The 56,465-nt window shown below is 71.4% G+C and carries 50 protein-coding genes and 3 pseudogenes (1 of these 53 running past the window's edge); 24 read left to right on the forward strand and 29 right to left on the reverse strand.

Annotated elements, in window-relative coordinates:
- The first annotated feature begins 228 nt into the window (after window positions 1-228).
- From ACWFR1_RS22485 to araD, 9 genes are all read left to right on the forward strand, one after another.
- A complete protein-coding gene (locus ACWFR1_RS22485) occupies window positions 229-1,314 on the forward strand; it encodes an aldose epimerase family protein (protein WP_453553822.1) in 1,086 nt (361 codons plus the stop codon).
- A 459-nt stretch (window positions 1,315-1,773) separates the two neighbouring features.
- Window positions 1,774-2,775, forward strand: a complete 1,002-nt coding sequence (locus ACWFR1_RS22490; protein ID WP_453553824.1) for an ABC transporter substrate-binding protein — start codon at window positions 1,774-1,776, stop codon at window positions 2,773-2,775.
- A 71-nt stretch (window positions 2,776-2,846) separates the two neighbouring features.
- Window positions 2,847-4,409, forward strand: coding sequence for a sugar ABC transporter ATP-binding protein (locus ACWFR1_RS22495; RefSeq protein WP_453553826.1), 1,563 nt, complete (start codon window positions 2,847-2,849; stop codon window positions 4,407-4,409).
- A complete protein-coding gene (locus ACWFR1_RS22500; protein ID WP_453553828.1) occupies window positions 4,406-5,521 on the forward strand; it encodes an ABC transporter permease in 1,116 nt (371 codons plus the stop codon). Before ACWFR1_RS22495 ends, ACWFR1_RS22500 begins: the two co-directional genes overlap by 4 nt.
- Complete coding sequence (yjfF, locus tag ACWFR1_RS22505) at window positions 5,518-6,525, forward strand: galactofuranose ABC transporter, permease protein YjfF (RefSeq protein ID WP_453553830.1); 1,008 nt, start codon at window positions 5,518-5,520, stop codon at window positions 6,523-6,525. The genes ACWFR1_RS22500 and yjfF overlap by 4 nt, the downstream gene beginning before the upstream one ends.
- Before the next feature lie 126 nt (window positions 6,526-6,651).
- The gene (locus ACWFR1_RS22510; RefSeq protein ID WP_453553832.1) at window positions 6,652-7,698 is read left to right on the forward strand and encodes a LacI family DNA-binding transcriptional regulator; all 1,047 of its coding nucleotides are present in this window, start codon (window positions 6,652-6,654) and stop codon (window positions 7,696-7,698) included.
- 408 nt (window positions 7,699-8,106) lie between these two features.
- Complete coding sequence (araB, locus tag ACWFR1_RS22515; RefSeq protein WP_453553834.1) at window positions 8,107-9,813, forward strand: ribulokinase; 1,707 nt, start codon at window positions 8,107-8,109, stop codon at window positions 9,811-9,813.
- 55 nt (window positions 9,814-9,868) lie between these two features.
- Window positions 9,869-11,377 (forward strand): L-arabinose isomerase, encoded by a 1,509-nt coding sequence (gene araA, locus ACWFR1_RS22520; RefSeq protein WP_453553836.1) that lies wholly within the window; start codon window positions 9,869-9,871, stop codon window positions 11,375-11,377.
- Between the two features lie 47 nt (window positions 11,378-11,424).
- Complete coding sequence (araD, locus tag ACWFR1_RS22525) at window positions 11,425-12,138, forward strand: L-ribulose-5-phosphate 4-epimerase AraD (protein WP_453553838.1); 714 nt, start codon at window positions 11,425-11,427, stop codon at window positions 12,136-12,138.
- Window positions 12,139-12,175: 37 nt separating this feature from the next.
- Here araD and ACWFR1_RS22530 read toward each other — a convergent pair whose 3' ends face one another.
- From ACWFR1_RS22530 to ACWFR1_RS22550, 5 genes are all read right to left on the reverse strand, one after another.
- Window positions 12,176-13,621, reverse strand: a complete 1,446-nt coding sequence (locus ACWFR1_RS22530) for a GH1 family beta-glucosidase (protein ID WP_453553840.1) — start codon at window positions 13,619-13,621, stop codon at window positions 12,176-12,178.
- 47 nt (window positions 13,622-13,668) lie between these two features.
- Entirely contained in the window at window positions 13,669-14,580 is a 912-nt protein-coding gene (locus tag ACWFR1_RS22535; RefSeq protein WP_453553842.1) for a carbohydrate ABC transporter permease, read from the reverse strand.
- Between the two features lie 13 nt (window positions 14,581-14,593).
- On the reverse strand, window positions 14,594-15,598 hold the full coding sequence (locus ACWFR1_RS22540; RefSeq protein ID WP_453553844.1) for a carbohydrate ABC transporter permease: 1,005 nt from the start codon (window positions 15,596-15,598) through the stop codon (window positions 14,594-14,596).
- Window positions 15,599-15,831: 233 nt separating this feature from the next.
- Window positions 15,832-17,142, reverse strand: a complete 1,311-nt coding sequence (locus ACWFR1_RS22545; protein ID WP_453553846.1) for an ABC transporter substrate-binding protein — start codon at window positions 17,140-17,142, stop codon at window positions 15,832-15,834.
- Window positions 17,143-17,380: 238 nt separating this feature from the next.
- A complete protein-coding gene (locus ACWFR1_RS22550) occupies window positions 17,381-18,394 on the reverse strand; it encodes a LacI family DNA-binding transcriptional regulator (protein WP_453553848.1) in 1,014 nt (337 codons plus the stop codon).
- A gap of 342 nt (window positions 18,395-18,736) precedes the next feature.
- On the opposite strand from ACWFR1_RS22550, the gene ACWFR1_RS22555 reads away from it, so the two are divergent.
- Entirely contained in the window at window positions 18,737-19,702 is a 966-nt protein-coding gene (locus ACWFR1_RS22555) for a glycoside hydrolase family 6 protein (RefSeq protein WP_453553850.1), read from the forward strand.
- 101 nt (window positions 19,703-19,803) lie between these two features.
- Window positions 19,804-21,108, forward strand: a complete 1,305-nt coding sequence (locus ACWFR1_RS22560; RefSeq protein WP_453553852.1) for a glycoside hydrolase family 6 protein — start codon at window positions 19,804-19,806, stop codon at window positions 21,106-21,108.
- 94 nt (window positions 21,109-21,202) lie between these two features.
- Here ACWFR1_RS22560 and yicI read toward each other — a convergent pair whose 3' ends face one another.
- Window positions 21,203-23,485 (reverse strand): alpha-xylosidase, encoded by a 2,283-nt coding sequence (gene yicI, locus ACWFR1_RS22565; protein ID WP_453553854.1) that lies wholly within the window; start codon window positions 23,483-23,485, stop codon window positions 21,203-21,205.
- 261 nt (window positions 23,486-23,746) lie between these two features.
- Here yicI and ACWFR1_RS22570 point away from each other — a divergent pair, with 261 nt between their 5' ends.
- The 3 genes from ACWFR1_RS22570 (at window position 23,747) to ACWFR1_RS22580 (ending at window position 29,117) form a co-directional block, all read left to right on the forward strand.
- Complete coding sequence (locus ACWFR1_RS22570; RefSeq protein ID WP_453553856.1) at window positions 23,747-25,732, forward strand: beta-galactosidase; 1,986 nt, start codon at window positions 23,747-23,749, stop codon at window positions 25,730-25,732.
- Window positions 25,733-25,801: 69 nt separating this feature from the next.
- Window positions 25,802-27,304 carry a glycoside hydrolase family 43 protein gene (locus ACWFR1_RS22575; protein WP_453553858.1) on the forward strand — a complete coding sequence of 501 codons (1,503 nt, stop codon included), beginning with the start codon at window positions 25,802-25,804 and terminating at the stop codon, window positions 27,302-27,304.
- Between the two features lie 52 nt (window positions 27,305-27,356).
- Entirely contained in the window at window positions 27,357-29,117 is a 1,761-nt protein-coding gene (locus ACWFR1_RS22580) for a cellulase family glycosylhydrolase (protein ID WP_453553860.1), read from the forward strand.
- A gap of 111 nt (window positions 29,118-29,228) precedes the next feature.
- On the opposite strand, the gene ACWFR1_RS22585 is transcribed toward ACWFR1_RS22580, so the two are convergent.
- Entirely contained in the window at window positions 29,229-29,813 is a 585-nt protein-coding gene (locus ACWFR1_RS22585) for a helix-turn-helix domain-containing protein (RefSeq protein ID WP_453553862.1), read from the reverse strand.
- Between the two features lie 119 nt (window positions 29,814-29,932).
- Here ACWFR1_RS22585 and ACWFR1_RS22590 point away from each other — a divergent pair, with 119 nt between their 5' ends.
- Window positions 29,933-30,769 (forward strand): EamA family transporter, encoded by an 837-nt coding sequence (locus tag ACWFR1_RS22590; RefSeq protein WP_453553864.1) that lies wholly within the window; start codon window positions 29,933-29,935, stop codon window positions 30,767-30,769.
- Window positions 30,770-30,911: 142 nt separating this feature from the next.
- Window positions 30,912-31,664 (forward strand): B3/B4 domain-containing protein, encoded by a 753-nt coding sequence (locus ACWFR1_RS22595; RefSeq protein WP_453553866.1) that lies wholly within the window; start codon window positions 30,912-30,914, stop codon window positions 31,662-31,664.
- A gap of 113 nt (window positions 31,665-31,777) precedes the next feature.
- Here ACWFR1_RS22595 and ACWFR1_RS22600 read toward each other — a convergent pair.
- Window positions 31,778-32,076: pseudogene (locus ACWFR1_RS22600) on the reverse strand (DUF5709 domain-containing protein); the annotation flags it as partial.
- 81 nt (window positions 32,077-32,157) lie between these two features.
- On the opposite strand from ACWFR1_RS22600, the gene ACWFR1_RS22605 reads away from it, so the two are divergent.
- Window positions 32,158-32,388 (forward strand): DUF6480 family protein, encoded by a 231-nt coding sequence (locus tag ACWFR1_RS22605; protein ID WP_453553940.1) that lies wholly within the window; start codon window positions 32,158-32,160, stop codon window positions 32,386-32,388.
- Between the two features lie 60 nt (window positions 32,389-32,448).
- A complete protein-coding gene (locus ACWFR1_RS22610; RefSeq protein WP_453553868.1) occupies window positions 32,449-33,183 on the forward strand; it encodes a UdgX family uracil-DNA binding protein in 735 nt (244 codons plus the stop codon).
- Window positions 33,184-33,211: 28 nt separating this feature from the next.
- Here the strand turns inward: ACWFR1_RS22610 and ACWFR1_RS22615 are convergent, their stop codons facing one another.
- The 8 genes from ACWFR1_RS22615 to ACWFR1_RS22650 all read right to left on the reverse strand — a co-directional run bounded on the left by ACWFR1_RS22615 (window position 33,212) and on the right by ACWFR1_RS22650 (window position 40,562).
- A complete protein-coding gene (locus tag ACWFR1_RS22615) occupies window positions 33,212-33,904 on the reverse strand; it encodes an HAD family hydrolase (RefSeq protein WP_453553870.1) in 693 nt (230 codons plus the stop codon).
- 197 nt (window positions 33,905-34,101) lie between these two features.
- A complete protein-coding gene (locus ACWFR1_RS22620; RefSeq protein WP_453553942.1) occupies window positions 34,102-34,428 on the reverse strand; it encodes a DUF3040 domain-containing protein in 327 nt (108 codons plus the stop codon).
- Window positions 34,428-34,778 carry a glutamate-cysteine ligase family protein gene (locus ACWFR1_RS22625; protein WP_453553872.1) on the reverse strand — a complete coding sequence of 117 codons (351 nt, stop codon included), beginning with the start codon at window positions 34,776-34,778 and terminating at the stop codon, window positions 34,428-34,430. Before ACWFR1_RS22625 ends, ACWFR1_RS22620 begins: the two co-directional genes overlap by 1 nt.
- Before the next feature lie 113 nt (window positions 34,779-34,891).
- A complete protein-coding gene (locus ACWFR1_RS22630; RefSeq protein ID WP_453553874.1) occupies window positions 34,892-35,488 on the reverse strand; it encodes a DUF1349 domain-containing protein in 597 nt (198 codons plus the stop codon).
- A 163-nt stretch (window positions 35,489-35,651) separates the two neighbouring features.
- Window positions 35,652-37,376, reverse strand: coding sequence for an acyl-CoA dehydrogenase family protein (locus ACWFR1_RS22635; RefSeq protein ID WP_453553876.1), 1,725 nt, complete (start codon window positions 37,374-37,376; stop codon window positions 35,652-35,654).
- A gap of 147 nt (window positions 37,377-37,523) precedes the next feature.
- Window positions 37,524-38,081, reverse strand: coding sequence for a PadR family transcriptional regulator (locus tag ACWFR1_RS22640; RefSeq protein ID WP_453553878.1), 558 nt, complete (start codon window positions 38,079-38,081; stop codon window positions 37,524-37,526).
- Between the two features lie 63 nt (window positions 38,082-38,144).
- Entirely contained in the window at window positions 38,145-39,989 is a 1,845-nt protein-coding gene (locus tag ACWFR1_RS22645; protein WP_453553880.1) for an ABC transporter ATP-binding protein, read from the reverse strand.
- Between the two features lie 144 nt (window positions 39,990-40,133).
- Window positions 40,134-40,562 (reverse strand): Fur family transcriptional regulator, encoded by a 429-nt coding sequence (locus tag ACWFR1_RS22650; RefSeq protein ID WP_453553882.1) that lies wholly within the window; start codon window positions 40,560-40,562, stop codon window positions 40,134-40,136.
- Between the two features lie 351 nt (window positions 40,563-40,913).
- Between ACWFR1_RS22650 and katG the strand changes: the two genes are divergently transcribed.
- Entirely contained in the window at window positions 40,914-43,103 is a 2,190-nt protein-coding gene (gene katG / locus ACWFR1_RS22655) for a catalase/peroxidase HPI (RefSeq protein WP_453553884.1), read from the forward strand.
- Window positions 43,104-43,230: 127 nt separating this feature from the next.
- On the opposite strand, the gene ACWFR1_RS22660 is transcribed toward katG, so the two are convergent.
- Window positions 43,231-43,392, reverse strand: a complete 162-nt coding sequence (locus tag ACWFR1_RS22660; RefSeq protein ID WP_453553944.1) for a hypothetical protein — start codon at window positions 43,390-43,392, stop codon at window positions 43,231-43,233.
- A gap of 117 nt (window positions 43,393-43,509) precedes the next feature.
- Window positions 43,510-43,833 carry a plasmid stabilization protein gene (locus tag ACWFR1_RS22665; RefSeq protein WP_453553886.1) on the reverse strand — a complete coding sequence of 108 codons (324 nt, stop codon included), beginning with the start codon at window positions 43,831-43,833 and terminating at the stop codon, window positions 43,510-43,512.
- 237 nt (window positions 43,834-44,070) lie between these two features.
- Between ACWFR1_RS22665 and ACWFR1_RS22670 the strand changes: the two genes are divergently transcribed.
- Window positions 44,071-44,742 (forward strand): endonuclease, encoded by a 672-nt coding sequence (locus ACWFR1_RS22670; protein WP_453553888.1) that lies wholly within the window; start codon window positions 44,071-44,073, stop codon window positions 44,740-44,742.
- A 36-nt stretch (window positions 44,743-44,778) separates the two neighbouring features.
- Here the strand turns inward: ACWFR1_RS22670 and ACWFR1_RS22675 are convergent, their stop codons facing one another.
- From ACWFR1_RS22675 to ACWFR1_RS22685, 3 genes are all read right to left on the reverse strand, one after another.
- Complete coding sequence (locus ACWFR1_RS22675) at window positions 44,779-45,585, reverse strand: metallophosphoesterase family protein (RefSeq protein ID WP_453553890.1); 807 nt, start codon at window positions 45,583-45,585, stop codon at window positions 44,779-44,781.
- Window positions 45,585-46,367, reverse strand: coding sequence for a DUF6328 family protein (locus ACWFR1_RS22680; RefSeq protein WP_453553892.1), 783 nt, complete (start codon window positions 46,365-46,367; stop codon window positions 45,585-45,587). The genes ACWFR1_RS22675 and ACWFR1_RS22680 overlap by 1 nt, the downstream gene beginning before the upstream one ends.
- Before the next feature lie 71 nt (window positions 46,368-46,438).
- Complete coding sequence (locus ACWFR1_RS22685; protein WP_453553894.1) at window positions 46,439-48,235, reverse strand: thiamine pyrophosphate-requiring protein; 1,797 nt, start codon at window positions 48,233-48,235, stop codon at window positions 46,439-46,441.
- A 274-nt stretch (window positions 48,236-48,509) separates the two neighbouring features.
- On the opposite strand from ACWFR1_RS22685, the gene ACWFR1_RS22690 reads away from it, so the two are divergent.
- Window positions 48,510-49,019, forward strand: coding sequence for a hemerythrin domain-containing protein (locus ACWFR1_RS22690; protein ID WP_453553896.1), 510 nt, complete (start codon window positions 48,510-48,512; stop codon window positions 49,017-49,019).
- 100 nt (window positions 49,020-49,119) lie between these two features.
- A pseudogene (locus tag ACWFR1_RS22695) lies at window positions 49,120-49,330 on the forward strand (nucleotidyltransferase family protein); the annotation flags it as partial.
- A gap of 150 nt (window positions 49,331-49,480) precedes the next feature.
- Here ACWFR1_RS22695 and ACWFR1_RS22700 read toward each other — a convergent pair.
- Together ACWFR1_RS22700 and ACWFR1_RS22705 are read right to left on the reverse strand one after the other, a co-directional pair.
- Complete coding sequence (locus ACWFR1_RS22700; RefSeq protein ID WP_453553898.1) at window positions 49,481-50,023, reverse strand: SRPBCC family protein; 543 nt, start codon at window positions 50,021-50,023, stop codon at window positions 49,481-49,483.
- A gap of 121 nt (window positions 50,024-50,144) precedes the next feature.
- On the reverse strand, window positions 50,145-50,330 hold the full coding sequence (locus ACWFR1_RS22705; RefSeq protein WP_453553900.1) for a hypothetical protein: 186 nt from the start codon (window positions 50,328-50,330) through the stop codon (window positions 50,145-50,147).
- A 175-nt stretch (window positions 50,331-50,505) separates the two neighbouring features.
- On the opposite strand from ACWFR1_RS22705, the gene ACWFR1_RS22710 reads away from it, so the two are divergent.
- Window positions 50,506-51,606, forward strand: coding sequence for a carboxylate-amine ligase (locus tag ACWFR1_RS22710; protein WP_453553902.1), 1,101 nt, complete (start codon window positions 50,506-50,508; stop codon window positions 51,604-51,606).
- A gap of 173 nt (window positions 51,607-51,779) precedes the next feature.
- Here the strand turns inward: ACWFR1_RS22710 and ACWFR1_RS22715 are convergent, their stop codons facing one another.
- The 5 genes and pseudogenes from ACWFR1_RS22715 to ACWFR1_RS22735 all read right to left on the reverse strand — a co-directional run.
- Window positions 51,780-52,229 carry an STAS domain-containing protein gene (locus ACWFR1_RS22715; protein WP_453553904.1) on the reverse strand — a complete coding sequence of 150 codons (450 nt, stop codon included), beginning with the start codon at window positions 52,227-52,229 and terminating at the stop codon, window positions 51,780-51,782.
- 257 nt (window positions 52,230-52,486) lie between these two features.
- Window positions 52,487-52,675, reverse strand: a complete 189-nt coding sequence (locus tag ACWFR1_RS22720; RefSeq protein ID WP_453553906.1) for a CsbD family protein — start codon at window positions 52,673-52,675, stop codon at window positions 52,487-52,489.
- A gap of 45 nt (window positions 52,676-52,720) precedes the next feature.
- Window positions 52,721-53,185 (reverse strand): hypothetical protein, encoded by a 465-nt coding sequence (locus ACWFR1_RS22725; protein WP_453553908.1) that lies wholly within the window; start codon window positions 53,183-53,185, stop codon window positions 52,721-52,723.
- 145 nt (window positions 53,186-53,330) lie between these two features.
- Window positions 53,331-53,738, reverse strand: coding sequence for a DUF5133 domain-containing protein (locus ACWFR1_RS22730; RefSeq protein WP_453553910.1), 408 nt, complete (start codon window positions 53,736-53,738; stop codon window positions 53,331-53,333).
- A gap of 258 nt (window positions 53,739-53,996) precedes the next feature.
- Window positions 53,997-54,497 (reverse strand): annotated as a pseudogene (locus tag ACWFR1_RS22735) (GAF domain-containing protein); the annotation flags it as partial.
- Between the two features lie 542 nt (window positions 54,498-55,039).
- On the opposite strand from ACWFR1_RS22735, the gene ACWFR1_RS22740 reads away from it, so the two are divergent.
- Complete coding sequence (locus ACWFR1_RS22740) at window positions 55,040-55,753, forward strand: hypothetical protein (RefSeq protein WP_453553912.1); 714 nt, start codon at window positions 55,040-55,042, stop codon at window positions 55,751-55,753.
- Window positions 55,754-55,973: 220 nt separating this feature from the next.
- Here the strand turns inward: ACWFR1_RS22740 and ACWFR1_RS22745 are convergent, their stop codons facing one another.
- On the reverse strand, window positions 55,974-56,465 hold the final stretch of the coding sequence (locus ACWFR1_RS22745) for an MFS transporter (protein ID WP_453553914.1). It continues 714 nt past the right edge of the window; 492 of the gene's 1,206 nt are visible here — the last part of the coding sequence; its start codon lies beyond the right edge, outside the window; its stop codon occupies window positions 55,974-55,976.

Consider the following 56,465-nt stretch of genomic DNA (forward strand, 5'->3'; position numbering starts at 1 on the left):
GGCCGCCGCGATCTGGCACAACCACAAGACCCGCCAGCCGGTCACACGATCACTGATCGCCTACGACCACTGATCATTCGGAATGACTCGTCTAGGGGTGTCCTTCTCCGCTCCTAGGGGTGTCCTTCTCCGCCCCTGAGGGGCCGGGAAAGCCCTTCTCCGACCTAGGGACACCGAGAAGGTCCCGTGTGTCGGCATCCCTTCCATCGACGACCTTGGATCACGAAGATGACAGACCAGTACCCTCAGCCCCGCCCACCCGTCTCGGAACCCTTCGGCCGGCTGCCCGACGGCACGAAGGTGCGTCGCTGGTGGCTGGAGAACGGCGGAACGCGCCTGGGAGTCCTCAGCTACGGCGGCATCGTGCAGTCCCTGGAGACACCCGACCGGCAAGGCCGGCGCGCGAACGTGTCGTTGGGCTTCGGAACGCTCGACGCCTATCTCGCCCAGTACTCCTTCCTCGGCGCCCTGGTGGGCCGCTACGGCAACCGGATCGCGCGGGGGCGCTTCGACCTGGACGGGACGCGTCATTTCCTGTCCACCGCCGGAGGCGAGCACACCCTCCACGGTGGCGCGCGGGGGTTCGACCGGCACAACTGGACCGTGCACGGGTTCACCCGCGGCCCTGACGTCGGCCTCGTCCTCACCCATACCAGCCCCGACGGCGACATGGGCTTCCCCGGAACCCTCGGCGTACGGGTCGTGTACACGCTCACCGAGGCGGGCGACTGGCGCATCGACTACCAGGCCGTCACGGACCGGCCCACGGTCGTCAACCTGACCAGCCACGTCTACTGGAACCTCGCCGGCGAGTCCGCCGGATCCATCCACGGCCACGAACTGTCCCTGGCGGGCTCCTGGATGACACCCGTCGACACAGACCTGATTCCGACGGGCCGGCTGGCCCCGGTCGCCGGCACGCCGTTCGACTTCCGGAAGGCCCGGACGATCGGGTCGTACCCGCTGACCGCCGATCCCCAGATCCGGCACGCGGGGGGCTACGACCACAACTGGGTGTTCGACAAGGGGGTCACCGCGACGCCGGAGCCCGTCGCGTCGTTGCGCGACCCCGTCTCGGGCCGCGTCCTGCGCATCGCGACCACGGAACCCGGTATCCAGTTCTACGCCGGCAACTCCCTCAACGGCACCGCCGCGGGAAGCGGCGGCCGCCCTTACCGCCCCGGGGACGGGCTGTGCCTGGAGACACAGCATTTTCCCGATTCCCCCAACCACCCCGAATTCCCCGGTACGGTCCTGCGACCGGGCGAGACCTACCGGTCCTCCACCGTTCACTCCTTCAGCACGGACCGATGACGCCCGCGCCTCCCGCGCCGGGCCGTCCCGCTCGCTCCTCTTCCGGCGAGTGAAGTAGCTGTTAACGCTCACAATCATGGGCTCACGACCGGTCGACCTACGGCCGCACGGGCCCAGGGAGGGCGGGGGAAGTGACCCGCTGCAGGGCGCAGGCACACCGTGTGAGCTCGCCTCATCTCCTGACAACCCTGCGCCCCGACCGCCCTCCCGGCCGATTCGCCGCGCCGCCACCCGCCTCGCCGCCGTCTATCAAGAACAGGTAACGGCCGTACGAGCTCTTGAGTTACGTCTCTGTTAGCGCTCACAATGTGTCTCGCTCGCCCGCACGTCCGCCGTCGGGGCTGACGCTTCGTCCGCCTCGCCTGCCACAACCGCCCCGCGCGCAGCAGCGCCTCCACCGGGCCCCTTCACCTTCTGGACCTCGCCTGGTGTCACGCACGCCTCGAAAGGAAACACGACATGGCCCACAGAGCCCTCCGCGTCATCGCCGCCGCCGTTCTGGCCGGCGGAGTGCTGACCGCCTGCACCACCGAGCCCGTGAACGCCGGCAGCACCGGCGGCGCCGGCAAGGGCTCCTCCGACGGAAAGCTGGTGCTCGGCTTCGCACAGGTGGGAGCCGAGAGCGGCTGGCGTACCGCCAACACCAAGTCCGTCCGCGAGGCGGCCGAGAAGGCCGGTCTCACGCTGAAGTTCTCCGACGCGCAGCAGAAGCAGGAGAACCAGATCAAGGCGATCCGCACCTTCATCCAGCAGAAGGTGGACGTCATCGCCTTCTCGCCCGTGGTGGAGTCCGGCTGGGACACCGTCCTGAAGGAGGCCAAGAGCGCCGGTATCCCGGTGATCCTCACCGACCGCGCGGTCGACTCCGCGGACACCTCCCTCTACCAGACGTTCCTCGGCTCCGACTTCGTCAAGGAGGGTCAGGAGGCCGGCAAGTGGCTCGTCAAGGAGTACGAGGGGACCTCCGAGCCGGTCAACATCGTGGAGCTCCAGGGCACCACCGGGTCCGCGCCCGCCAACGACCGCAAGGCCGGCTTCGCCGAAGTCGTCAAGGGTGACCCCAAGTTCAAGGTCGTCGCCTCCCAGACCGGCGACTTCACCCGCGCCAAGGGCAAGGAGGTCATGCAGGCCTTCCTCAAGTCCCACCAGGACATCGACGTCCTGTACGCGCACAACGACGACATGGCCCTGGGCGCCATCCAGGCCATCGAGGAAGCCGGCAAGAAGCCCGGCGTCGACATCAAGGTGATCTCCGTCGACGGCATCAAGGACGCCTTCGTCGCGATGCAGGAGAAGAAGATCAACGTGGTGGTCGAGTGCAACCCCCTCCTCGGCAACCAGCTCATGGAACTCGTCAAGAAGGTGGCGGCGGGAGAGAGCGTCCCGCGACGGGTCGAGGTCAAGGAGGGCGTCTTCACCCAGGACCAGGCCGCGGCCGCCCTGCCCAGCCGGCAGTACTGACCCTTCCCCGCACGTACCGGACCGGGGGCGGCTCTCGCGCCGCCCCCGACCCCCTCAGGAGAGGAGGGCTGATGGCGGCCCCACCCACCCCCCGCACGCACAGCCACGGCGACCAGCCGGTCCTGGAAGCCCGCGGCATCCGCAAGTCCTTCCCCGGAGTGCTCGCCCTCGACGGGGTGGACCTGCGCCTGTTCCCCGGCGAGGTACACGCGCTGATGGGCGAGAACGGAGCCGGCAAGTCGACGCTCATCAAGGTGCTCACCGGCGTCCACCCGCCCGACGGGGGAACCCTCTCCGTCGACGGCGCCCCCCAGCGGTTCACCGAGCCGCTGGAGGCCCAGCACGCCGGAATCAGCACGGTCTACCAGGAGGTGAACCTCTGCCCCAACCTCTCGGTCGCCGAGAACATCCTCATCGGCCGTGAGCCCCGGCGCCTCGGCCTGGTCCACTGGTCGGCCCTCCACGCACGCGCGGCGCGGCTCATCACCGAACTGGAGCTGGACCTCGACGTCCGCCTCCCGCTGAGCGCGCACTCGCTCGCCGTCCAGCAACTCGTCGCGATCGTCAGGGCCGTGGACGTCCAGGCGAAGGTCCTCATCCTCGACGAACCCACCTCCAGCCTCGACCGGGACGAAGTCGCCCAGCTGTTCGCCCTGGTGCGCCGGCTGCGCGACCGGGGCGCCGCGATCCTCTTCGTCACCCACTTCCTCGACCAGGTCTTCGACCTGTGCGACCGGGTGACCGTCCTGCGCAACGGCCGCCTCGAAGGTGAGTACCGGATCGACGAGCTGACCCCCGTCACCCTGGTGCACCGCATGGTCGGCAGCGAGCTGCGCACCCTCGACGAGCTCGCGGGGACGTCCCACTCGGGCACCGGCACCGCTCCCGGCTCCGAGGACGCCCCCTTCCTGAGCGCCCGCGGGCTGGCTCGTACCGGTTCCATCCAGCCGTACGACCTGGACATCCACCGCGGCGAGGTCATCGGTCTGGCCGGACTCCTCGGCTCCGGACGCACGGAGGCAGCCCGGCTGCTCTTCGGAGCCGACCACGCCGACGAGGGCGAACTCCGGATCGACGGCGAACGCGCCGCACTGCGCTCCCCGCGCGCCGCGATCGCCCGCAAGATCGCCTTCTGCTCGGAGAACCGCAAGGCGGAGGGGCTGATCGGCGAACTCACGGTCCGCGAGAACATCGTGCTGGCCCTCCAAGCCGCGCGCGGCTGGATCAAGCCCCTCTCGCGCGCCCGGCAGGACGAGATCGCCGCCCGCTGGGTCGAGGCACTGGACATCCGCCCGGCCGATCCCGAGGCGCAGGTCCGCAACCTCAGCGGCGGCAACCAGCAGAAGGTGCTGCTCGCCCGGTGGCTGCTCACGGACCCCGAGCTGCTGATCCTGGACGAACCCACCCGGGGCATCGACATCGGTGCCAAGACGGAGATCCAGAAGCTGGTCACCCGCCTGGCCGCGGAAGGCACCGCAGTCCTCTTCATCTCCGCCGAACTCGAGGAAGTGCTCCGGCTGAGCCACCGGGTGGGCGTCCTGCGCGACCACCGGCTCGTCGCCACTCTCCCCAACGACCCGCCCCTGACGCCCGACCGCATCCTGGGTGCCATCGCCACCGGAGCCTCTTCATGACCCCATCTGACGACACGGGCGCCGGGACGCGTCCGGACCCGGCGCCCCGCGCCCGGCGGCTCACCCAGCACCGGTTGTTCTGGCCCGCCGCCGTCCTCGCCGCCCTGCTGCTGGGAAACGTCGCCCTCACCCACGACTTCTTCGCCGTCCGCGTCCAGAACGGGCACCTGTACGGCAGCCTCATCGACATCCTCCAGTTCGGCGCGCCCCTGATCCTGGTGTCGCTCGGCATGACGCTGGTCATCGCCACCCGGGGCATCGACCTCTCGGTCGGCTCGACGGTGGCCATCGCCGGGGCACTCGCCTGCGAGCACATCGCCACCTCGAAGGAGCCCGGAAGCCTGGGCACCGTCATGACGGCGATCGTGACGGCCATCGCCGTCGCCGCCGCGATCGGGCTGGTGAACGGCTTCCTCGTCGCCCGGCTGGGCGTCCAGCCCATCGTCGCCACGCTGGTCCTCATGGTCGCCGGGCGCGGCGTGGCCCAGCTGATCACCGACGGCCAGATCATCAGCGTGTCCAGCAGCGCCTACAAGATGATCGGCGGCGGCTACTGGCTCACGCTCCCCTTCGCCGTCCTGCTGGCCGCGGCCCTCGTCGCCGTCACCTCCCTCGTCACCCGGCGGACCGCGCTCGGCATGCTGATCGAATCGGTGGGCGGCAATCCGGTCGCGAGCCGGCTCGTCGGCATCAGGGCGGGCGGACTGCTGGTCATGGTCTACGTCGTCAGCGCCGTGTGCGCGGCGGTGGCCGGCCTGATGATCAGCTCCAACGTCTCCAGCGCCGACGGCAACAACGCCGGCCTGTGGATCGAGCTGGACGCGATCCTCGCCGTGGTCATCGGCGGCACCGCGCTGACGGGGGGCCGTTTCTCCCTCGGCGGTACGGTGCTGGGCGCACTGATCATCCAGTCCCTCTCGACCACGATCTACACCCTCGGCGTCCCGCCGGAGACCACGCTCGTCTTCAAGGCCCTGGTCGTCATCGTGGTCTGTCTCGTCCAGTCGTCCGCGTTCCGCGCGCGCCTCTCACGCCGTCGTGGACCGGCCGCCCCCGGTGCGGCCCCCGCGGCCGGCGGCGTGGGAGCCCGCAAGCAGGAGGTCCACCCGTGAGCAGCACCCTCGCCTCCCTCAGCAAGCCGCTCCACCGGTTCTCGGCCCGGCACGCCGCGCGCCTGCCGCTGATGGTGACGGCCACGCTGCTGATCGCGATGTTCTCGATCGGCTCCGTCCAGTACGAAGGCTTCTTCTCCGCCCAGGTCCTGCTCAACGTCCTGATCGACAACGGCTTCCTGCTCGTCGTGGCCATCGGCATGACGTTCGTCATCCTCACCGGCGGCATCGATCTGTCCGTCGGTTCCATGGTGGCCCTGTCGACCATGCTGACGGCCTGGCTCGTCGAGCAGAACGGTCTCCCGCTCGCGCTGGCCGTGCCGGTGGTGCTGGCGGTGGGCGCGGGCGGCGGCGCGCTGATGGGCTGGGTGATCCACGCCTTCGAGATCCAGCCCTTCATCGTCACCCTCGCGGGCATGTTCCTCGCGCGGGGTCTCTGCTACATGATCAGCACGGAGTCCGTCTCCGTCACCGACCCGACCACCACACGGATCGCCCAGACACGGGTCCTCCTGCCCGGCGGCCTGTTCGTCTCGCTCGGGGTGGTCGTCGCCCTGGTCGTCCTGGCGCTCGCCTTCGTCGTCCTGCACCACACCCGCTTCGGCCGTACGGTCTACGCTCTGGGCGGCAGCGAATCGTCGGCCCGTCTCATGGGCCTGCCCGTGGGACGGACGAAGGTGGCGGTGTACGCCGTGAGCGGCCTCTGCTCCGCCCTGGGCGGTCTGCTGCTGACCTTCTACATGCTTTCCGGCTACGCCCTGCATGCCGTGGGCATGGAACTCGACGCCATCGCGGCGGCGGTCATCGGAGGGACGCTGCTGACCGGAGGTTCCGGTTTCGTCCTGGGAACCGCCCTCGGCGTGACGGTCCTCGGCCTGATCCAGACGATCATCAGCTTCCAGGGCACGCTCAGCTCGTGGTGGACCCGCATCGTCATCGGCGGCCTGCTGTTCGTCTTCATCCTTCTCCAGCGCCTCTTCGGCGGACGCCGTCCCGCCTTGTAGGCGCCCCGGCGGAGCCGGACACGGATCGGCCGGGATTGTTAGCGCCCACATGTGCGTGACGCACGAGGCGATAGGCTTTTTCCCGCATCGACAACCCACCCGCAAGCAGTCAGAAGGGAAGCGAACGTGGCGCACCCCGCGGAGGACGTCCGCCCGCCGACGATGGCCGACGTCGCACGGGAGGCGGGCGTGTCCCATCAGACCGTGTCCCGGGTGCTGAGCGATCACCCCAATGTGCGGGCGGCCACCCGGGAGCAGGTCACCCTGGCCATCGAGCGACTGGGCTACCGGCGCAACTCCGCCGCGCGTGCGCTGGTGACGCGCCGCACGAGGACGCTGGGCGTCATCGCCGTCAACACCACGCTGTACGGCCCGGCCAGCACCATGACCGGCCTTCAGGAGGCGGCCAGGGACGAGGGCTACCTCGTCTCGACCGTCAATCTGCGCACGGGTGAGGGGCAGGGGCTCAAGGACGCCGTCGATCACCTCGCGTCCTGGGGTGTGGAGGGTGTCGTCGCCATCACCCCCCAGCGTTCGCACGTGCAGGCGCTCGCCGAACTCGACGCGCCCTTCCCCGTGGTGACCGTGGAGGGAGGCCACCAGCTCGACCTGCCGGGGGTCTCCCTCGACCAGGAGCTGGGCGCCCGTATGGTGACGGAGCACCTGCTCGCCGCCGGGCACGGCACCGTCTGGCACGTGGCGGGGCCCGAGGACTGGCTGGAGAGCGAGGCGCGTACCGCGGGATGGCGTGCCGTCCTGGAGGAGAGCGACATCCGGCCCCCGCGTGTACTGGCGGGCGACTGGAGCCCGCTGTCCGGGTACCGGGCGGGACAGGAGCTCGCCGGACTCGCGCTGGCCCGCCGTGGAGCGACACCGGTCACCGCCGTCTTCGTGGCCAACGACCAGATGGCGCTCGGCGTCCTGCGGGCGCTGCGCGAGGCCGGCATCCGTACGCCCGGGCAGGTGGCCGTCGCCGGTTTCGACGACATCCCGGAAGCCGAGTTCTTCCCGCCGCCGCTGACGACGGTCCGCCAGGACTTCACGGCCATCGGGCGCCGGAGCATCGGGCTGCTGCTGGACCATATCGAGGGGCGTACCCGCGAGACCGAGCACCTCTTGGTGGAGCCGCAGCTCATCATGCGCGCGAGCACGCGTCCCGCCGGCGACGCCTGACGCGCCGGACGCCTCCCGCCGCCTCGTCGCGCACGCCGGGCACCTCCCGCCGCCTCGTCGCGCACGCCGGGCACCTCCCGCCGCCTCGTCGCGCACGCCGGACGCCTCTCGCCGCGGCGTCGCGCACGCCGGGTGCCTCGGCGCCGCAGCGTCGCGTACGCCGGGCACACACACCGCACCGCAATCACACCCGCCCGCCCGCCTCACCTTCCGCTCCCTCGCCTCGCGTCGCCTCCGGCAGGCCGCGACCGCTCCACCCCCGCTGTCGATGGGCAGGTGAGCGCTCACGCCCGCACCCCTGTGCCCCTTCCGAATGTTCGACAGAAGCACGCGAGACTCTTGCCGTACCAAATTGTGAGCGCTAACAATTAGCGGGCGCCTCCTGCCCATGACGAGAGAGACCGCATCGTGACCACACACACCCTTCCCGATCCCTCGGACCGCCACGACCCCGAGGCCTGCACCATCGGCATCGATTTCGGCACGCTCTCCGGGCGCGCTGTCGTGGTCCGGGTACGGGACGGCGCCGAGCTCGGTTCGGCGGTCCACGAGTACCGCCATGCCGTCATCGAGGACCGACTCCCGCCGACCGGCACCCCCCTGCGTCCCGACTGGGCCCTGCAACATCCCGAGGACTGGCGCGACGTCCTGCGCACCGCCGTCCCGGCAGCGGTCGCCGACGCCGGAGTCGACCCCGCCCTCGTCGTCGGCATCGCCACCGACTTCACGGCCTGCACCGTCCTGCCGACCACCCCGGACGGCACTCCCCTCGCCCTGACACCCGAGTGGGCCGACCACCCGCACGCCTGGCCCAAACTGTGGAAGCACCACGCGGCCCAGGACCAGGCCGACCGCATCAACGCCCTCGCGCACGCCCGGGGCGAGAAGTGGATCTCACGGTACGGCGGCAAGATCTCCTCCGAGTGGCAGTACGCCAAGGCCCTGCAGGTCCTGGAGGAGGACCCCGCCGTCTACGCCGCCTGCGCCCGCTGGATCGAGGCGGCCGACTGGATCGTCTGGCAGCTGACCGGCAGCGAGTCCCGCAACACCTGCACCGCCGGCTACAAGGGCATCCACCAGGACGGGGCGTACCCCTCGCCCGACTTCCTCGCCCGGCTCCATCCGGACTTCGCCGACTTCCCCGCGACCCGTCTGGAGCACCCGCTGTCACCGCTGGGCTCCCGCGTCGGCTCCCTGAGCGGCCGGGCGGCGCACTGGACCGGCCTGCCCGAAGGCATCGCCGTCGCCGCCGGCAACGTCGACGCCCACGTGGCCGCTCCGGCCGCGGGCGCCGTGGAGAACGGCCGGATGCTCGCCATCATGGGCACCTCCACCTGCCACGTCCTCAACGGCGCCGCCCTCGCCGAGGTGCCCGGCATCTGCGGGGTCGTCGACGGCGGCATCGTCGAGGGCGCCTACGGCTACGAGGCCGGTCAGAGCGCGGTCGGCGACATCTTCGCCTGGTGGCTGCGTCAGGGCGTCCCGGACCACTACCGCGCCGAAGCCGAGGCGGCGGGCGAGGACCTGCACCAGCTCCTCACCCGCAAGGCCGCCGGCCAGCCGGTCGGCGCGCACGGTCTGGTCGCCCTGGACTGGATGAACGGCAACCGTTCCACCCTGGTCGACCACCACCTCTCCGGCGTCGTCGCCGGACTCACCCTCGACACCCGGCCCGAGGACGTCTACCGGGCCCTCCTCGAATCCACCGCCTACGGCACCCGGATGATCGTCGAGGCCTTCGAGGACGGCGGCATCCCCGTCGAGGAGTTCATCGTGACCGGCGGGCTGAGGAAGAACGCCCTGCTCATGCAGATCTACGCCGACGTGCTGCGCCGCCCCGTCTCCCTCGGCACCTCCGAACAGGGACCGGCACTCGGCTCGGCCATCCATGCCGCCGTCGCCGCGGGCGCCCATCCCGACGTCCGCTCCGCCGCCTCCGCGATGGGCAGCGTCCAGCGGCACGCGTACGTACCCGACCCGGCGCGGGCGGACGCCTACGACGCCCTGTTCGCCGAATACCGCGCCCTGCACGACCACTTCGGCACCGGCGTGGACCTCCTCCTGCACCGTCTGCGACGGATGCGCAACACCGCGCGCACCACGACAGCCGACTGACGGACCGCCTCCCGGTCCGCCCCTCCACCCAGCCCCCTCCAGGAGTACACCCGACATGACGCTCGCCCAGCCCGACCGCGAGATCTGGTTCCTCACCGGCAGCCAGTCCCTCTACGGCGACGAGACCCTGGCCCAGGTCGCCGAACAGTCACGCGCGATCTGCGAGACCCTCGCCCACCAGCCCCGGATGACCGTCCGACTCGTGTGGAAGCCCGTGCTCACCGACGCGGCCGCCATCCGTGCGATCTGTCTGGAGGCCAACGCCGACGACCGCTGCGTCGGTCTGATCGCCTGGATGCACACCTTCTCCCCGGCCAAGATGTGGATCGCCGGCCTCGACGCGCTGCGGAAGCCCCTGCTCCATCTCCACACCCAGGCCAACCGTCAACTCCCCTGGGCCACCATCGACATGGACTTCATGAACCTGAACCAGGCCGCCCACGGCGACCGCGAGTTCGGCTTCGTCCAGACCCGCCTCGGTGTCCCCCGCAAGACCGTGGCGGGCCACGTCTCCGCCCCTGACGTCGTCGACCGCATCGCCGGCTGGGCCCGCGCCGCCCTCGGCCGCTCCGAGCTGTCCACCCTGAAGCTCGCCCGTTTCGGCGACAACATGCGCGACGTCGCCGTCACCGAGGGCGACAAGGTGGAGGCACAGCTGCGGTTCGGGGTCTCGGTCAACACCTACGGCGTCAACGACCTCGTCGCCGCGGTCGACGCCGCCGGCCAGGACACCGTCACCGCGCTCGTCAAGGAGTACGAGGACCTCTACGCCCTCGCACCCGAGCTGCGCCCCGGTGGCGAGCGCCACGAGTCCCTGCGCTACGCCGCCCGGATCGAGGCCGGCCTGCGCGCCTTCCTCACCGAAGGCGGTTTCCACGCCTTCACCACCAACTTCGAGGACCTCGGCGGCCTGCGCCAGCTGCCCGGCCTCGCCGTGCAGCGCCTGATGGCGGACGGTTACGGCTTCGGCGGTGAGGGGGACTGGAAGACCGCCGTCCTGCTGCGCACGCTCAAGGCGATGGGGCACGGCCTGCCCGGCGGCACCTCCTTCATGGAGGACTACACCTACGACCTGACGCCCGGTCAGGAGCTGATCCTCGGCGCACATATGCTCGAGGTCTGCCCCTCCCTCACGACGGCGACCCCCACCTGCGAGATCCATCCGCTCGGCATCGGCGGCCGTAAGGACCCGGTCCGCCTCGTCTTCGACGCGGCTCCCGGTCCGGCCGTCGTCGTCGGCATCGCCGACATGGGCGACCGGTTCCGTCTCGTCGCCAACCACATCGACGTCGTCACCCCGCCCGAGCCGCTGCCGAAGCTCCCCGTCGCCCGGGCCGTCTGGCGCCCTCGCCCGGACCTGCGTACCTCCACCGAGGCCTGGCTGACGGCCGGCGCACCGCACCACACCGTCCTGACCACCGCACTCGGCGGCGAGGAGCTCGAAGACCTCGCCGAGATGCTCCGCACAGAGCTCCTGGTCATCGACGAGGACACCACCGTACGGCGCTTCACGCGCGAACTGCGCTGGAACCAGGCCTACCACCGTCTGGCCCAGAGCCTGTGACCGCCCCCGCCCGCACCTCCTCCCTTCCCACCAGGACGGAGCACCCCGTGAGCACCACGGTTTCCCAGGAGCTGCGCCGAGAGGTGCTGGAGGCCAACCTCCGTATCCCCCGCGCCGGCCTCGCCACGCTGACCTGGGGAAACGTGAGCGGGGTGGACAGACAGGCCGGCGTCTTCGTCATCAAGCCGTCGGGAGTGTCCTACGACGCCTTGACCGAGAAGGACCTCGTCGTCGTCTCCCTGGCCGACGGGCGGGTCGTGGAAGGCCAGCTGCGCCCGTCCACCGACACGGAGACGCACCGCAGCCTCTACCTGGCCTTCCCCTCCATCGGAGGCGTGACCCACACCCACTCCACCCACGCCGTCGCCTTCGCCCAGGCCCGTCGCCCCATACCCGTGCTGGGCACGACCCACGCCGACACCTTCAACGGCCCCGTCCCCGTCACCGAAGCCCTCACCCCGGAGCAGTGCGCCACGGACTACGAGTACAACACCGGCCAGGTCATCGTGGACCTGCTGGACCGCGACGACAGCCGGGCCCGTGAGGTCCCCGGCGCCCTGGTCGCCCACCACGGCCCCTTCACCTGGGGCGCCGACGCCACGCGCTCCCTGGAACACGCCGTCATCTGCGAGGCCGTGGCCGAGATGGCCCTGCGCACTCTCGCCCTGGGCGCCGTCGAACCGCCGCAGCACCTGCTGGACCGTCACTTCACGCGCAAGCACGGACCGGACGCCTACTACGGCAACGCCCCGACCGCGTGACCCCACCGCGGCCTCGCGCCGCGGTGGCGCGGGGCGCTCAGAGTCCCGGGACCGAGTTCGCGGCGATGGCCCTGGAGTACCAGCGGGCGCTGGCCTTCGGCGTGCGCAGCTGGGTGGCGTAGTCGACGTGGACGGCGCCGAAGCGCTTCTCGTATCCGTAGGCCCACTCGAAGTTGTCGAGGAGGGACCACAGGAAGTAGCCGCGCACGTCGGCGCCGTCGGCGACCGCCCGGTGAACGGCGGCGAGGTGCTGGTGGAGGTAGTCGATCCGGTCGTGGTCGCTGATCCGGCCGTCGGAGGTGGGGTTGTCGGGGAAGGCGGCGCCGTTCTCGGTGACGGCCAGGGCCAGGCCGGGATGGGCCCGGGCGGTGGCCATGAGGAGGTCGTACAGGCCTGTGGGGTCGATGGCCCAGCCCATGTCGGTGGTGTCGCCGGGCGGGAGGTGGAAGGTGACGTCCTCGGAGCCCGGCCACGGGGAGTGGTCGCTCGCGCCGTGGGCGTGGCCGGCGGCGGCCGCGTGCGGAGTGGGGGCGGAGACGACCGCGGGCGTGTAGTAGTTGATGCCGAGGAGGTCGATCGGGGCGCCGATGGCGGCCTCGTCCCCGGGCTTGACGAGGCTGTTCCAGTCGACGAGGTGACCGGTGTCGGCGAGGAGGTCGGCCGGGTAGCCGCCGGAGAGCATCGGACCGGTGAAGATCCGGTTGCCGACGGCGTCGACGCGTCGGGCCGCGTCGAGGTCGCCGGGGTCCTCGGTGAGCGGACGGACCTGGTGGAGGTTGAGCGAGACCGCGATCTGGGCGTGGGCCGGCAGGGTCGCCCGCAGGGCGGCGACGGCACGGCCGTGGCCGAGGTTCAGGTGGTGGGCGGCGCGCAGGGCGAGGGCGGGATCGGTACGGCCGGGGGCGTGGACGCCGGAGCCGTAGCCGAGGAACGCCGAGCACCAGGGCTCGTTGAGGGTCGTCCACAGCGCGACCCGGTCGCCGAGGGCGTCGGCGGCGAGGGCCGCGTACTCCCCGAAGCGTTCGGCGGTCTCGCGCTCGGTCCAGCCGCCGGTGGCTTCCAGCTCCTGCGGCAGGTCCCAGTGGTACAGGGTGGCGACGGGCTGGACGCCGGCGTCGAGGAGCTCGTCGACGAGGCGGCTGTAGAAGTCGAGGCCGACGGGGTTGACGGGGCCGCGGCCGCCCGGCTGGACGCGGGGCCAGGACAGGGAGAAGCGGTAGGCCTGGAGACCGAGGTGGGACATCAGGGTGACGTCGGTGCGGTAGCGGTGGTAGTGGTCGCAGGCGATGTCCCCGGTGTCGCCGTTGGCTACCTTGCCCGGGGTGTGGGAGAAGGTGTCCCAGATGGAGGGGGTGCGGCCGCCCTCGGCGGCGGCGCCCTCGATCTGGTACGCGGCGGTGGCCGCGCCCCACAGGAAGCCGGTCGGGAAGTGCAGTCGGTCCACAGCGGTGGAGGCGGCGGCGGTGACGGGCGTTGCGGGCATGGCGAAGTACTCCTTCGACGGAGGGTGGTGGACGAGCGGGGAGGTGGTCAGCCCTTGATGGCGCCCTGCGTGATGCCGCCGACGATGTGACGGCCGAAGAGGACGAAGACCAGGAGGAGGGGCAGGGTGCCCATGAGTGCTCCGGCGGTGATGACGGACCAGTCGGTGGACCATCCGGTGCCGAGCCCCGCGAGGGCGACCTGGACGGTGGGATTGGTGGAGCCGTTCATCACGATGATCGGCCACAGGAAGTCGTTCCAGGACTGGACGAAGGTCAGCATGCCGAGGACGGCCATCGCCGGGCGCGCGACGGGGAACACGACGTGCCAGATGACGCGCAGGGAGTTGGCGCCGTCGACCCGGGCGGCTTCCAGGAGTTCGGTGGGCAGGGCCTGGGAGAGGAACTGGCGCATGAAGAAGACGCCGAAGGCGGTGACGAGCACGGGCAGGATCAGCGCCCCGAGGTGGTTGCTCAGCCCCAGGTTCTTCGTGAGGATGAACAGGGGTACGACGCTGAGCTGCGCGGGCACGGCCATGGTGGACAGGACCAGGCCGAGCATGACCTTCATGCCGCGGAAGCGGAGTTTGGCGAAGGCGAAGCCGGCGAGGACGGAGAAGGTGACCGTGCTGACGGTGACGGCCCCGGCGACGAGCGTGGAGTTGAGCAGGGCGACGCCCATGCCACGGCCACCGGCGTTGTGCCACACATAGGTGAGGTTCTTGAACAGGTTGCCGCCGGGCAGCATCGGCGGCGGGCTGGAGACGACCGCGTGGCTGTCGGTGGAGGCCGCGACCAGCGTCCAGTACAGCGGGAACAGCGACGCCAGGGCCGCGAGACCCAGGACGACGTGGGCGAGCCGCCCGGCCCGGTGCTGGCCGCCGGCCGCGCCGGCACGGGCGGACGGTCGCGCCGCCGCCCGGTGCCGGCGGTCGGGGACGGATGTGGTGGTGGTGGTCATGTCGTACTCCACGTCACTGGGAGGCGCGCAGGCGGCGGGTGATCAGCGCGTTGACGAGCCCGATGAGCAGCAGCAGGCCGAACATGGTCCAGGCGACCGCGCTGGCGCGCCCGAGCATGCTGGAGTGGAATCCCTGGTCGTACATGAGGATGCCGAGGGTCTCGTACTGGTGGTCGGTGCCGCCCTGGTGGCCGCTCTGGCCGCCGAACAGGTAGGGCTCGCCGAAGAGCTGGGTGGCGCCGATGGTCGAGACGATCACCGCGAAGAGGATCGTCGGGCGCAGGGCGGGGATCGTCACGTGCAGGAACTGCTTCCAGCGGTTGGCCCCGTCCAGCGCGGCGGCTTCGTACAGTTCGCGCGGCACGGCCTGCATGGCCGCGAGGAAGATCAGGGCGTTGTAGCCGGTCCAGCGCCAGGTGACGATCACGGAGATCGCGAACTGCGAGCTCCACCGGCCCGCCTCCCAGTGCACGGGCCCGGCGCCGAACAGGCCGAGGAGCCAGTTCGCCATGCCGCCCTCGGGGCTGAAGATCAGCGTGAAGACGAGGGTCGCGGCGGCGACGGAGGTGGCGTACGGGGCGAGGAGCGCCGTGCGCAGGAACCCCTGGGCACGGAGCCGGTAGTTGAGGAGATGGGCGAGGCCGAGCGCCATGAGCAGCTGGGGAACGGTGGACAGTACGCCCAGGGTGAAGGTGTTGAGCAGGGCGTTCCAGAAGTAGTGGCTCACCTGACCGGTGAACAGGTCCTCGTAGTTCCGCAGGCCGACCCATTCGGCGCGGTCGACGTTGTAGAGGCTCACCCGGTGGAAGGAGAGCCAGCCGGTGTAGAGGAGCGGGAAGAGGCCGAAGGCGGCGAAGACGAGGAAGAAGGGCGCGACGAGGGCGTACGGCGTGCCTTTGGTGTCCCAGCGGTGCAGGCGGCTGCGCCAGGCGGATCGTCCGGCGGGGCGGGCGGGTGGCGGCGGGGTGTCCCGCCGGTCTGTGGGGCCGTTGCGGCTGGGTGCGGTGGTGGAGGCCACGGGTGGGTTCCTTCGGTGGGTCACGGCCGGTCGCGGCGGTACGTCGGCACAGGGCGTCGGTACGCGGGTACGCCGGTACGCGGGTACACGGGTACACGGGTACGTCGGTAGGCGGGTACACGGGTACGTCGGTACACGAGTACGTCGGTACGTCGGTACGAGGCAGGGCGGCCGGCTCCCCGGTGACCGGCCGCCCCCTCCCCCGCGACGGCGGCCGGGGAGGGGCGGGAGGGCTACTGGATGGTGCTGTCGATCTGGCGGACGGTGGCGTCCCAGGCCTCTTCGGGGGTCTTGCCGTTCTGCTCCATGAGCTGGACGCCGGTGCCGAAGGCCCCGGTCAGGTCGCCTGCCTTCGGGCCGTTCTCGGCGGGGCGGATGGCCTTGGCGGCGGTGGAGAAGATCTGGCCGGTGGCGGCGCCGGGGCCGATGTAGGGGTTCTTGTAGTCGACGACGCCCGGCAGGTCGTAGGCGGCCTGGCTGGCGGGGATGTTGCCGACCTTCTGGAAGACCTTCGCCTGCTGCTCAGGGGCGGTGAGCCAGGCCACGAGCTTCTTGGCCTCGTCGACGTTCTTGCCGGAGGCGGGCACGGCCAGGAACGAACCGCCCCAGTTGCCGGCGGCCGGCGGCTGGGCGATGTTCCACCTGCCCTTGTTGGCGGGGCCGGAGAACTGCTGGATGTTGGACTGCTGCCAGGAGGGGCAGACGGTGGTGGCGAAGGTGGACTTGGAGAAGGCGGTCTGCCAGGGAGTGTCGAACATCTTCAGGCCCTGGCTGGTCCTGCCCTGGACGGCCTTGACGGCCAGGTCCCAGCCGGTCCTCACGCTGGGCGAGTCCTTGTAGGCGAGCTTGCCGTCCTTGTAGTACTGGACGGTGCTGCTGGAGACGACGGCGTTGAACAGTCCGGTGGCACTGTCCATGAAGAAGGTGCCCTTGGGCGCCTCGGCCTGGTACCGCTTGCCCACCTCGACGAACTCCGCCCAGTCACCGGCCCAGAGCTTGCCGACCGACTCGGGGTCGGAGGGCAGGCCCGCGGCCTTGAAGAGGTCCTGGCGGTAGCAGATGGCCATCGGACCGACGTCGGTGCCGAGGCCGATCGTCCGGCCGTCGGCGGTGGTCGCCTGGTCCCACTTCCAGGGCAGGTGGTCCTTCTTGTCGACGCCGGGGGCGTCGGACAGGTCGGCGAAGGCGTCGGCGAGGTCCTCGGAGGTGGCCAGGGCTATGCGGCCGACTTCGAGGGCCTGGACGTCGTCGAGGCCGCCGCCGGACAGCCGGGTCTGCAGGGCGGTCCAGTAGTTGCCCTCGACGGTGGTCGGGTTCTCCTTGATGGTGATCCCGGGGTGTTGCTTCATGTACGCGTCGTACAGCCCGGCCTCCTTGTACCCGAAGGTCCCGAAGGTTCCGACGGTCAGGGTGATCTTCCCGTCGGCGGAGGCGGCGCCGTCCTCGGAGGCCCCGCAGCCGGTGAGGGCGAGCGCGAGGGCGACGGCTGCGGAGGTGACGGCGGCGGAGCGCGTGCGGGCGCGCGACATGGACAGGCGGGACATGGCATCTCCTCGATGCGTCAAAGGGGTTGTGGGGTACGCCGGGCAGAGCCCCGCCTTGTCGGCGGGGGCGCGGGGTGGGCCTTGGGAGGCCGGGGAGAGCGGGCCCTGGGGCGTCCTCCCGGATTGGGAGCGCTCCCAAAAGAGGCTGGCGGAACCCTCCCCTCCTTTTGATGGTCTGTCAAGAGGGAGGCCGGGAGGGAAGGTGGGGAAGTCCGCGGGGTGCCCGCGGACTTCCCCGTCAGGCGCTGGCGCGGGTGACCAGGCGCGTGGGGAGGATCAGCGGCGTGGGGTCCTGTCCGTTGATGAGCGCGACGAGCATGCGCGCCATCTCCTGCCCGAGCGCCTTGATGGGCTGATGGACGGTGGTCAGGGGCGGATCGGCGATCTGGGCCACGGCCAGGTCGTCGAAGCCGACCACGGCGATGTCGCCGGGGACCGGCCGGCCGGCCTCGCGCAGCGTACGCAACGCCCCGGCCCCCATGTTGTCGTTGGCGGCGAACACCCCGTCCAGGTCCGGATGGTTCGCCAGCAACCGGGCCATGGCGACGGCTCCGGTGGACTCGGTGAAGTCCCCGGCCTCCGGCGGACACGGTTCGAGGCCCGCCGCCAGCATGGCGTCCCGGTAGCCGCGGTACCGGGCGCGCCCGACCTCGGTGTCCAGACGCCCGGAGATCGTGACCACCCTGGTCCGGCCGGTCGAGATCAGGTAATCGGTCGCCTGGCGCGCCCCGCCGACGTTGTCGACGTCCACGTACCACCGGGGGTCCAGACCGACCGGGCGTCCGCCGAACACCACGGGCATCTCGGCCTCTTCGGCCAGCCGGGCCAGGGGATCCTCCTCGCGCAGCGCCATCAGCATCACGCCGTCGGCGCCTTTGGCCCGGATCAGCTGCTCCACTCGCCTGCGCCCCCGGTCGGAGGCGGCCAGGCAGAGCATGAGGTGCAGATCGGCGTCCTCCAGCGCGGCCGACGCCCCCACGATCACCTGGGCGAAGAACGGATCCGCGAAGATCGACGGATCCTCTCCCGATATGACCAGGGCGGCCGCCCCGGTCTGACGGGTCGCCAGTGCGCGAGCGGTCGGATTGGGTACGTAGCCGAGCCGGTGGACGGCCTGTTCTACCGCCTCGCGTTTGCCCCTGCTGACGTGCGGGGCGTTGTTGAGCACACGCGAGGCCACCGACCGCGAGACGCCGGCCAGCTCGGCCACCTCGTCGAGCGTCGGCTGCCGGCGTGGCACGCCTTCCGTCATGAACCTGCCCCGTTCTCTTGCCACCGGAAGACTGGGAGCGCTTCCAGTTCCAGGACTGTAAACCCTTCTCGCTGTCGTGTGAAGTGCTGGTTAAACGGCGGCACTTGACAGGACGTTCAGGGCGTCACACGATACCGCCCACACCCCAAGGCCCACGGATCGCACTGTGGTAGCGCTTCCAGTGGGAGCGCTTCCACGGTATCCACGGGCCTCGGGTGTGCAGTAGTCCCCGCCGGTGCGCCGCCGGCACCCGGGACGTCGTACACCGCACTTCCTCAGTGCGCCGCCCGCTCAGGACGAGAGCGTGCGGCGCGTCCGCCGCCAGGAGATCGAGGTACAGCCATGCGCCGCAGATTCCGCGCCCTCGCGGCAGCCTTCCTCGCGCTGCCGTTGTCGCTCGCCGTCGCGCCGTCCGCACACGCGGCCGATCCGACCACCATGAGCAGCGGGTTCTACGTGGACCCGAACTCCACCCCGAAGCAGTGGGCCGCCGCCAACCCCGTTGACGGCCGGGCGCCCGCGATCAACGCGTCCATCGCCAACACCCCGATGGCCCGCTGGTTCGGCTCCTGGAGCGGAACCATCGGCACCGCGACGGGCGCTTACGTGGGGGCGGCGGACCAGGGGGACAAGCTGCCCGTCCTCGTCGCCTACAACATCTACCACCGCGACTACTGCGGCGGGCACTCCGCGGGCGGAGCCGCCTCGCCGTCCGCGTACGCGACCTGGATCGCGCAGTTCGCCGGCGGGATCGCCAACCGTCCGGCCGTCGTCCTCCTCGAACCGGACGCCATCGCGGACTACGGCTGCATGAACCAGACCCAGATCAGAGAACGCGAAGGCATGATCACCGGCGCCGTCGCCGAGTTCAACCGCCAGGCGCCCAACACCTGGGTCTACCTCGACGCCGGCAACCCCGGCTGGGTGAGCGCGGCGACGATGGCCCAGCGCCTCCACGTGGCGGGCCTCCGGCAGGCCCACGGCTTCTCCCTCAACATCTCCAACTACTTCACCACCGCCCAGAACACCGCGTACGGCAACGCCGTCAACGGCGAACTCAGCGCGCGCTACGGCTACACCAAGCCGTTCGTCGTCGACACCAGCCGCAACGGCAACGGCGCCAACGGCGAGTGGTGCAACGCCGCGGGCCGCCGCCTCGGTACCCCCACCCAGCTGGGAGGCGGCGCCGAGATGCTCCTGTGGGTCAAGACCCCGGGCGAGTCCGACGGCGACTGCGGTGTCGGAGCCGGCTCGTCGGCCGGACAGTTCCTCCCCGAGGCCGCCTACAAGATGATCTACGGCTACTGATCCACGGTTACCGACCCCGCACTTCCTGTGGCCCGGCATCAGCCCGCCCCGCGACCGGGCCGCAGGGCCCCCACCCACCCGTCCTTCGACCAGGAGCATTCATGAAGCCACGCAGCCTACGGCGCCGGGTGACCGCCGCCGTCGCGGCGGTCACCGCCTGCGCCGCCCTGACCGCGACACAGGCGCAGGCCGCCACCGCGCCGGCCGTGCCCGCGCAGATCGTGCCCGCGTCCGACACGGTCACCCCGGACACCACGTTCTATGTGGACCCGCACAGCAAGGCCGCCAAGCAGGCGCTCGTCGACCTCCGTGCCGGCGACCTCGCGAACGCCGTGAACATGGCCAAGGTCGCGAGCCATCCACAGGCCGAGTGGTTCACCGAGGGCACACCGGACGAGGTCCGCCTCAAGGTGAACTCGCTCGTCCGCAAGGCCCGGGCGGTCGGCCGGACCCCGCTCCTGGTCGCCTACAACGTGCCCGGCCGGGACTGCACGCAGTACTCCAGCGGCGGAGCCGCCTCCTCCGCCGCCTACCGGCAGTGGATCGACGCCTTCGCCGCCGGGATCGGCGACAGCAAGGCGGTCGTCGTGGTCGAGCCCGACGGCCTGGCCCTCCTTCCCCGGGACTGCGGGCCCGCCGTGGACCCGACCGGCGAGCTCACGGCCGCCCGGATCGCGGACCTCGAGTACGCCGTCAGGACCATCAAGTCCCGGCCTGGCACCGCCGCCTACCTCGACGCCGGCAACGTCCTGTGGCGGGGCGTCGGCGACATGGCGCAGCGACTCCTCGACGCCGGGGTCCGGTACGGCGACGGCTTCGCCCTCAACGTCTCCAACACCCACCCCACCGACCACAACGCCAGGTACGGCACCTGGATAGCCAAGTGCATGTGGTTCGCCACCGAGGGACCCGAGTACGCGCGCGGCCACGCCGACTGGTGCGCCACCCAGTACTACTCGCCCGCCGCGCCCAACGACGGCACCCCCGGCAACGCCGTCGACTCCGCCGACCCCACGACCTGGCGCTGGACCGACGCCTGGTTCGACCAGAACGTCGGCACCCCGCCGGCCGACGCCCTGCACCACTTCGTCATCGACACCAGTCGCAACGGTCTGGGCGCCTGGACCCCGGAGCCCGGCAAGTACAGCGGGGACCCGGAGATCTGGTGCAACGCGCCCGGCCGTGGCCTCGGTGCGCGTCCCACCGCCGACACCGGCGTCCCGCTCGTCGACGCCTTCCTGTGGATCAAGATCCCCGGCGAGTCCGACGGCAGCTGCACCCGCAACACCGGCGGCACGATCGACCCCGAGTACGGCATCGTCGACCCGCCCGCCGGTACGTGGTGGCCCGACCAGGCACACACGCTCGCCCGCAACGCGGCCCCCCGGCTGACGTTCAACCGCTGAGCTCCGGCCTTCCCCCGTCAGCGTCCGTCCGAACTGGGACACCAGCACCCCGACCCCGTTCTTGCGGGCCACGCGCGCCTCGGGTCCGTACGGCTCAGAGCGGGTAGGGGAGGTCCGCCTCCCGGCGGCCGGCGGGGCTGGTGTGCAGGACGCCCTCCGGACCGCCGATCCGCAGCCGCCAGGAGTGCGGGCTGTCCGTGGTGACCCGGAGCCGGTCACCCGTACGGATCAGGTGGAAGCGGGCCGCCCCGCCGGGGCCGTCGGAGCGGGGGATCACGACGGTGCGCTCGGCTCCGTCCGCGAGGGCGTGCACGCGCAGTTCGACGCCGTCCGACCATGCGGAGACGGGACGCTGGTCGTCCGCCCCGAGCGGGATGACCGAGTCGGGCCGGGCGAGCAGCGGGAGCGTGTGGAAGCCGTGCCGCTCGCGCACCCATCGGGGGCCGGTGACCCGGTCGCCGGTCAGGACGTTCGTCCACGTCCCGTCGGGCACGTAGTACTCGACCGTGCCGTCGTCGGTGAAGACGGGGGCGACGAGCAGGTCGTCCCCGAGCATGTACTGCCGGTCGAGGGTGGCGGCGGCCGGGTCGTCGGGGAATTCGAGCACCATGGCCCGCATCACCGGCACGCCGGTGGTGTGCGCCTGCTGGGCGGCGCGCTGGAGGTACGGGGCGAGGCGGTGCTTGAGGAGGGTGAACTCGCGGGTGACGTCGACGGCCTCCTCCCCGTAGTCCCAGGGCACGCGGTACGACTTGCTGCCGTGCAGGCGGCTGTGCGAGGACAGCAGACCGAACTGGACCCAGCGCTTGAAGACGGTCGGCGTCGGGGTGCCCTCGAAACCGCCGATGTCGTGGCTCCAGAAACCGAAGCCCGACAGGCCGAGGGAGAGCCCGCCGCGCAGGGACTCGGCCATGGCGTTGAAGTGGGACTCGCAGTCTCCGCCCCAGTGCACCGGGTACTGCTGGCCGCCCGCGGTGGCGGAGCGGGCGAAGAGCAGCGCCTCGCCCTCGCCGCGCACCTCGCGCAGCAGCTCGAAAACGGACTGGTTGAAGAGGTGCGTGTAGTAGTTGTGCATCCGCTCCGGGTCGGAGCCGTCGTGCCAGACGACGTCGGTGGGGATGCGCTCGCCGAAGTCGGTCTTGAAGCAGTCCACACCCATGTCGAGGAGGGTGCGGAGCTTGTCCGTGTACCAGGCGCGGGCCGCCGGGTCGGTGAAGTCCACCAGGGCCATGCCGGGCTGCCACAGGTCCCACTGCCAGACGCCGCCGTCCGGGCGGCGCACGAGGTATCCCTCGCGCATGCCCTCCTCGAAGAGCGCGGACCGCTGCGCGATGTAGGGGTTGATCCAGGCGGAGACGCGCAGCCCCCGCTCCTTGAGCCGTGCCAGCATGCCGGCCGGGTCGGGGAAGGTGTCGGGGTCCCACGCGAAGTCGCACCACTGGTAGGCGCGCATCCAGAAGCAGTCGAAGTGGAACACGCTGAGGGGAATGCCGCGTTCCGCCATGCCGCCGACGAAGCGGTTGACGGTGGCCTCGTCGTAGTCGGTGGTGAAGGAGGTGGTCAGCCACAGGCCGAGCGCCCAGGCGGGTGGCAGCGCGGGGCGGCCGGTGAGGGCCGTGTAGCGCTCCAGGATCTGCTTCGGGGTGGGGCCGTGGACGACGAAGTACTCGAGGACCTGGTCCTCGACGCTGAACTGGACCTGGCCGACGGACTCGGAGCCGACCTCGTACGAGACCCTGCCCGGGTGGTTGACGAAGACGCCGTAGCCCTGGTTCGTCAGGTGGAAGGGGACGTTCTTGTAGGCCTGTTCGCTGCTGGTGCCGCCGTCCGCCTGCCAGATGTCCACCGCCTGCCCGTTCTTGACCAGCGGGGTGAACCGCTCCCCCAGGCCGTAGACCAGCTCGCCGACCCCCAGGGAGAGCCGGCCCAGCATGTGGTGCCGGCCGTCGGTGTCGGTGACGAAGCCGGTGCCCCGTGCGCCGGCCGAGGTCAGCACGCGTCCGCCGGCGGTGAACTCCAGGAGCCATGGCCCTGCGGTGTCCACCCGCACGGCCAGGTCGCCGGAGGCGAGTTCCACCACGTCGCCGTCCCGGTGCACCTTGCCCGCGTTCCGCTGCTCGCCGGGCCGGGCGAACTCCGGGCCGCGCCGCACTCCACCGGCGTGGTGGGTCGTCCGCACCCCGATCACGCCCTCGGCCGGTGACCAGCACTCGACGGTCAGGAGCGGGCTGTTGAGGGTGTCGTTGCGACCGGCCACCCGCTTCACGGGCGCGTAGAGGGTCACCCGGTGCTCGCCGGCCCGGACGTCGGCGACCTCGGTGGCGTAGCTTGCGGTCACTCCTGGGCGCATCAGCCAGTAGCCGTCGGTGAACTTCATCGTGCGGGTTCCTCCGCCCGGTAGCCGATCGTCGAAGCGCATCGACAGTTGCATTCACCCCGCTGACCTGTCAATAAGAGCCACAAAGAAGGTTTGCTTCTGCTGAACCCCTTGTTTCGCGCGAAACAAGTCCGTTACGTTCCCCAGCCAGGTGAAGCGATTCGACGCCGAGTTGAGGACGGGGGACCTCACCATGCGCTTCCCATCTCCCGGGCCGTCACCGTCGTCACCGCTCCGCCCCACGCGAAGGAAGTGCTCCAGATGGACGTCCGCCGGCTCACCGACCGCCTGGGCGGGCTCGCCTTCGGCGGGGACTACAACCCCGAGCAGTGGGACGAGGAGGTGTGGAAGCAGGACGACGAGCTGATGGCCCGGGCGCGGGTCAACCTGGCGACGGTGGGCGTCTTCTCCTGGGCCCTGCTCGAACCGGAGGAGGGCCGCTACGACTTCACCTGGCTCGACGCCCACCTGGAGCGGCTGCACGCGAACGGTGTCGCCGTCGACCTGGCCACGCCGACCGCCTCGCCGCCGCCGTGGTTCTCCCTGGCCCACCCCGACGCCCTGCCGGTCACGCCCGACGGCACCCGGCTGACCCACGGCAGCCGGGACACCTACTGCCTCGCCGCCCCCGCGTACCGCGGAGCGGCCCGCCGGATCGCCTCCGCCCTGGCCGAGCGGTACGGGGACCATCCCGCCGTGGCGCTGTGGCACGTGCACAACGAGTACGCGACCCTCTGCTGGTGCGACCACACGGCCGCGGGCTTCCGGGTCTGGCTGCGCGCCCGGCACGGCTCCCTCGACGCCCTCAACGAGGCCTGGGGGACGGCGTTCTGGAGCCAGCGGTACACGTCGTGGGAGCAGATCCAGTCGCCCCGCTCCACCCAGTGGCACAAGAATCCGGGCCAGGCCCTGGACTTCCGCCGCTACTGGTCCGACGAGGCCCTCGGCGCCTACAAGGAGCAGCGCGACGCGATCCGCGAGCACAGCGACCGGCCGGTGACGACCAATCTGATGGTGCCCGGCTACCAGAACCTGGACCTGTGGGCCTTCGGCCGCGAGGTCGACCTGGTCTCCATCGACCACTACCCGACCGCCCCCGGGATGGACGCGGCCGCCGACACCGCCTTCGGCGCCGACCGGGCCCGCTCGTTCGGCGGCGGCGCTCCTTGGCTGCTGATGGAGCAGGGCACCAACACGGTGTACGCCGAGGGCGGTGTCCTCGCCAAGGAGCCGGGTGACATCCTGCGCCACACGCTCGGGCACATCGCCCGGGGTTCGGAGGGCGCGCTGTTCTTCCAGTGGCGCCAGTCCCGGGCGGGCTCCGAGCAGTGGCACTCGGCGATCGTCCCGCACGCCGGGCCGGACAGCCGCGTCTTCCGTGAGGCCACGGCCGCCGGCGAGGCCGTGGCCCGCCTCGGCGAGCTCGCCGGTTCCACCGTACGGGCCGAGGTGGCCGTCCTGCACGACTCCGACGCATGGTGGGCACTGGAGACCGACGGCCTGCCGTCGGCCGGACTCGACTACCACTCCGCGCTGAGCCGCGCCCACCGGGCGCTGTGGGACGCCGGCGTCACGGTCGACTTCGCCCACCCGGAACACGGCCTGAGCCGCTACCGGTTCGTCGTCGCCCCGGCCCTGTTCCTGCTCTCCGACACGGGCGCGGAGAACCTGCACGGATACGTCGAGGGCGGCGGAACCCTGCTCGTCCAGTACGCCGGCGGCTGTGTCGACGAGCGCCTCCACTCCCGGCTCGGCGGCTACCCGGCCGCGCCGCTGCGCGAGGCGCTGGGCGTCCGGGTCGAGGAACACCGGCCGCTGCGACGGGACGAGCAGATCACGCTCTCGGACGGTTCGCCGGCCGGCGTCTGGAGCGAGTCCCTGCGTACGGAGGGCGCCGAGGTGATCGCCTCGTACACCCACGGCACGCAGGCCGGCGGGCCCGCCCTCACGCGCCGCGGGTTCGGCGCCGGCCACGGCTGGTACCTCTCCACGCGCCTCGACGACGCCGCCTACACGGCGCTGATCGCCCGGCTGCTCACGGAAGCCGGCGTGGCACCGGAGGTGCCCGGTCCGCTGGCCGGGGTCGAGGCCGTCACCCGCCACGCCCCGGACGGCCGCCGCTGGCAGGTGCTCATCAACCACGGCACCGACGCCGTACCGCTGCCGGAGCCCGCCCACGACCTGCTGACCGCCGCCACCGCTCACGTGCTGCCGCCCGGCGGCTGCGTGGTCCTCCGCAAGGACTGAGCGGGAGGGACGCCGAGTTCGCCGTGCTGCCTGCCTCCACGCCCCGCAGAACGAAAGGAATCTGACGTTATGTCAGATATGCGGCCCGGTACCGTCACCAACCCGGTGATCCCCGGCTTCCACCCCGACCCCAGCGTCTGCCGCGTCGGCGACGACTATTACCTGGTGTGCTCCAGCTTCGAGTACTTCCCCGGCATCCCCGTCTTCCACAGCCGCGACCTGGTGAACTGGACCCAGATCGGCAACGCCCTCGATCGGCCGGGCCAGCTGCGGCTCCCCCGCGACATGCCCTCCTCCGCCGGGATCTACGCACCGACGCTCCGCCACCACGACGGCCGGTTCTGGCTGATCGTCACCAACGTCGGCGACACCGGCAACGTGCTCTTCACCGCCACCGACGCGGCCGGACCGTGGTCCGACCCGGTCCGGCTCCCCGGAGTGCCCGGCATCGACCCCGACCTCGTCTGGGACGAGGACGGCACCTGCTGGTGCACCGTCGCCGGGATGTCCCAGTTCCGCATCGACCCGTACAGCGGAAAGGTGCTCGGCGAGCCGCGCCGACTGTGGTCCGGAGCGCCGGGGGCGAAGGCGCCCGAGGCCCCGCACGTGTACCGGATCGGCGACTACTGGTACCTGCTGATCGCCGAGGGCGGCACCGAGCGCGGCCACAGTGTCTCGATCGCCCGCGGCCCGACGCCCTCCGGCCCGTTCGAGCCGTGCCCGGCCAACCCGATCCTGACCCATCGCGGCACCGACCACCCGATCCAGAACACCGGCCACGCGGACCTCGTGCAGGCGCCCGACGGTTCGTGGTGGATGGTGCTGCTGGGTGTCCGGCCGCGCGGCGGCACCCCCGGCTGGCACGTGCTCGGCCGCGAGACCTTCCTCGCCCCCGTGACGTGGGCGGACGGCTGGCCCGTCGTCGGTGACCTCCTCCCCGAGATGCCGGTGCCCGCCTGGCCGCTCCGGCCCGGCCCCGTACCCCCGCTCCGGGACGACTTCGACCGGGCCGAGCTCCACCCCCGCTGGATCTCGCCGCGCGAGCGCCCCGCCACACTGTGCACCACCGAGGAGCGGTCCGGCTGGCTGACCCTCCGTGCCGCCGGCGCCTCGCTCGACGAGCCCGACGTGACGTTCGTCGGCCGCCGCCAACAGCATCTCTCCTGCACCGCGCGCACCCTCGTGGACCCCGCCGACGGCCGCGGCGGCCTGGCCGTCCGCCTGGACGAGCGGCACCACTACGAGATCGAGGCGTCCACCGGGACGGTGACGGTGTTCGCCCGCGTCGGACCGCTGCGCACCGAGGTGGCGTCCGCACCGGTGCCGCCCGGCCCTGTCGTCCTCGGCGTCGAGATCACCCCCCAGCCGCCGGGCGAACCACGGACCGGACCCGACCGGATCGCCTTCGGCGTCGAGGCGGCGGACGGAACGTCCACCACGCTCGGCACGCTCGACGGCCGGTACCTCTCGACCGAGGTCGCGGGCGGCTTCACCGGCCGTGTCCTCGGCATGTACGCCGCCGAGGGAACCGTCCGTTTCGACTGGTTCGCCTACGAGCCGCTCGCCGACTGACCCCCGACCAGCACACGCACCACGTCCGCACGACCGACCGAAAGGGATGTACGTGAACGAGACACGGCAGTCATCGCCCCGCCGCGGCCGCGGCCACGGCCCCGGACGCCTCGCCGCCCTGCTGCTGGCGCTGGCCGTCCTGCTGGGGCTGCCCGGTGGCACGGCGCTCGCCGGCCCCGGCGCCAAGCACGCCCCCTCGCGGACGACCGTCGTGGTCCCGGACTCGGCCGTCGAGGCCGTCGCCGCGATGCAGCCGAGCTGGAACCTGGGCAACACCCTGGACGCCACCCCGAACGAGTCGTCCTGGGGCAACGGGCAGACCACCAAGGCGACGTTCGAGAAGGTCGCGGCGGACGGGTTCCGCAGCGTCCGCATCCCGGTGACCTGGAGCGACAACCAGTCCGCCACGGCGCCTTACACGATCAGCGCCACGTACATGGCCCGCGTCAAGCAGCTCACCGACTGGGCGCTGGAGAGCGGCCTGTACGTCGTGCTCAACGTCCACCACGACTCGTGGATGTGGGTCGAGAAGATCACGAGCGACCACGACGACGTCATGGCCCGGTTCGACTCCACCTGGTCCCAGATCGCGACGACCTTCCGGGACGCGCCGCGCACCCTGGTCTTCGAGGGCATCAACGAGCCGAGCTTCGCCAACGCCACGGAGGCGCAGAAGTTCCAGTACCTGAGGGAGCTGCAGACCTCGTTCCACCGCCTGGTCCGCGCCTCGGGCGGCATGAACGCGAACCGTCTGCTGAGCCTGACCACGCCCGCCGGCAGCCCCGACCCGGCCTTCATGAACGACCTGTACACCACGATCCGCGGGCTGAACGACGGCCAGCTCGTGGCGCAGGTGCACTTCTACAGCTGGTACCCGTTCAGCGTGAACGTGGCGGGCGGCACCCACTACGACGCCGTCGCGCAGAAGAACCTGGACGACACCTTCGCCGGCATCCGCGACACCTTCGTCGCCCGGGGCATCCCGGTCTACATCGGCGAGTACGGACTGCTCGACTACCCGAACCACTTCCACCCCGACCGGACCGAGCGCGGCGAGGCGCTGAAGTACTACGAGCACGTCAACTACACGGCGCGCGCGATCGGCGTCACCACCGCCCTGTGGGACCCGTTCGGCTACCTGAACCGCGAGACCCTGCAGTGGCGTGACCAGGCCCTGTTCGACTGGATCAAGTCGAGCTGGACGACCCGCTCGGGCACGGCCTCCTTCGACAAGGTCTTCGTGCCGAAGTCCGCGACGATCACGGCCAAGTCGCTCACACTGAACCTGAACGGGACGAGCTTCCGCGGGCTGTGGCAGGGCGGCACCAAGCTGTCCGCGGGACGGGACTACACCGTCTCCGGCACCCAGCTGACCCTCTCCGCCAGGACGCTGGCCCGCCTGGTCGGCAGCCGGGCCTACGGCGTCAACGCGACGCTGCAGGCCCGGTTCTCCAGCGGCCTTCCCTGGAACATCGACATCGTGACCAACGACCTCCCCGTGCTGTCGAGCGCCACCGGAACCTCCACCGCGTTCACCGTTCCCACCCAGTACCGGGGCAACAACCTGGCGACCATGCACGCCACGTACGCCGACGGCACCAACGCCGGCCAGACGGGCTGGACTCCGTACCAGGAGTTCAACAAGGCCTTCTCGCCGGACTACGCGAACGGCGCGATCACCCTGACCCCCGAGTTCCTCGCCGCGCTGCGTGACGGGGACACGGCGACGCTGGTCTTCCACTTCTACAGCGGCCAGACCGTCACGTACAAGGTCACGAAGTCCGGCACCGCGGTGACCGGCGCCCTCGCCTGATCCCTCGCCTGATCCCTCCCCTTCCCGCCCCGGCCCGCCGACCTCCCCGCCGGCGGCCGGGGCCCCACCCGTCTCCAGGGGGCCGCGTCCACCGCCCGGGCCGCGGTCCGGTCAGGCCGTGGGCGCGGGCCCCGCCGGCAGATGGACGGTCATGATCAGATGGCAGGGCTCGTCGCCCGCCCCGCGATACGCATGGGGGGCGTCACCGTCGAACGTGGCGGTCTGCCCGGCTTCGACGGGGTGTTCCGCGCCGTCGACCACCAGGGCCATGCGGCCCGCGGTGACGCTGACGGTCTCCACGACGCCGGCCTGGTGGGGGTGGCTGGGGTACTCCTCGCCCGGTTCGAGACGCCAGCGCCACACCTCGACCGGGGCGGGGCCCGAGGTCGTCAGCATGAGCCGGGCCTCGCTGCCCCGCTCCCCCGCCCACAGCGGCATCACGGCGCCGGCCGAGACCACACGGACGCGCCCTTCGGTCGGCCCTTCCATCAACGCGGAGACCGAGACACCCAGCGTGTCGGCCAGCCGGACCAGGGTGGCGAAGTTCGGATTGCCCTGCGCCTTCTCCAGCCCGACCAGCGCGCCCTTGCTGACCTTGGCCCGGCGGCCCAGCTCGTCCAGGGACAGGCCGGCGCGTGTGCGAGCTGAGCGGACGTTGTGCGCGAGCGTGCGCAGGGCCGCCTCTGTCTCGGTCACCTGGTCACCATCCCCCTTGGTCGGTCAATGGAATGCACGCTCCGGTCGGTCGGTTGACAGAAGGCGGTCGTTCCGTTGTACGGTTTGGTCGTTCTGATGCAATCGTAAGGGATCGACTCGTGATAGCTCTACTGCTGGCCCTGGGAAGCTCACTGGCCTACGGGTGCGCCGACTTCTTCGGCGGCCTGGGCGCCCGCAAGGCCCATGTGCTCCGCACGGTGATGGTCGCCGCGCCGGCCAGCCTGGCGGTCGAGCTGCTGCTGTGGCCCGTGCTCGGCGCCTCGTTCAGCCCCGCGGCGCTCGGCTGGGGCGCCGCCTCCGGTGTGGCCTCCGCCGCCGCGTTCGCCCTGCTCTACAAGACCCTCGCCATCGGGCCCATGAACGTGCTCTCCCCGGTCACCGCGCTGGTTTCCGCCGCGCTCCCGGTGACAGTGGGACTCCTGCAGGGCGAGCACCTGGGGATGGCGGGCCTTCTGGGTCTGCCGCTCGCGCTGGTCGCGGTCGTGCTGGTCAGCGCCGGGCAGGGGGCGGTCTCGTCCCGGCCGTCGCGTACGGCGCTGCTGCTGGCCCTCGGCGCGGGCGCGGCCATCGCGCTGCAACTGATCTTCCTGCACCAGGCGCCGTCCGACAGCGGCGTGGCGCCGTTGATCGTCGGCAGGGCGGTCTCCTCGGTCGTCACCCTGGCCGCGGCCGGGCTCCTGCACCGCAGGCTCGGCCCGGAGAAGCCCGCCTACGCCCTGTCGGCCGCGGCCGGTGTCCTGGACTCGCTGGCGAACCTGCTCTTCCTGCTCGCGGCACGCAGCGGCGACCTCACCGTCGTCGCCGTGATCACCGCCCTCTACCCGGCCGGCACGATCCTCCTCGCCCGCGGCGTGCTCGCCGAGCGCATCCACAAGGGCCAGGTCGCGGGCCTGGGCGCCGCCGCGGTCGCCGTCAGCCTCCTCGCCCTCACGTAAGCAGCCCACGGCCCGCCGGCGGCGGCGCCGCCGGGCCGGTACCGGCTCCTCGAACCCTGGACCCGCGCTCGGACCGCATCGGCCCGCCCCGGAAACCCTCGCCCCCGCCCACACCGCACCACCTCGGAACGGAGCTCGACCCATGACCGTCTTCCGCATCACCCCCGCCGTCGCCGACGCCTTCCCCGACACGCTCATCGCCGTGGTCACCGCCGGTGGACTACGCGGCCACGAGCCCTGGCCCGACACCGCCACCGCGCTCGACGGCCTTGAGCAGCAGCTGGCCGCCGGCGCCTGGGCCCCGGCCGACGAGAACGACCCGCGGATCGAGGCGTGGCACACCGCCTACCGCTCCTTCGGCACCAACCCCCGCCGCATCCGCCCCAGTGTCGACGCCCTGGGGCGCCGCATGGCCAAGAAGGGCACCCTGCCGCGCATCAATCCGGCCGTCGACTCCTACAACGCCGTCTCCGTCCGGCACGGCCTGCCCGCCGGCGCCTTCGACCTCCAGCACGTCACCGGCGCCGTCGAGATCGTGTACGCCGACGGCACCGAGGAGTTCACCCCGCTCGGCGAGCCCGACACCACGGAGAACCCCAAGCCCGGCGAGGTCGTCTACACCGACTCCACCGGTGTACTGACCCGGCACTGGAACCACCGCGACGCCCACCGCACCCGGGTCACCGAGGACTCCACCCGCGTGGCCTTCCTCCTCGAAACCCTCCACGCCACCCGCGACGGCCACCTGCTCAAGACCGCCGCCGAGGAGCTGCGGGGCCTGCTGGTGCTCCACGGCGAGGAGACGCACGTGCACTACCTCAGCCCGGAGCATCCGGAGGTCGCGGCCCCCGCGGGGCTGGATTCAACGCGGGACGCGGCTGCCGGCACGGCTTGACCGAAACCCGGCCCGCCACGGCGGGTGGTCACGGCCGGAGCCCGTCGGCCCCGGCCCCGGGCGTCGAGCGGTCCAGGGCCTCGGTCGCGGCATACGGTGCTGTACGGCGCGGATCACCGGCCGTCGATGCCGGTGTCCCGGTGAACCGCCGCCTCCTCCGCCGGGCCCGTCCCGTCGTCGCGCCCCACGTCCTCGGCGGTGACGCCGCCCGGGACCAAGGGATCGGGGCGGGTGAGGCGCCCGGCGCGGGTGGCGCCGGTGCCTCCTCGTCGACGGGCTCGCCCTCCCCGTCGGGGAGGTCACCGACGTCGTCGCCCCGCTCGGGCGCCACGTCCGGGCGCTCCTCCGCGAGCCGGCCGTCCAGCGGTGCGCCCTCGCGCTGTTCGCGCGGAGTCGTGCCGTGCCGGATGACGGCCCGGATCGCCGGATGCGCGGGCCGAGCGGGGGTAGGCGCCGGGCACGCGGCCGACCGGCCGCCGAGGAGGTGACCGTCATGACCACCCCGAGCAACCCCGACCCCCGCACCGCGGCGGGCCTGGAGCCAGGCGGCGGCGTACCGCCGGGCGAGACGCCTCCCGCGGAGGCGGGCACGAGCACCGGCACGGGGCCGTACCGGCGCCCGACCCGCGGCTGGGCCGCCGGCCCCATGGTCCTCCTGTGGATCCTGGTCCTCGTCGTCGCCCTGTTCTTCGCGGTGTACGGCATCGTCCTGGCCATGCGCTGAACGTCCCGCGCTGAACGTCCACGCGACGCGGCCCCGGCGACGTCCCGAGGAGGTCATCCTATGAACGCCACCCGTGCGAAGGCCCCGCACGACGAGGGCCCCGCGACCGGCGGCGCGGACGGTGCGGCCGTCCCGGAGCCGTACGACGCCACGCCCTTCCTGCCGCGGCGCGGCGGGCTGCCGGCTCACCGCAGGGCCGCCGCCGACTGCCGGGGCTGCCCGCTCCACCGGTACGCGGCCGGAACCGTCTTCGGACGCGGCGACCCGCACGCGCGGCTGATGCTGGTCGGCGAGCAGCCGGGTGACCAGGAGGACCGCGAGGGGGTCGCGTTCGTGGGGCCCGCGGGCCGGCTGCTGACCCGGGCGCTGCGCGACGCGGGCATCGACGAGGAAGGCGTGTACGTCACGAACGCGGTCAAACACTTCAAGTTCACCCAGGAGGAGCCCCGGAAGCGGCGGATCCACGAGGCGCCGAGCCTGCGCGAGACACTGGACTGCCATCCCTGGCTGGAAGCGGAACTCCGTCTTGTGTCACCCGAGTTGGTGGTGACGCTCGGCGCCACGGCCGGCCGCGCGCTACTGGGTCCTTCCTTCCGGGTCGGCACCGACCGGGGCGTGCCGAGGCCCCTGCCGGAGTCGGAAGCCAAGGGCGGCTTCGACGCGGAGGTACGCGCCGGAGTACAGGTGTTGGCGACGGTGCACCCCTCGGCCGTCCTGAGGGCGAGGGACGAGGACCGGGAGAACATGTACGCGGGTCTGGTCGCCGACCTGCGGAGGGCGGCCGAAACCCTGTGATCTCGGTCGCCGGGAAGCACCCGGGAGGCTAGGAAGGGGGCCGGGACAGCGGGCTCGTGTCGATGTGGCGGAGCAGGGTCCGCGCGTCCTCGTAGACGGCGACCGCGCCCGCGTCCTCCAGTTCACGGCGTGACCTGCCGCCCGTCAGAAGGCCCACGCACGGCACGCCCGCTCGGCCGGCGGCCTCGACGTCCCATACGGTGTCGCCGACGAAGACGGCGTCGGTGGGTTCGGCATCGATCGCCCGGAGCGCGCTCTCGACGAGGTCGGGGGCCGGTTTGGTGGTCTCCACGTCGCCGCCGGTTGTGGCCGCCGCGATGACGTCCTCGGCGTCCAGGCGTTTGCGGATCGCCGCCACTTCCTCCTCGGCGGCCGAACTGGCCAGGACGACCCGCCACCCTCGTGCGGCCACCGCGTGGAGCAGGTCGGCGGCGGCGTCGAACGGCGGCAGGACGTCGTACCAGACGGCGTAGAGCGTGCCGTGCGCGTCGGCGAGGGACGCGTCCTCGTCCCGGCGGCGTTCGGAGCCGAGCACCGCGTCGAGGAGCCGGTCGGCGCCGATGCCGATGGCGTGGTGGATGCGGGCCATCGGCACGACGTGCCCGTGCTGGCGCAGCGCCTGCCACCAGGCCAGGGTGTGCAGGTAGTTGGTGTCCACCAGGGTCCCGTCGAGGTCGAACAGGGCGGCGCCCCGGTCAGGTCGTCCACCGCGAGCAGTCATCGGCTCCGTCCTCCTCCGCTTCCGGCCCGAGCGGGCCGGGAGGCCGCCCGGGCGTGGGCCCGTGCCGCCTGGGTCATGCGGCTTCGGCCTCCTCCCGTGGCTGCCGTCCGGCGGCGTCACCGGGCTGGTGCCCCGCATCGGCGGCCCCATGCGAACCGGCTCCCGGCCCGGCTGAGGAACGGCGGGCACCTTCCGGTTCACGCACCGGTGTCGTCGTGCCGGGAGGACGCCCACCGGCGGCACCAGCGCACCACCAGGACGGTCAGGCCGCTGAGCGCCAGGACCCAGGTGCCGGCGAACGCCCATACGTACACCGCGCGTCCGGTGGTGGTGGCGAGTCCGACGAGCACGGCGGCCGCTGCGAAGGCGAGGGCCACACCCACGGGCAGCAACCGCCGAGGGACGCCGCACGGGCCCTGGCGCATCGACCGCAGCCGGCGGTCGAGCGTCTGGTCCTGGCGGAGGGTCTCCTCCATCTCGGCGAGGATGCGCCGCTCACGCGGGGAGAGCCGGACCTCGTCCATCACGGACCGAAGCGGTGTGCCATGCGCCGGTAGCGCTCGGTGTCGGTGATGGTCAGCGGCTCCGCGGGCGGCAGCACCGGTGTTCCGGTGGCCACCGGTCGGCAGCGTTCCGCCCAGGCGGCCTCGCCGACGACCGAGGGCAGCCAGACCAGTTCGTCGCGCAGGTCGCGGCACGAGGCCGTGGGCTGGGTGGTGGTCTCGACCTGGGCGTTGAAGAACCCCCTCTGGACCTGGGACCCGAGCACTTCCGTGGCCGCCGCGATCACTTCCGGCGCGCGGTCGACGGGGGCACGGCCGACGCTGTCCACGAGGACGGACTCCTCTTCGACTCCCATCGTCAGGATCTTCATGGTCATCTCCTCGTGTCGCTCAGCGTCTACCCGGCCCGCGGCGCCCCACCCACGCGCGGCGCACGCTCATCAGCCGGACGAGACGAGCCCTCCCCCTTGGGCAGCGGTACCGGTCAGCTGCCGTCGTAGGGATGAGTCAGCCGCGACGGCGTCAGCGTCATACGGTCGAATCTGGCGACACAGCCGTCTCCGACCGGGGACTGGACTTCGATCCCGACCCTTGCCTCCGAAGCGCCGTCCAGACCGAACTGTCGAGCCAGGCGCCAGGAGTCGCCGTCGAGCGAGGTGTGGAAGGCGAAACCGCCGTCGACACGGCTGATCCTCAGCCACACCGGACCGTGGTGGAGGGGCCACCCCACGGCGTCGTCCGAGAGCCCGCGAGTGACGACCGAGTACAGCGTGGGCGGGCCGTCGGGCGCCTGCTCGAAGTTGAGCTTGGCCCAGACGTCCGGCGCCGACCAGACGATGAGGGCGCCGGCGTCCCACGGCGCTCGGAAGTCCACGCGGAGGCGGGCCGAGAACTGCCAGTCGCCGGGGGGAGGGACCAGGAGAGCACGTGCCGCGTCGTTCCTGACCTCTCCGGTCAGCGGGTTGGTGAAGACATCCGTCCTGGCACCCGCCTCCACGGTCAGCACGTCGTCGTCGACTGCGAGGGCGGCCGGGGGCTCCGCCCAGTGCCGGGCGTTCGCCAGGGTGGCTTCCAAGGTCATGACACCCACCCTGGCGCCGTCGGCACGCTCCCTCAAGAAGAAGCGACGAAGATCCAAGATCTGACCCGAAAGTCCAGGTCCGCGACGTCGGGGGCCGCAGGGTCCGGGGCCTTCTCCCGGAGCTGGGGCACAGCCCGGGAGAAGGGCCCTCAGGACGCCGGGATCAGGGGGTCATCTCGTACGCGCCCGACAGCGCCTCGACGCGCTGCCAGACACGCTCCGACCGCACCTCGTCGACGACGGGGCGCCGGACGGCGCCGAGCGCCCAGAGCTGCTGCGGCTCGGTCGCCGAGTCCTTGCCGTGCAGCTCGACCGCGTGTGCGGAGTAGTCGCGGACGAGGACGGCGAACAGTTCGTCCAGCACGTCCTCGTCCAGACCGGTCAGGGCGGCCTGTTCCAGGACCAGCTGCCCGTGGACGACGAGGGCGAAGAGCTGGCCGACGGCAAGGAGCAGGTCGAGGTCGCGGCTCTGCTGCTCGTCGGGGGCGGCCTTGAGCACGAACTCGCAGAGGGCGTCGGCCTGTTCGCGGAAGCGCGCCACGTTGGACACGTGGGCGTACGCGTCGTAGGCCGCGCGCCAGTCGTGGAAGCGGACCGAGCCGAGGCCGCGGGCCGGCCCCTGGCGGAAGAGGAAGGTGTCGTCGGCCGCGTCCAGACGGCTCGGGACGGGCTCGTACGCGACCGGGTCGAGGAGGTGGTTGCGCAGGAACTTCAGGATCAGCGCCAGGTTGACGTGGACCGTGCCCTCCAGCTTCGGCAGACCGCGGATCTCCACGGCGGCCTGGGCGAAGTAGTTGTCCTTCTCGAAGCCCTTGGCGGCGATGACGTCCCACATCAGGTCGATGACCTTCTCGCCCTCCGTGGTCACCTTCATCTTCGTCATCGGGTTGAAGAGGAGGTAGCGGCGGTCGTCGGGACCCGCGGTGCGGAAGTAGTCGACGGCGCGGTCACTGAACAGCTTCATGCCGACGAGCCGGACGTACGCGTCGGTCAACTCGCGCCGCACGTGCGGGAACGCGGTGACCGGTCGGCCGTACAGCATGCGGTTCTGCGCGTGGGTGACGGCCTCGTACATCGCGTGCTCGCAGATGCCGATCGAGGCGGTGCACAGGTTGAACTTGCCGACGTTGACCGTGTTGAGGGCGGCGTCGAAGGCGGCGCGACCGGTGTGCAGGACGTCCTCGGCCGCGACCGGGTAGTCCTCCAGTCGGAACTCGCTGACGTACTTCGAGGAGTCGACGACGTTCTTGACGAGGTGGTACGCCGGGTGGCGGCTGTCGGCGGCGAAGAAGACGTAGGCGTCGGGGCCCTCGACGTCGGTCCGGCGGCCGAAGACGGAGACGAGCCCGGCCGCGTTGCCGTTGCCGATGTAGTACTTGGAGCCGGTGGCGCGGAAGCCGCCCTGGCCGTCGGACTCCAGGAGCATGTCGGTGGAGTAGATGTCGGCGCCGTGGGACTTCTCGGAGAGTCCGAAGGCGAACACCTCGCCCTGAGCGAGGAGTTCGGCGGCGCGGTCCCGTGCGGCGGCGTTGCCGCTCTGCCAGACCGGGCCGAGGCCGAGGATGGTGACCTGCCAGGCGTACCAGTAGTCGAGGCCGTAGAAGCCGAGGATCTCGTTGAGGGCGGCGATGCGGGCGGTGTCCCAGCGCTTGTCGCCCGCGTGCTCACCGGCGGCGGAGGACGGCGTCAGGAAGGTGGCGAAGAGCCCTTCCTCGGCGGCGAAGGCGAGGAAGTCGCCGAGCCAGGCCCGGTTCCGGTAGTCCTCGATGATCCGGCGCTTGCCACGCGCCTCGAACCAGTCGACGGTGGCGCGCAGGAGCCGGCGGGTCTCCGGGTCGAAGTGCGCGGGGTCGTAGGTGTGCGGGTTGAACAGCAGCGGGTCGGCCATGACGTCCGCCTTTCCGGCTCGGGATGAGGGTGGTGGTGCGGGGTGGGGTGGATCAGGTGTGGCCGTACGGAGGCGGGCGTACGGAGCTGGGCCGCCGGGGGTGAGCGTCCGGGGGCGACCCGTCCGGGCCTGGTCGTACGGTTCGCTTCACGGCCCGGCGTGGAACCGGCCGAGGGTGGCGAGGACGTCGTCGAGCCAGGCGATCATCATCCGCTCGTACGCGATGCCGCCGCGCAGCACGACGTGCTGGAGCTCCCGTTCGGCGTCGAGCGGGCCGCTCTCCGTCGGCTCCCCGAAGTCCCTCGCCTCGCCCGCGAGGTACTGGGCGAGCCGCTCCGTGTGCGCGTGCCGGTGCCGCTGGACCTCGCTGATCAGTGCGGCCGGATCGTCGAAGGCGGCACCCCGGATCTTCACCGCGAGGTCGTGCCGCACGCTCTCGGGCTCGATCGGTTCGTGCAGCCACACGGAGAGCGCGTCCCGGCCGGGGCCGGCGACGGAGTACTCCTTCTTGTCCGGGCGCCCCTGCTGCGGCACGTCCCGGACGTCCACCCAGCCGTCGCTCTCCATGCGCTTGAGAACGCGGTAGATCTGCTGGTGGGTGGCGGTCCAGAAGTAGCCGATGGACCGCTCGAAGCGCCGGGCCAGCTCATAGCCGGACCCGGGCTTCTCGAGCAGGGACACGAGGATCGCGTGGTCGAGCGCCATACGCCAGATCTTGCTATGCAACGAGTTGCATAGCAAGATCGGCGGGCCCCGCTGAGACGCGGCTCACCCCCGACCGGCCGGCCGTCCCTCTCGTCCAGGAGGAGGGGCTCCGGCGGGGTCGTCGTCCAGGAAGCCGCCCGACTGGTGCTGCCACAGCTTCGCGTACGCGCCCTCCGCGGCGAGCAGCTCGTGATGTGTGCCCTGCTCGGCGATCCGTCCGCGGTCGAGGACGACGAGCTGGTCCATGGTGGCGACCGTGCTCAGCCGGTGGGCCACCACGAGCGCGGTCCGCCCCTCCATGAGGCGCCAGAGCGCGTCCTGGACGAGGACCTCGCTCTCGGAGTCCAGGGCGCTGGTCGCCTCGTCGAGCAGCAGGATCGGCGCGTCGCGCAGAATGGCCCGCGCGAGGGCGACCCGCTGGCGCTGTCCGCCGGAGAGTTTCACTCCGCGCTCGCCGACCATCGTGTCGAAGCCGTCGGGAAGCGCGTGGACGAACTCCGTGACGTGCGCCGCCTCGGCCGCACGGCGGATGTCGGCGTCGGTGGCGTCCGGCCGGGCGAACGCGATGTTCTCCCGCAGGGTGCGGTGGAACATCGCCGGGTCCTGCGGCACGTACGCGATCAGGCTGCGCAGTTCGGCCTGCCGCAGTCTGCTGATGTCCTGTCCGCCGATCATGATGCGGCCGCCGTCGATGTCCGTCATCCGCAGCAGCAGCCGGGTCAGCGTGGTCTTGCCGCCGCCGGACCGGCCGACGAATCCGACCTTCGCCCCGCTGGACACGGTCAGGTCGAGGTCCTCGAAGAGCGGCTTCGCACCCGCGTGGGCGAAGTTCACCTTCTCGAAGCGCACGTCGGCACCCTTGGGGAGGAGCGGTTCCGGCACGTCGGGGTCCCGTACGGTCGGCGGGGTCCGCAGCAGTTCGGTGAACTGCGCGGCCTCGGTCATCGAGCTCTCCAGGCGGCGGTAGATCTGGTTGAACTCGAACATGATCCGGGTGGCGTTGGAGTAGTAGGTGAAGGCGACGACGACCGCCTCGACGCCGTGCTCCCCCGCCCCGAGCGAGAGGGCGAGCAGCAGCCCGAGGACGTTGGTCAGGACGGACATCGGCGCGACCAGGGTGTCGATGCGCAGATTGCCGTAGTCCCAGGAACGCAGGCTGAGCCGCCGTGACTCGGCGACCCGGGAGCGGTGTTCGGCGGCCTCGCGGTGTTCGGCGGCGAAGGACCGGACGGTGTCCATGTTCATCAGGGAGTCGGCGACGTGGCCGGAGACCCGGGCGATGGCCTCCTCGCGCTGGTCGACGAGTGCCTGCCGGCGACGGATCAGGGGCCGTACGCACAGGGCCGTCACCGCGATCATCACCAGGAGCCCGACGACGAGCAGGGGTTCGTACGTCCACAGCACCACCGACGCGAACACGAGGGGGACCAGCTTGCCCATGACGGAGAAGGTGAGGGTGTCGACGAACTCCTCGAAGCGGGAGGCGAAACTGAGGACCCGTTTGGTCAGCGAGCCGGCGAAGTTGTCGTGGAAGAAGGCGGCGTCCTTCGCGAACAGCTCGTCCATGCCGATGACGTACAGGTGCTCGATGCCGTGGGCGTCGAGGCGGTTCAGGCAGTGCAGTCCGACGCGCCACAGCGCCTCGGCGAGCAGCAGCACGCCCGCGAAGCCCAGGACGTAGGGCAGCATCGGGGCGATGCCGCCGTCCGTGCCCCCCGCGATGCGGCCGACGAGCTTCGCGACGATGAGCGGCGCGATGTAGAAGATGCCGATGTTGCCCATGGCGGGAAGCAGCATCGCGGGCACTGTCAGCCGCTTGAACCGGGCTAACTCCCGTCCGTAGTAACGAAGTGCGAGGAGCACGGAGCCCCTGCCTGGCGAACTCTTGCGCGATTCCGGCGTTCCCATCCCAACCCTGCTTTGTCGGATCGAACTGGACAGGGTTGGCAGTGTTCCGCGTGGACACGCGCGCCGTCCAAGGGTTTTCCTCGATCCAAGGGTTTTCCTCGATCGTTCGACCAGCGGCCGGAGCCTGACGTGCGTACGGAGGGATCAGACCTGGGGCGGACCGGGCGCGCACTGAGGGCACAGGCCACGGTAGGTGACCTCGACCGCGGAGACCGTGAAGCCGAAGCGCTCCTGTTCCGGGAGCGCGGCCAGCGGATCACCGGTCGGGTGGACGTCGCGGATGGTGCCGCATCGGGAGCACACCAGGTGCTGGTGCGGGCGGTGCGCGTTGGGGTCGTAGCGTTTGGCGCGGCCCCGGGCGGAGACCTCCCCCAGCTCGCCGAGGAGGACCAGTTCGGCCAGGGTGTTGTAGACGGTCGCTCGCGAGATCTCGGGCAGCCGCTCCGCGGCGCGCGCGTACACCTCGTCGGCCGTGAGGTGAACGTGGTCGCCGTCGAGGACCTCGGCGACGACACGCCGCTGGGACGTCATCCGCCGGCCATGGCCTCGCATTCGCTCCAGCAGGTCGCTCATACGGGTTCACCTGTTCAGACTCGGTGGAATGACGGGAGTTTACCGGCTGATGTCCAGGCCCCGAAGGGAAGCCGATCGGGCGACTTCTCGGAGCCGAGCAGATTCCGGCGATGCGATCACGATGATCTGAAAATGCCACCTGTTCTCGGAATTCGACTTTGTTGTACGGGGTGCTCTGCGTGTTTCCGTGCCGGTGCGGTCCACGGTGCGCGACCATACGGACGCCGACGCGGTCCGGGCGTCCTGGCACGGACGGGCGCGGGGCGCGACGCTCGGCAGCAGAGAAACGCGTACACCGTCCGGAGCGAGCAGTCAGCGGACGGAAACACCGAGACAGGAAGAAGGACGGACGTGTCCGGCAGCGAGAGCGAGAACCCGGCAATCCCCACCCCCACCCCGACACCGACCCGGCCGAGGACGAACCGGGACTGGTGGCCCGAACAACTGGATCTTCAGGTTCTACACCAGCACTCGCCCCAGTCCAATCCGATGGGCGAGGACTTCGACTACGCGGAGGAGTTCGCGACGCTCGACGTCGACGCGCTGAAGCGCGACGTCATCGAGGTGATGACGAACTCGCAGGAGTGGTGGCCGGCGGACTACGGACACTACGGTCCGCTCTTCATCCGGATGAGCTGGCACGCCGCCGGGACGTACCGCATCGCCGACGGCCGAGGTGGTGGCGGTTCCGGCGCCCAGCGCTTCGCCCCTCTCAACAGCTGGCCGGACAACGCGAGCCTCGACAAGGCGCGCCGCCTCCTCTGGCCGGTCAAGCAGAAATACGGCCGGAAGATCTCCTGGGCCGATCTCCTCGTCTTCGCCGGCAACTGCGCCATGGAATCCATGGGATTCAAGACGTTCGGATTCGGTTTCGGCCGGGAGGACATCTGGGAACCCGAGGAGATCTTCTGGGGCCCCGAGGACACCTGGCTGGGTGACGAACGATACAGCGGTGACAGGGAACTCACCGGTCCTTTCGGCGCCGTACAGATGGGACTGATCTACGTCAATCCGGAGGGGCCCAACGGCACCCCCGATCCGCTCGCGGCCGCGAAGGACATCCGCGAGACGTTCGCGCGTATGGCGATGAACGACGAGGAGACGGCCGCCCTCATCATCGGCGGCCACACGTTCGGAAAATGCCACGGTGCGGTCGATCCGGCGTACATCGGTCCGGAACCCGAGGCCTGCCCCGTCGATCAGCAGGGCCTCGGCTGGCGGAACACGTACGGCAGCGGCACGGGCGCGGACGCGCTCACCAGTGGGCTCGAGGGCGCGTGGACCTCTTCGCCGACGACGTGGGACAACGGGTACCTGGACAACCTCTTCCGGTACGACTGGGAGCTGACGACCAGCCCGGCCGGTGCCCAGCAGTGGACCCCCACGGATCCCGCGGCGAAGGACACGGTGCCCGACGCTCATGACCCGTCGAAGCGGCACGCTCCCATGATGCTGACGACGGACCTCTCGTTGAAGCTGGATCCGGTCTACGCACCGATCGCGAAGAGCTTCCACGACAACCCGGAGAAGCTCGCGGCCGCCTTCGCCAAGGCGTGGTACAAGCTGCTGCACCGCGACATGGGGCCCCTCTCGCGCTACCTCGGTCCGTGGATTCCCGAGCCGCAGCTGTGGCAGGACCCCGTCCCCGAGGTCGATCACCAGCTCGTCGGGGCCGAGGACATCGCTGCCCTCAAGGCACGGATCCTCGCCTCGGGGCTGTCCGTCGCCCAGCTGGCCGCCACCGCCTGGGCCTCGGCGGCGAGCTTCCGCGGCACCGACAAACGCGGCGGGGCCAACGGGGCGCGGATCCGCCTCGCACCGCAGAAGGACTGGGAGGTCAACGGCCTGCCTGAGACGGCCGAGGTGCTGCGGACCCTTGAGCAGCTCCAGCAGGACTTCAACCGCGAGCACTCCGGCGGAACGAGCGTCTCGCTCGCCGACCTGATCGTCCTGGGCGGGTGCGCGGCCGTCGAGCAGGCCGCGAAGAACGCCGGGCACGACATCACGGTCCCGTTCGCACCGGGGCGCACGGACGCCTCGCAGGAGCAGACGGACGTGGAGTCGTTCGCCGTGCTCGAGCCCAGGGCGGACGGGTTCCGCAACTATCTCCGGGCGGGCGAGAAGCTGTCGCCGGATACCCTCCTGCTGGACCGCGCCAGTCTGTTGACCCTGACCGCACCCGAGATGACGGTACTGATCGGTGGTATGCGGGCGCTGAACACCGGCTTCGGGCGGACCCCGCACGGCGTCCTCACCCACAGGCCGGAGGTGCTGACCAACGACTTCTTCACCAACCTGCTGGACATGGGAACGGAGTGGAAGCCGTCGGCCTCCGAGGAGAACGTGTTCGAAGGCCTGGATCGCGCCACGGGCGAGAGCAAGTGGACGGCCACGGCCGTCGACCTCGTCTTCGGTTCGCACTCCCAGCTGCGAGCGATCGCGGAGGTCTACGCCGCGGGGGACGCGGACGGAAAGTTCGTACGTGATTTCGTGGCGGCGTGGGACAAGGTCATGAACCTCGACCGGTTCGACCTCGCCTGAGCCCCCGACGTCCCGGTGGGCCACCCGTGGGCTGACCGGGACATCATCTGCCGCCGGCCGGGCAGCGCGCCCGGCCGGCGGCGCGCGGGGGCGTACGCGGGGAGCTGTCCCCGGGGCCCGGCCTCCGTCAGCGGTCGTCTTCCTTCCGCCTCTTGTGTCGCGCGCTCGTCGCTCCGGAACCGCTCTCCTTCTGCAGCCGCCGGCCTTCCGCCTTGAGAGCGGGATTCTGCAGCGCGATGCCGTCGGACTCCTTCATGAGCCCGCGGATACGCGTGAACGCCGCTTTCACCTTTCCCATCGTGCTCACCCTCGATCTCGTGCGCCCCGAGGGACGACGCCGGCCGGAGCGTGGCGTGACCGGGGCGGACGGGCTTCCGCCCCGGCCCGTCTCCGTCGGGATCGCGGATCAGTGCCCGAGGGCCCGCTTGAGTTCGGACTTGTCCATCTTGGAACGGCCCTCGATGCCCCGCTGCTTCGCCTCGTTGTACAGCTGCTCCTTCGTCGTGCCCTCCGAGCCGCTGTGGGAGCGCTGCCCACCGCGTCGGGAGGACGACATGTCCTGGGTGGACGAGCGGCTCGCCGTCTTCGATTCACCGGAGCGGGCGCGTTCCTTGTTGACGGTGCGCGCGGCGATCTCCTCGGCGCGCTTGGTGCTCTCGCCGCGATTCTTCGCGCTCTCCTTGATGTGCTCGTACTGTCGTTCACGCTTCGGGCTGGAACCGCGAGGCATGGTGACTCCTCGACTCGTAACCGATGGTGAAGGTCGGAGGGCGAACCAGTCGCCTCCGTGGCGCGTCTGCCCGGCCACGAGCGGCTCATGCGGGAGTGCGTCCGCGGATCCCCGGCGCGCGTGGGTGTCGGAGGCCCTTCCACCCGGCAACCGGCAATGACGCGGCCACGCATGACGGGAAAGCGACCGGGAAGTCGCGAAACGCAGGCCAGGACGCCCTGGGAAAGGGGCACAGCGATGGACACGGCCGAGACGATCACCAGGCTGCTGCGGGAACACGGACGGACCTACGCCGACGAAGCCGGCATCACCCTCCGCGACAAACCCGCCCCGCTGTACCAACTCCTGGTCCTCACCGTTCTCTGCTCGATCCGGATCAGGGCCGGGACAGCCACGGCCGCCGCCCACGAGCTGTTCACGGCCGGCCTGCGGACGCCCCGGGCGATGGTGGACTCCACCTGGCAGGAGCGCGTGGACGCCCTCGGACGGGCGCATTACGTCCGGTACGACGAGAGCACCGCGACCGCGCTCGGAGACGGCGCGGAGCTGCTCCTCGACCGCTTCGACGGCGACCTGCGGAAACTCCGCGAGCAGGCGGACGGCGACGCGGGCACGTTGCGCGAGCTGCTGCGCGAGGTGCCTCGCATCGGGCCGGTGGGCGCGGACATCTTCTGCCGCGAGGCCCAGGCCGTCTGGCCGGAGCTGCGCCCGTACTTCGACGAACGCTGCCTCAGGACCGCCGCCGAGCTCGGGCTCCCCCACACCTCGGCCGGCCTCGCCCGCCATGTCCCCGCGAAGGACCTGGCCCGGTTCGCGGCCGCCCTGGTCCGCTCCAGTCTGTCCGACAACCCGACGGGCAGCTCGGGGGACGGCCCGGGGGACGGCCCGGCGAAGGAGCGGCGCGGGTGATGCCGGCGCCACGGGCCGACATGCGTCGCCCGGTCGTCACACCCGGTACCCGGCCGTCACATCGGGTACCCGGCTGTCGCCCCCGGGTGGGACGAGCGGGAGGTGGTAGAGGGCGAACGCCCTGCGGATGACGGGCTGGGCGACGTTGCGGACGCGTACGCCTCCCGCGGTCATGCCGTGCTCGGTTCCGAGGTGGGCGTGGCCGTGCACCGCGAGGTCGGCGCCCGCCTCGTCTATCGCCTCGGCGAGCAGATAGCTCCCCAGGAAGGGGTAGATCTCGACCGGTTCGCCCGCGAGCGTGTCGGGGACGGGAGCGAAATGGGTGAGGGCGATCCTCGCGCCGCAGCCGTCCGAGGCCATGCCGGCCAGGGCTCGCCGGAGGCCCTCGGCGCCGCGGCGGGAGGTGCGGACGAAGTCCTTCATCTCCCGCTCGCCGAACTCGCCGGCGCTGCGGCCCGCGAAGCCGCCGCAGAAGCCCTTCGCCCCCGCGATGCCGACCTTCGAGCCGCCCACCGGCAGGAGCACGCTGTCACCCTCCAGGACCGTGACCCCCGCGTCGGTGAGCACACGGGCGACGTTCGTCTCCTGTTCGGAGTGGTAGTCGTGGTTGCCGAGCACGGCGACGACGGGGACACCGAGATCACGGACCTCGTCCGCGACCACCTCCGCCTCGGCGACCGTGCCGTGACGGGTGAGATCTCCCGCGAGGAGGAGCACGTCCGCGCAGAGCGACAGCGTCGCAAAGGAGGGACGCAGCAGTCCGCGGGAGTCCGGGCCCAGGTGGATGTCACCCACGGCGGCCACCCGGACGACGGCTCCGTCCTGCTCGGACCGGGTCGTCATCACAGCTCCTCGGGTCGGTCGGGAGGATCCGCGCAGGCCAGGAGCAGTTCCGCCCGGAGAGGGAGGCCCGCGAGCTCGCTGGCCGCTATCCGCAGGATCTCGTCCCGGTGGTCGGCCGTCGGGAGGGTCCCCGTCAGCACGATGGTCGCCCCGCGTACCTCGATCCGCACGCCGAGTTCGGCCACGCCGTCGCCGGCGAGCCGCTCCCTGAAACGGGCGATGCGGTACTCGCTCTCGTTGTCGCTCATCGTTCCACTCCAAACGGCACCAGACGGTCCGCCCGTACGCGGTTCCCACCGCCGGTCCTGACAGCGGCCAGGCCGCCCGTCGGGCTCACGTCCCCGCGGTCGCCTCCGCCCTCGTACCGGTCCCGCTCCCGGTCGGGCCGCACGCGGGTCCGTCCGTTCGACTGCCCCGCAGCGGTGAATGGAGACCGGAGCGATCAGCGCGGCCGTCGAGGACGCGGCGAGGACGACGGTGACGACGTACAGCGCGCGGTCGACGCTGCCGAGTTCCTCGAAGCGGACGGCGAAGGCGAGGCTCAGCAGGAAGCCGAACAGGATCTGCACACCGGTCTGGGCGACCCGTGTCTCCTGCAGGATCTCCTGCCATCGTCTGTTGACCCGCTCCCTGGCCCCTTCCGGCGAACGCGGCACCGGCGGTGGCACCGGTGGAGCCACTGGCGGCACCCTCGTGCCGGCAGCCGGCCGCCGCGCCCCTGTCGGCCCCGGCGGCCCCGCGATGCGCCGCTCGGTCTCCGCCGGTTGTCTGGTCGCGGTCATCAGGTCCTCCTCCGCTCAACAGGCCGTTGCCTTTGGGTGTGTGGTCCCCCGGCCGGCCGGGGGTGGGGTCGTCAGCCGCCGGGGCGGCGCGGCAGCAGCTCCTGGGCCTTCGCCTTCAGTCCCTGGAGGACGAGGTGGCCCCGGTGCCCGGCTCCGTGGGTCAGGGAGGCGAGCGTCGCCTCGATCTGTTCCCAGGTGGAGTGCGGTGGGACGGGTGGCACGGCCGGGTCCGTACGGAAGTCCAGGACGGTGGGCCGGTCCGCCGCCAGCGCCTCCCGCCAGGCGTCCTCGACGCCGGCGGGTTCGGTGACCCGTATGCCGTCCATTCCGAGCGACCGGGCGAACTCCGCGTACCGCACGTCGGGCAGGGACTGCGAGGCCTCGAAGGGCGGACTACCAGCCTGCGCGCGGAGCTCCCAGCTGACCTGGTTCAGATCGTGGTTGTTCCAGACGGCGACGACGAGCCGCGGGTCGGTCCACTCGTCCGCGTACTTGGCGACGGTCACCAGTTCCGCGAGTCCGTTCATCTGCATGGCGCCGTCGCCCACGAGGGCGATCGCCGGCCGGTCCGGGTGGGCGAACTTGGCGCCGATCGCGTACGGGACTCCGCTGCCCATGGAGGCGAGCGTGCCGGAGAGGGAGCCGCGCATGGTGCCCCGCATCGTGAGGTGGCGGGCGTACCAGGTGGCGACGGAGCCCGCGTCCGAGGTGATCATCGCGTCGTCGGGGAGCAGCGGATCGAGCGCGTGCGCGACGTACTCGGGGTTGAGGGGGTCGGCCGACAGCGCGGCGCGGCGCTCCATGACGGTCCGCCACCGGCGTGCGCCCGCTTCGACGGTCCGCTGCCAGTCCCGGTCCTCCTTGGGGGTGAGGAGCGGCAGGAGGCGGCGCAGGGTGGCCGCCGCGTCGCCGACGAGGTTGACGTCGTAGGGGTAGCGCAACCCCACCATGTGCGGGTCGATGTCGATCTGCACGGCGCGCGCCTGCCCGTACGGGGGAAGGAACTCGGCGTAGGGGAAGCTGGACCCGACCGTGAGGAGCGTGTCGCAGTCGCGCATCAGCTCGTACGACGGGCGGGTTCCGAGCAGTCCGATCGAGCCCGTGACGCAGGCGAGTCGGTCGCTGATGACGTCCAGCCCGAGGAGGGCCTTCGCCACCGCGGCGCCGAGGATCTCCGCCGTCTCCTCGACCTCGCGGGCAGCGGCCGCCGCGCCCTGTCCGACGAGCATCGCGTCGCGCTCGCCGCGGTTGAGGAGGTCGGCCGCGCGGGTGAGGGAGGCGTCGTCGGGCACCGGGGCCCAGCCGCCGGCGTCGAGGCTGGAAGGGACCATGTGGTGTGCGTGTTCGGGGGCAGAGCAGGGCAGTTCCTGGACGTCGCCGGGGATGATCAGGGCCGTGGGGGTGCGGCGGGCGTAGGCCGTGCGCAGGGCCCGGTCGAGGACGTTCGGCAGCTGTTCGGGGACGGTGACCGTCTCCAGGAACGCACTGGCCACGTCCTTGAAGAGGGCGTGGAGGTCGACCTCCTGCTGGTAGGAGCCGCCCATGGCGCTGCGATGGGTCTGCCCGACCACGGCGACCATCGGTACGTGGTCGAGTTTCGCGTCGTACAGGCCGTTGAGGAGGTGTATCGCACCGGGTCCCGAGGTCGCGACGCAGACGCCGACGTGGCCGGAGAACTTGGCGTAGCCGACCGCTTCGAGGGCCGCCGTCTCCTCGTGGCGGGCCTGCACGAAGCGAGGATCGTCGCCTGCCCGCTCCCACGCGGCCAGCAGCCCGCCGATCCCCTCGCCCGGATAGCCGAAGACATGGCTGACGCCCCAGGCCCGAAGCCTGTCGAGCAGGTGGTCAGCAACGGTCTTCCTGGTCATGACCTGCGCCTCCGGTCCATGAGCGACACCGGCCACGCGCGCGTGGAGGTACTCCTGGCGGCGGGCCTGCGGCTCCGCCGGTGCGACTGCCCTCAGGGACGTCTCGGAAACACCTGGCGCTTCGCCCGGGCGGGCGATTGTCCGAGGCCGGAGCGGGTACTCGATCCAGCGGCCGCAGACTTCTGGCTGCCGCCTCATGAGTGCCGGCTCATGACTGCCGGCTCCTGACTGCCGACTTCTGACCGCTGACCGACCGATAAGGAGGGCGGCCGCGATGGCCCATGACACGAAGGACCAGGACGTCGTCGCGGTGATCCTCAAGGACCACCGCACCATGGAGGACCTGTTCCGCCGCATGCGGAGCGTCGAGTCCGACCGTGCCGCCGCTCTGCAGGAGCTGTCGGCGCTGCTCATCGCGCACAGCGAGGCAGAGGAAGCCGAGGTCTACGGAGCGCTCAAACGGTTCAGAGGCATCGACAGCGAGGAAGTGGAGCACGGCGCCGAGGAGCACACCGAGGGGAACAAGGCACTGCTGGCGCTGCTCGAAGTGGACGACGTCGGTTCCGAGACGTGGGACACGCGGCTGGAGGGGCTGGTGGAAGCGGTCTCCCACCACGTGGACGAGGAGGAGCGGACGGTCCTCAACGGCGCCAGGGAGAGCGTCCCCGACGAGCGGAGGGCCGAACTGGGCTCGGCGTTCCTGGAGGAGCGCGCCAAGCAGCTCGCCTCGGACTGCGGAAGCCTGGAGAACGTCCGCGGGATCGTGAACGGCTCGGGCGGGTGAGCCCCGGGCAGGACGCCGGCGCCAGACCTGTCAGCTGTCGGCCGGGCCTGGCCGACCCGTCATCCACGGAGAGCGCCATGCGAGAACGTGAGCGACGTGGCTGCTGGCCCTGTCCGAGCACCACTGCGACTTCGGCGCCCTGCTGCCGGTGGCACGCGGGCTGCGTGAACGGGTCGAGTGGTCCCGAGTGCGCGAGGAGACCGGGGGACGCCCCCATGGCCGCGGCCTTCCTGTACCTGCTCGAACTGCTGGAGGTGCTGCCGCGCGGCGAGGCCACCGGCACGGAGGAGCGCGCGGAGGGCGGTGGGTGACCCGTCGACCGTCTCGACTCGACCGTCTCGACCGTCTCGACCGTCTGGACCGTCTGGACCGCAACGGTGTCCCGGCGCTACGAGGTCCGTAGCGCCGGGACGTCACTGCTGTGCGGGACCGGCCTCGCGGCCGGCGCTCACATCACGCGCTCACATCATCGGTCCGGGTCCCTTTTCCGGTCTGGGAGCTTCCCTCTCGGGGGCGATCGCCAAGGTCTCCCGGCCGCCGGCGGAGTCACCGGGCCGGATACGGCCACGCCAGCCTCCGGTCTCGTGCCCGTGCTCCTCGATGAAGCCCTTGAACCGCTTCAGGTCGCCCTTGACCCGCCGGTCCAGGACACCGACGGCTCCGGCGGCCTTCTCCGCCATGCCGTCCGGCTCCACGTCCATGGCGAGCCGGATCCGCGTGTGCGCCGAGTCGATGGGCTGGAAACTGACGACGCCCTTCTGGCTGACGTCACCAGCGACGGTGCGCCACGAGATGCGCTCGTCCGGCAGCTGGTCGACGATCTCGGTGTCGAACTCGCGCGTCACACCGGCGACCTGCGTCCGCCAGTGACAGTGCTTGTCGTCGAGCTGCCGGACGTCCTCCACACCCTCCATGAATTTCGGGAACTCCTCGAACTGCGTCCACTGGTTGTACGCGTTCCGCAGGGGGACATCCACATCGATCGTCTGCTCCACCTTGACCATCGCTGTGCCTCCTTCGTCAGGCAGGTGGGTTCACCGAACTGTCGGTTCACCGAACCGACGGGTTCGCCGGGTGCGGTGGTTCGCCGGACGGAGTGCTCCGTCAACCGGACCAAGTCCTCCGTCAATGGGCGGCGGCGCCGAACTCGGCGTGCTGCGTGAGCAGTGCGAAGGCTGGTTCCTCCCGTGGCGGTCTGCCCAGGAAGCGCCGGCGCGCTTCGCTGCGGGCCTCCGCCATCAGCGTCCGGAACTCCTCGTCGGAGAGTCCGCGCCGGTCGTGTACCTCGCGGTCGTGGGCGTTCCCGTTCATCTGCGGGCCTCCTTCCTGCTCTGGTGTCGGTCCCGGTGACATGGGTGCGACTACCCGGTCCCGGGACGAACAGACACACAACCGATGCCAGTCGCCGGGAGCCTCCGGTACGGCGACGCGGGGGCATGCCGGGGCTCGCACGGGGTACTCGCGTGCCGGAAGCGAGGAGCCCGTGATGACGATCCTGACGATGGGTGTCGAGGAGGAGTTCGTACTGGTGGACCGTACGACCCGCGCCCCCGCCAACAGAGCGCCGGACGTGATCCGGCGTGCCGCCCGTGAGCTCGGCGACCAGGTGCAGGCCGAGTTCTTCAACGCGCAGATCGAGATCTGTACCCGTCCCCACGCGCGCGCCGACGTGCTGCGCGCCGAGCTCTCCCGGCTGCGCGGGGTCATAGGCGAGGCCGCGGCGCAGTCGCGGTGCATGCCCGTCGCCTGCGGCACTCCCGTACTACCGCCCGACGAGCCGCTGACGGTGACGGACAGCGACCGGTACCGGCTGATGGCCCGGCGTTTCGCCTCCCTGATCACACGCGACGACGGACTGGTCTGCGGCTGCCACATCCACGTCGGGCCCCTCGACCACGAACGGGCGCTCGCCCTCGCCCTGCACATGCGGCCGTGGCTGCCCGTGCTCCAGTCGCTGGCCGGCAACTCCCCGTACGCCCGCCACCGCGACACCGGATACGAGAGCTGGCGGGCCGTCGAGCACGCGCGCTGGCCCACCGTGGGTCCGACGCCCCTGCTCGACGAGGCCGGGTACGCCGCCCACGTGGGCCGACTGGTCAGGGACGGGACGCTGCTCGACAACCGCATGGTGTACTGGCACGCCCGGCCCTCCGAGCACGTCCCCACCCTTGAGGTGCGCGTCGCCGACACCAACGCCGAACTGGACACGGTGGTGCTGCTCGCGCTCCTGGTCCGCGGGCTCGCCACCGGCCTGCTGCCCCGCGTGGAGGCGGCGGTTCCACCGCCCCGGGTCCCCGACCCCCATCTGCTGCGGGCCCATCGGCTCGCCGCCGAGCAGGGCCTCCGCGGGGCCGGCCTCGACCCGGTGGACGGCACGGAGCGACCCGCCGTCGACCTCGTGGACGCGCTGATCGACCGCGCGCGCCCGGGTCTGGACGCGACCGGCGACACCGAGGGGGTACGCGAGCGGTGGGACCGGATCCGCACCGACGGCGGCGGCGCGGCCCGCCAGCGTGCGGTCTTCCGTCGCCACGGCCGGCTCGTCGAGGTGGTCGACGCACTCGCCGCCGCCACCGCGAGGAGCTGAGCCGGCGCCGTTGATCGCGTGCTTGGCCCCGCAGTACGCGGCCTGAAGCGGTACGGACGTCTCGCCCAGCGGGGAGCCGACCTGCACGATCACGCCGGTGAAGGCGGAGTTCACCCACACGTCGATGGGCCGCTGCCCGGTCCGGCGTCGCGCATCCACGACGCCGTGACGGCTCAGTCGAGCCCCAGGTGCGTCCGGTCGGGAACGACGGTGAACATGCCCAGGCTTCCGGTGAGCAGGAACAGCTGGCGCAGGTGGTGGGGGATCGGGCCGATCAGGACCAGCTCGCGCGGAAGGAAGCCGGCGGAGAGCAGTGCGTGGAGGAAGGAGGAGTCGCCGAAGGCGACCTGGCCCAGATCGAGCAGCGTCGTGGCGGGCTCCTGGCGCCGTGCGTCGGCCAGCGCCGCACGCAGACACGAAGCCGTGTCGACGTCGAATTCGCCGCTCAGGGTGAGCAGGACCGTGCCCGGCCTGGACGTCGGTTCCCGCACCACACGCGCCCCGCCGTTCGGTGCCCGGTAGGTGTGGCGCTCCATGGGCGCGGTCGGCACAGGCTGCGCGCTCTGCGCCCCAGGGACAACGACCTTGCCCGGCGCCCTCGTGGGGCGGTGTCGGTTGCTCATCGCCATGGCCTTCCGCCGGTACGCCCGCTACCCGCCGAGGGTGGGGCGTACTTTTCGCGACACATCCATTCTGCGTCCGCCACGGGAGTGCCGCCGTCCGGGCGGGGCGGCGATCCGTGGAAAGCGCTCGTGGCGGCTCGTCTCCGGCAGGCGGGAGCGGGACCTCGGCGCCCGGGTGGGCGTCGATGCCCCGCTGTCGTCGCTGTTCTCGGGGATCCCGCAGCGATTCCCGAGGGATTCCCGCAGGGTCCCCCGGGCTAGGAGGCGCGCCGCCTCATGGCGTGGCGGGCCTTCTCACCCGTCTCGCGTACCTTCTGGCCGACCTCACGGACCTTGCCGGCCATCCGGTCGCCCCTGCCCTCGGCCTCCATACGCTTGTCGCCCGTCGCCCTGCCCATGACTTCCTTGATCTTGCCCTTGGCCTTCTGCATGCCGCTCTTGCGCATGACCCGCGCCCTTTCCCGTCTTTCGGATCACGTCCATCGGATCGGTCACGGGGTGGCGACGGCGGATCTGTCCGGGACCGCCTTCCCCCCGGCCGCCCCGCTCCGTCGCGGGGCGATCGGGGGTGGCCGGGGAGTGATGCGGAACCGGTGGCTCTCTCTGGTGAGTTCGCGCCCGTCGGGGTCGATGAACCGTCCGGTCACCTCGTAGGTTCCGCAGTTCGCCCGCCCCAGGGGCATCCGCTCGGGCGGCAGGCGGAGCTCGTACGGTCCGCCCGTCCGGAATCCACCCAGCGCGGTACGGGTCGTGCCGATCACGTTCCCCCCGTACCGTCGGGTCTCCTCCGGGGTCAGCCCGTCGACCGCGCCCTTCACACGGAACGTGAGGACGACGCTGATCACGGCGCCCTCACACAGGACGAGGGGCTCGCCACCCCTGGTGTCCAGGGAGAGGGTGCGCATGTCCCACTCGTCCGAGGCCAAGGCCACGTCCAGCAGTTCGAACCGCGCCATGGCACCTTCACGTCCTCTCGGCTCGCCCCTGGGCACCGAATTCGTCAGGCGACTACCCCACGCGACACCCGCCAAGCAGCCGGGCCCGACAGGCCTGGCGTCGGCGGGCGGATCACGGCGGGGCGACGGGTCGGCAGGAGGCCGGTCACGCCGATGCGGCCAGGCGCCGTTCCGCCGCGAGGACGGCCTCATGGGTGGTCGCCCGGCCCATCAGCACACACAGGGTGTACACGGCGTCGTCCATCGCGCGGACGGCGGCGGGGTCCTCGGGTGCGGTCTCCAGGCGGGCCCGGCAGTCACGCAGCCGGGCCAGCACCCGCTCGGTCCTCCCCCGGCTCGGTGTGAGCCCGGGCCGCGCGGCGGCCGACGGCGGGGAGAGGCGGGCGGCCTCGACCGCGCGCATCAGGGCACGCTCGACGCGTCTGGGGACGGGTCTGCCGGTCGCAGCCGCGGTCATCACGGTCGCCAGGTCGTCGACGGCGAGCTGGACGAGGTCGGCCGCGGCCTCCAGGATCCGCTGCGCGTCCCGGGCCGAGCACGGGGTCATCGCCATCAGCATCCCCACCGCGCGCGCGGAGGTCGCGGGCGCAAGGACCGGAGCGATCGCCTGTCCGGTGGTCGAAACGGGCGACGGGGGGCGATTCCCAGGTGTCGGCATGGCGGATCCTCTCGTTCCAAGGCCAGGGGGAGGGGTGGTCACGCAGAAGAGGTATGCCCGCGGGTGGCGGCCCGCACGCGGCTCGTCCGACGGATCCCGTGCGGCGAAGGAGTTGTCGCGCCCCGTAGCGCCCCGTCGCGCCCCGCCTCATCCTCAGCGATCCGCTCGTACGACGTCCTGAGGGGAGATGACGCGCTGCAGGAGCTGCCGTGCGACCTCGGTGGGGCGCTCGCCACGGGCCTCCGCGTAGCGGATCAGGTCGTCGGTCGCCTGGCCGGGCGTGCGGTCGACAGCGGCCGCGATCATTCCCGCCGCGGTGTCCAGGACGGCCTTCCCTGAGAGGGCCGCCTGGGTGCGGGTGACGATGTCGGAGGGGCGCAGGGGGTCGACGGTCCAGGCCATCACTCCGCCGATCGCGGTGTCGGCCAGGCCCTGGAGGAGCTCCACCACGTCGGGAGCGAGGTCGGCGGGGTCGCGGGCGAACACGTTGAGGGCGCCGACCTGCTGATGGCGGACGCGCAGGGGCAGCGCGTGGACGGCCCGGTATCCGGCGGCCACGGCGAGCGGGGTGAAGTCGGGCCAGCGGTCGGCCTGCCGGCCGAGGCCGTCGGCGTGCACGGGGCGGCCGCTCAGGTAGGCGTCGACGCACGGTCCTTGATCGAACTGTCCCTCCGGGGGCTACGGTGTCGCTGGAGCGACCTCGCGGCGTACCCGCCTCGGAGACCGGTCAGGCACAGGATCGGGAGGTGTGCCGCATACCCTCGTGGCGCGCGCACCCAGGGTCACTGCCGTTCGTGGTCCAGCTGGTCGGCGAGTACGTGCTGGAGAGCCTTGAGGCGATCGGGCAGAGCCTTCCCGAGCGTCACCGGCGGCCTTCTCCGACGCCCCGGGCAGCCACCGTCGACGATCGTCTTGGCCTGTCCGACGGCGTCCTTCCCGCCCCATTTGATCACCGGCGACGGCGGCGATCGCCGGACCTGTCATGCTCACGGCTGACTGAGGCTCACGGTTGTCGAGGAGACCTGGCGGCTCATGCTGGAGGGGCATCCCACGGCACGACGGGGAGAGCCCTCGGTCATAGAGGCCGCCTCCGCATCCGACGCGGCCGGGAAGGGACGAGAAGCGACGTGAAGGCAGAGCCGGGATCGACGCCGTGTGTTCCACACGCCAGGTTCGGCGCGATGTTGGCGTCGTTGATGGACCGAAGGGAGTTCGGCGCGCAGGAGTTGGCCGATCGCGCCGGAGCGACCGGGTACGAGGTCCGAGCGGTGCTCGCGGGGACCAGGCCCGGCGAGGGACTGCTCCGCCGGCTCGCTCCCGCACTGGGGTTCCAAGCTGCCGATCTGTTCGTTCTTGCGGGGCGGGCGGTCCCGGACGACCTGGCGCCCTTGGACGCCACGGCGGCGAAGTGGGCGGCCGACACGGTCACGGATGCGGTGCGCCTCCCCGAAGCGGGACGCCGTGAACTGCTCCGGCTGATCCGCTCGCTGCCTCAGGAGGAGCGGCGTTCCCGCTTCGACCCGAAACCGCTCATGCCCCTCGACCACGGTCCGGGGACGTGGGTCATCCGTATGCTTCAGCAGCGCAACCTGAACTGGACGGGCATGGCGAGGACGCTCGCGTTCGTGACGCCGACGTACCTGTCGGCGTCCACGTACGGCGTGATCGGCTCCGGCCGCAAGGAGCTGACCCCGCGTCTCGTGACGGACTGCGGAGCCCTGTTGGGGATCGATGCCCGCGAACTGGCCGAGCTGACGGGCATCCTCCTGCCGGAGGCGCCGCCCCCTCCCAGCCCGGCGGCTGTGGACGCCGCAGCGATTCTCTGGGAGGCGCGACGACTGTCCTCCCGCCAGGCGCGACACGTCTCCGAGCTGGCGCGCTCGCTGCGCGGGAACTCCGACGCCGGTTAGCCCGTCACGCCGCCTCGAGGGCTCCCTTTCGGACGACCCGGACCCGGTATGGCTCCAGCACCCCTGGCAGGAAAGGGAAGAGGATCAAAGACGGCGGCTGCGCTCCGGGCGTTCCGGGATTTGCCCGGCAGGTGCCTTTCACGTGAGGTCGGCGACGTGCTTCCTGTGGGAATGGCCGAAACTGCGAGCGGTGGCCGGCTCGTCAATATGGCCGGAATTCTCAGCCGTCGGCGGTTGACGCGCCCGGTAGGTCGCGGAGGCCGCGTAAGGGTGTCGCCAGGAGGAAGACGCCGGCGGCGATCAGTGCGGCCGTGACGACCCACATCGTGGGGCGGGCGCCGAAGAGGGCGGCGAGGGAACCGCCCAGGAGGGCGCCGAGCGGGATGGTGCTGTAGTTGAGGAACAGGGTCGTCGCGGTGACGCGCCCTCGCAGTTCGGGTGGGCAGTACGTCTGCCGGAAGCTGACGATGATGACGTTGCAGGCCACGACCCCGGCGAACATCACGGCCGTTCCGAGTACGAAGAACGCCAGCCTCGGCCCGGGGCCGGTGAGCGCGGCGAGCAGGCCGAACGGCGAGGCCGTGAACTGGATGACCAGCAGGGCGCGTGCCGTGCCCAGGCGCCGGGCGAGCCGGCCGGCCACGAGGCCGCCGAGCACCCCGCCGAGACCGCCGCAGGACACGAGCCAGCCGACCGTGTCGGAGCCGACGCC

It is taken from the genome of Streptomyces sp. NPDC055103 (assembly GCF_053607625.1).

Excerpts from the sequence above, each read along its gene's own strand:
- ACWFR1_RS22685 (WP_453553894.1), bottom strand. The coding sequence starts at position 48,235 with ATGACCAGGAAGACCGTTGCTGACCACCTGCTCGACAGGCTTCGGGCC.
- ACWFR1_RS22675 (WP_453553890.1), bottom strand. The coding sequence starts at position 45,585 with ATGACGACCCGGTCCGAGCAGGACGGAGCCGTCGTCCGGGTGGCCGCC.
- ACWFR1_RS22645 (WP_453553880.1), bottom strand. The coding sequence starts at position 39,989 with ATGGGAACGCCGGAATCGCGCAAGAGTTCGCCAGGCAGGGGCTCCGTG.
- yicI (WP_453553854.1), bottom strand. The coding sequence starts at position 23,485 with ATGAAGTTCACCGACGGCTACTGGCTGATGCGCCCAGGAGTGACCGCA.
- ACWFR1_RS22605 (WP_453553940.1), top strand. The coding sequence starts at position 32,158 with ATGACCACCCCGAGCAACCCCGACCCCCGCACCGCGGCGGGCCTGGAG.
- ACWFR1_RS22595 (WP_453553866.1), top strand. The coding sequence starts at position 30,912 with ATGACCGTCTTCCGCATCACCCCCGCCGTCGCCGACGCCTTCCCCGAC.
- ACWFR1_RS22680 (WP_453553892.1), bottom strand. The coding sequence starts at position 46,367 with ATGACCGCGACCAGACAACCGGCGGAGACCGAGCGGCGCATCGCGGGG.
- araA (WP_453553836.1), top strand. The coding sequence starts at position 9,869 with ATGACGCTCGCCCAGCCCGACCGCGAGATCTGGTTCCTCACCGGCAGC.
- ACWFR1_RS22530 (WP_453553840.1), bottom strand. The coding sequence starts at position 13,621 with ATGCCCGCAACGCCCGTCACCGCCGCCGCCTCCACCGCTGTGGACCGA.
- ACWFR1_RS22490 (WP_453553824.1), top strand. The coding sequence starts at position 1,774 with ATGGCCCACAGAGCCCTCCGCGTCATCGCCGCCGCCGTTCTGGCCGGC.
- ACWFR1_RS22640 (WP_453553878.1), bottom strand. The coding sequence starts at position 38,081 with ATGGCGCTCGACCACGCGATCCTCGTGTCCCTGCTCGAGAAGCCCGGG.
- ACWFR1_RS22495 (WP_453553826.1), top strand. The coding sequence starts at position 2,847 with ATGGCGGCCCCACCCACCCCCCGCACGCACAGCCACGGCGACCAGCCG.
- ACWFR1_RS22620 (WP_453553942.1), bottom strand. The coding sequence starts at position 34,428 with ATGGACGAGGTCCGGCTCTCCCCGCGTGAGCGGCGCATCCTCGCCGAG.
- ACWFR1_RS22710 (WP_453553902.1), top strand. The coding sequence starts at position 50,506 with ATGACGATCCTGACGATGGGTGTCGAGGAGGAGTTCGTACTGGTGGAC.
- ACWFR1_RS22500 (WP_453553828.1), top strand. The coding sequence starts at position 4,406 with ATGACCCCATCTGACGACACGGGCGCCGGGACGCGTCCGGACCCGGCG.
- ACWFR1_RS22725 (WP_453553908.1), bottom strand. The coding sequence starts at position 53,185 with ATGGCGCGGTTCGAACTGCTGGACGTGGCCTTGGCCTCGGACGAGTGG.
- ACWFR1_RS22630 (WP_453553874.1), bottom strand. The coding sequence starts at position 35,488 with ATGACCTTGGAAGCCACCCTGGCGAACGCCCGGCACTGGGCGGAGCCC.
- ACWFR1_RS22485 (WP_453553822.1), top strand. The coding sequence starts at position 229 with ATGACAGACCAGTACCCTCAGCCCCGCCCACCCGTCTCGGAACCCTTC.
- ACWFR1_RS22720 (WP_453553906.1), bottom strand. The coding sequence starts at position 52,675 with ATGCGCAAGAGCGGCATGCAGAAGGCCAAGGGCAAGATCAAGGAAGTC.
- ACWFR1_RS22570 (WP_453553856.1), top strand. The coding sequence starts at position 23,747 with ATGGACGTCCGCCGGCTCACCGACCGCCTGGGCGGGCTCGCCTTCGGC.
- ACWFR1_RS22700 (WP_453553898.1), bottom strand. The coding sequence starts at position 50,023 with ATGGTCAAGGTGGAGCAGACGATCGATGTGGATGTCCCCCTGCGGAAC.
- ACWFR1_RS22575 (WP_453553858.1), top strand. The coding sequence starts at position 25,802 with ATGTCAGATATGCGGCCCGGTACCGTCACCAACCCGGTGATCCCCGGC.
- ACWFR1_RS22610 (WP_453553868.1), top strand. The coding sequence starts at position 32,449 with ATGAACGCCACCCGTGCGAAGGCCCCGCACGACGAGGGCCCCGCGACC.
- ACWFR1_RS22560 (WP_453553852.1), top strand. The coding sequence starts at position 19,804 with ATGAAGCCACGCAGCCTACGGCGCCGGGTGACCGCCGCCGTCGCGGCG.
- ACWFR1_RS22615 (WP_453553870.1), bottom strand. The coding sequence starts at position 33,904 with ATGACTGCTCGCGGTGGACGACCTGACCGGGGCGCCGCCCTGTTCGAC.
- ACWFR1_RS22650 (WP_453553882.1), bottom strand. The coding sequence starts at position 40,562 with ATGAGCGACCTGCTGGAGCGAATGCGAGGCCATGGCCGGCGGATGACG.
- ACWFR1_RS22555 (WP_453553850.1), top strand. The coding sequence starts at position 18,737 with ATGCGCCGCAGATTCCGCGCCCTCGCGGCAGCCTTCCTCGCGCTGCCG.
- ACWFR1_RS22670 (WP_453553888.1), top strand. The coding sequence starts at position 44,071 with ATGGACACGGCCGAGACGATCACCAGGCTGCTGCGGGAACACGGACGG.
- ACWFR1_RS22635 (WP_453553876.1), bottom strand. The coding sequence starts at position 37,376 with ATGGCCGACCCGCTGCTGTTCAACCCGCACACCTACGACCCCGCGCAC.
- ACWFR1_RS22740 (WP_453553912.1), top strand. The coding sequence starts at position 55,040 with ATGGACCGAAGGGAGTTCGGCGCGCAGGAGTTGGCCGATCGCGCCGGA.
- ACWFR1_RS22690 (WP_453553896.1), top strand. The coding sequence starts at position 48,510 with ATGGCCCATGACACGAAGGACCAGGACGTCGTCGCGGTGATCCTCAAG.
- ACWFR1_RS22550 (WP_453553848.1), bottom strand. The coding sequence starts at position 18,394 with ATGACGGAAGGCGTGCCACGCCGGCAGCCGACGCTCGACGAGGTGGCC.
- ACWFR1_RS22715 (WP_453553904.1), bottom strand. The coding sequence starts at position 52,229 with ATGAGCAACCGACACCGCCCCACGAGGGCGCCGGGCAAGGTCGTTGTC.
- ACWFR1_RS22535 (WP_453553842.1), bottom strand. The coding sequence starts at position 14,580 with ATGACCACCACCACCACATCCGTCCCCGACCGCCGGCACCGGGCGGCG.
- ACWFR1_RS22705 (WP_453553900.1), bottom strand. The coding sequence starts at position 50,330 with ATGAACGGGAACGCCCACGACCGCGAGGTACACGACCGGCGCGGACTC.
- ACWFR1_RS22730 (WP_453553910.1), bottom strand. The coding sequence starts at position 53,738 with ATGGCGATGACCCCGTGCTCGGCCCGGGACGCGCAGCGGATCCTGGAG.
- ACWFR1_RS22665 (WP_453553886.1), bottom strand. The coding sequence starts at position 43,833 with ATGCCTCGCGGTTCCAGCCCGAAGCGTGAACGACAGTACGAGCACATC.
- ACWFR1_RS22545 (WP_453553846.1), bottom strand. The coding sequence starts at position 17,142 with ATGTCCCGCCTGTCCATGTCGCGCGCCCGCACGCGCTCCGCCGCCGTC.
- ACWFR1_RS22625 (WP_453553872.1), bottom strand. The coding sequence starts at position 34,778 with ATGAAGATCCTGACGATGGGAGTCGAAGAGGAGTCCGTCCTCGTGGAC.